Here is a 57,671-nt window from a genome sequence, read left to right as displayed (position 1 = left end):
CAGAATCCTTACTCACATTAAAACCATTATAGCCTTTTGCGTCAAACTTTAAATAAGCCGGTGTTACAAGCAAAAATTTTGCATGCAGGTAAGGCATTGTTGTACGTTGGAAAACCTCACTTCCAAAAAGGCTCAACGGTCTTTTTATGGCATATTCGTATTCCACTTCACAACCGGGTTCCAATCCTTCAAATGCAAACAGTTTATATTGCTGGCCATCTTCTGTTAGTTCTTTAATTTTTGTTGTGTCGAGATTTACAATTTTTCCATTGGGCAGTATCGTTCTTGCCTGTATGTGTTCGATTGTTGAACCTGCGTACATGGGGATGTAAATTTTATTGAAGCGTTCAATGCCGTTATCGTTTGTAAGCTTTACAATAAAATGGCTGTAATCATTAATAACCACACCGGTTTTTTCGTTATAATATTCTATTTTTCTTTCATCGAGAATGCCTGCAGCGCTTGCCGAATCATAAGGCTTTTTTATTTCATGAAGCGCTGGTTTTTCACTCCAGGTATTATTTAAACTGTAATCAAAAGTTTGGGCAGAAAGTATAGCTGTTGCTAATACTAAGGTTGTTGTAACAAAAAATTTTCTCATAACAGAAAGCAATATTTATTTCTTTTTTTCAAGCACCACTTCTTCTTTATACTGGCTGAAAAGCTGTTTTAATGAATTGTTCCAGGTTGTAAAATCTTTGGGCTGCAGCATTAAAAAATTTTGGCGCAGCTCCTGCAGCGCAATCACCTTTCCATTCTCCTGTGAATATTTTATACTGAAGCCAAGAATGTCATTATTAATGCTGTAATCTTTCGGTATATAGCTCACAGCATAAGATTCAGGCACATCAAGAATTGTGTATTGTTTAATTACAGATTTAAATTCATTCTCAAGCGGAACCTTTCGTTTTGCAGTGTCTATTATTTCGTTCACAAAAAGCTTTTCCAGGTTCAGGTTTATATAAAGTTCATCTGCAATCTTCTTTCCATAATCAGGCACTTCAAAGCCGGCTTTTATGTTTACCCGTTTATCAGCGTTGCTTAATTTATTAATAGCATAATCGCCCATAATAAATTTATTGCTTGCTTTGCCCATCCTGTATTTCACGTAATCACGTGTTTGTTTAGCATCACTGAACATTAAACGGTTATAAACATCTGCTCCCCAATACCCGTTGTAATAAACGCTTGAACGACCTTTAATGCCATTGTCAGTAACGGAAATATAAGTGCTGTCGATAAGTGTATTTTTTTCAGCACTTACTTCGGGCACTCTTTCAATTTTATAATTGTCTTTTGAAATTGCAATCAATGCCTGCTTGCCTTGTATGGCGGAACTGGGCAGGCCAAAAATACAGTTGGGATCTGTGGCATCAAGAAATACCCATTCATTATCCAGCTTAAGCGCAGCAATCATGTGATTGTCGGTTATGGGCAGGGAAACTGTTGTATAGTCGTACGGAATATCTCTTGTTCCAATCCATGTAAAATAAGCATCTAAACCTTCAAGCTGCAAAAGCGATGTGAGAATACTGGCCATGTCTTTGCAATCGCCAAAACGGCGGTTGCAAACGTCAATGGCACGGCGTGGCACAAAGCCTTCAAGGCCATCTTCAAAGGCAATATATTTTATGTTGCCCTGCACCCATTGATAAATATTTGCAGCTTTTTCAGCGGGCGAATTACAACCGGCGGTAAGGCTGTCGGCAAGTTTCTTTAAGTAAGGTTCTCTGGTATTGTCGAGCTTGTTTATAAAACCATAGTTCCATTTATATAAATCGTCAAGGCTGCCAAGATAATTTATGCGCCCGCCATTTTCATTCTCATAAGACACAATTTGTATAATAACATGCGGCGCATAATAAGCAGCAGAAGGCGCTCCCCCAAAGCCCGTATAAGCATCAATATTACCTGCCCTGAATATGTAACTGTGCTCTTTGCCTTTGGTGTCTTCAGTTACCTGCACCAGGTTATCATCATTATTCATAATGGTGTATTTAACCTGCATAGTTGCGGGAAAAGTAACAGTGAACTGTTCGTTGACAACAGGCATATAAGAAACAAAATAGAACGGTGATAGCAGGTGTGGATCCTTATGCGCCTGTGTATAGGTTACGTAACCAACCGCTCCTTTTGTCATTGATGGAAGATCAAAGGTTGATTGTTTGGCATCATCGTAAAAAACACTGCTGCTTCTTGAGTTTTCTGTTTTTATATCAGTTACTTTAAGCTTGTTGTATCTTTTTCCATCCGGAACTTTTGTATAAGCTTCAAGCGATGTTAGTTTATTATACGAACTGCTGAAAACATACTGCCTGTTATAAAGGCCATTGGCTTTATCATCCAGCGCAAGAATTTCCTGCTCGGTTTTGCTTTGCGCAAAGGGTTCGCCGTTTTTTAAAATGATGTTTATTGTCTTTGTAAAATTTTGAATTACTGCCTGGTTATTCGGATATCTTGCAGCTATTTCATCAAACGTTTGTGCGTGCAAAGTGCTATTCAGCATAAGCAGCATGCAAGTATAAAATATTTTCAACTTTCTCATATACCCTTCTTTTTATTGCTTGTTCACACTTAGCAAAACGCCAAAATAATGAGTTCTTGTTTCGGTAAGCTTGCCGGTTTCATTGTAATATTTGCTGACGCCATTTTCCTCGCCTTCATAAAAACTGCGTTCCGATTTTAAATTGCCGTTAGCATAAAATTCTTTTATTATGCCATGAAAATTATCGTACACATAATTTTCTTCCTTGGCAATTTTTCCATCTTCAAAAAATGTTTTGGCAACGCCGTTATTATAACCATACACTCTTTCATACTGTGAAAAAAGCTGCCCGTTACTGAAATAAATTTTTTGCGGGCCATTAGATGTGCTGCTCTCATAATTCAGCTCTGCACTTTTATTGCCATTGGGATAATAAGCTGTAATGAATGCAGTCCCGTTTTTTACAGCTACAGGGTTCACCTGTTTCCCATCTTTACCCATATAAGAATAACTAATAAGCTCGTCTTTATGAAAGTTTAATATTATGGCTACCTCATTATTCTTGCCATAGATAACGGTTGGCCCTTCGAGCATATCTTTTTTATAATTGAATTCTGCTTTTCTGCTGCCATTTTCGTGATAAGAAACTGATGTGCCGTTCATTTCCCCTTCATCAAAAACCTGAGCGTAATACAGCTTGCCATTATCATCATAGAATTTCCACTTGCCTGTTTTCTTATCTAATTTGAACTTGCCTTCCTGTGAAATTGTGCCGCCATAATTGTAAGCTTTATATATACTGTCTGCAAGCCCGTTTTTATAGTATCTTATGCTTAGCGGCGAGCCATCAAAATAGAATGATTCATATTTGCCCTGCGAGAGGTAGTTGTTGTACGAAACCCTTATATAATCCTTACCATTTAGATGTTTAAAAATAAATTGTCCCTTTCCGGCCGGAAAATTAGATTCGGAAAGTATGTTGCCCGTAGTATCAAATTGGGTGGTTTTAAGCAACCAGCCTGTGCGGTACTTTTCTTCATATAATTTTTTTCCGTTGGGTGCATAGTAAATGCTATATCCATCCAGCTCATCATTAAGGTAATATATTGACGAGGTAAGGGTATTGAAAAGATTGAAGGTTTGATGTTCACCCTGTTTTTTCCCTTCTGCAAAATTGCCGGCATATCTTAGGGAACCGTTTATATGATAGGCTAGTAAAAGGCCGTTTTCCTGGTTATCCTTAAAATTTACCTTTTCAGAAACGTTGCCGTTGGCGAAATAAATGGTACGTTCGCCCTCACGCAAACCCGACTTAAAACCTACTTCAGATTGTATTTTGCCAGATTTAAAATAGTAGGTTGATTTACCATCCGCATCGCCATCTTTATTATAAAACCCATCAGTGGCTTTGCTACCGTCTGCATTATAAAAACTAAGATTGCCGGCGCCTTTCCGCGTAGTGGAAGTGCTGATAACTTTGCCTGATTTATCAAAATATGTGAGCTCTCTTAATTTACCTTTTTCATACACTGCCTCGCTATATTGTATGCCGTCTTCATCAAAATTTTCTTCTTTGCCATTTATTTTACCGGCAGAATATTGAATAACCTGTGATGGCTTCCCATTTTCATGATATGTTTTATATATGCCATCAATTAAACCATCCACATATTTGTATTCTGCCTTTAACGATTTTGAATCGTAGTATTCTTTCCAGTTGCCGGTGGCTTTATCATCAGCATAATTGCCTTCTACATCAACAATACCATTTTCACTGAAATGTTTATAAGCACCGTTTAATTTTCCTGCTGAATAATTTTTGATTACTTCGGGTTTGCCATTTTTATAATAGAAAGTGAGCGGCCCTTCCAGTTCATCATTCTTATAATTGGCAACATAATAAAGGAAACCATTGTAAGTATATGATCTGGCTTCGCCGTCCAACTGGTTATTTTTATAATGCTCAATCATTTTAGGCAGGCCATTGAAGAAATAACTTTTTGATTCGCCGTTTAAATAATCCTCTTTATAAAAATTTTCTCCCGATAAAATTCCGTTATCAAACCAGGTATAACTTTTTCCTTCGGCCTTACCGTTTTTGTAAGTTGATTTTTCTTTTATTGCGCCATTATCATGATAAAAAACCCAGTCGCCCTCTTTTTCTGAATTGATAAAATCCCCTTTTGATTTTAACCGGCCATTGCCATTAAAGAATTCCCAGGGGCCATTAAAAATATCATCAGAACCATTATTCGTCCATTTACCAATACCTGTTAAACTCGTTTCACCATAATAATATTTATTATCAGCTTTTATCCGTGCTGTATACTTGAGCAGTTCCGTCCGCCTGATTAAATTGAGGTAGCTGATGGCAGAATCTGTTACTACGCCTATTTCTTTTTTGTGTTTATCGTTATAGCCTTTTACTGATTTTATATCAAGGCCGCTGAATATATAATTGATGAATGTATTAAACTCTCCCCGTTTAAACACGCCTTCATAAAATGGCACATAGTATTGCATGCAAAACCCTTTATCGGTTGCATCATATTCCAGTTTTTCAAACAGTACTTGCAGTTGCCGTACAATAGGATCGTCCACATCCGCCAGCAACTTATATTTTTCGTCGAGGGCAGCTTTACTCAGTAATATTTCCTGCTGCAGTTCAAAATTGTCATCGCTGTATGTTGCCACCTGCGAAACAAAGCCGTTTATCTCATCTGTTACTTTGGAGATAGCGCTCAAATAATTTACGCATTTATTAATGTATCTGTTTTCGGGGTTTATTAACAGGCTGGTTGCAAAGCACAATATTGCCTGTGACAGCCTGCCTTGTTCGGTATAAACGGCCCCAAGAAAATAATGCGACGATGCATGGTACGGATTGATAGTAACAGCTTTTTGAAAGCATTGCAATGCATCATCTTTTTTATCAGAATTGTACAAAACAATGCCTTTATTAAACCATGTATAAAAGTTGTATGGGTTAAAGGCTAAGGAACTGTCATAGTATTGTATAGCTTCATTTCTTTTTCCTTCCGCATCAAGCACGTTTGCCACAAGACTGTACCAGTCTTCCGCTTTTTCAGGAAAGAGCTTCATGCCTTGCCTGGCATAAGCAAGCCCTGCATTAAAATCACTGTCGAGGTAAGAGGCATAAGAAAGTTCATGCAAAACATTGCTGTAATTAGTATCGCTTATTGGCACAGTTTTATATAATGCAATAGCCTGTTTGTAATGCTTATTACTGCTAAAGCCGGCGGCCTTTTCTATTACGTCTGCACTGTTAATTAATTGGGGATGTTGTGCAAAAACAGCATTACAAAAACAAATGCATGCAAGAACAACAGGATATTTCCTCATAACAAATAGTGGTTGAATTGGGTTATTAATCAGTTCTTTTGGTATGTATATATCGTTATAATTTTAGGTTGAGTTAAAACAAATGTAGAGAATAAGTTTTGGATTCATATTATTTGGTTTAAACAGGCTTTACATAATTTTACGCCGTTCAATGCAGAACGGCGGAACGCAGTTGTGCTGCCGGCCGGATGTCCAATGTTCTCCTATATTAACTAAACAACAAACTATGAAGAAATTTCTTTTCGTTTTTTTTCTCCCTGCGTTTTCTCCGGTTCTTTCCCAAGATGCAACGGTGCAGGATTTGAAGACGCAATCGTCCAAAACAATTACAAAAGACCCAAATGATACAATCCCTAAAATATGGAAAACAGGCGGACTCATAAGTATTAACCTTTCACAGGGTTCATTGAGCAACTGGGCTGCGGGCGGAGAAAAATTCTCATTATCGCTGAACTCATTATTAAGCGGTTTTGCTTTTTATAAAAAAAATAAACATAGCTGGGATAACCTGGCAACCTGGAACATAGGGTATGTAAAAACAACGAGCCTAGGTACGCGCAAAAATGATGACCGCGTGGAATTCACATCTAAATATGGCTATGCATTAAACCCAAAACTTAATATTAGCGGCCTCTTTAATGTAAGAACACAATTTTTTAAAGGATATGATTATCCGGATGCGGATACAAAAAATTACACATCCAATTTCTTTGCTCCTGCTTATGTGTTGTTAAGCCCTGGTTTTGATTACCATCCTGTAAAAAACCTTTCCATATTTGTATCGCCGGCCACTGCCAGGTGGACGATTGTCAGGCCCGACAGCCTGCGGGCACTATATGGTGTTCCGGTTGATAAACCAGCAGATTTTCAGTATGGCGCTTATGCTACCATTTCTTATATCGCCAATCTTGGAAAAGCAGTAAGCTATACAGGAAAGCTTGACCTGTTCTCCAATTATAGGCACAACCCGCAGAACGTGGATCTATATATGACGAATTTATTTGCTGCTAAAATTTCAAGAATATTATCTGTTACCTACAGCCTTACCTTAATATACGATGATGATGTGCGTCAGTTTGGTCCGCATAATACCTCTGCCGGTTTGCAGGTGCAGTCACTGTTTGGGGCGGGGTTGCAGGTTAAGTTCGACAATTTTACGCCCAGGCCGCCAAAAGCCCCTGCGCCGTAAAGAAAAGACATAAAATATTGCCGGTTTAAGTTTATCTGGCCGGGAAATAAAAGAGGCCGGTTGCATTGCAACCGGCCTCTTTGTTATAATTAATTGAGAAAATTTATTCCCCGGCTTTTACTAAACCAAGTTTAGCCTCGAGGCTTAAAGTGGCATGTGGCACGGCGCGTAATCTTGCTTTATCAATTAATTTACCGGTTACGCGGCAAATGCCGTAAGTTTTGTTTTCAATGCGTATTAATGCCTTTTCAAGATGATCGATATAAGTTATCTGGCGGCTTGCCATCTGGCTAAGCTGTTCACGCTCCATGCTTATGCTGCCGTCTTCCATAGTCATATAGCGGTTTTCGCTTTCATCGCCTCCCATATCGTCTTTACGGGTAATAAGACCCTGCAAATAAGCCAGTTCTTTTTTTGCAGAATCCAGCTTGCGCTGAATTAATTCCTTAAACTCATTCAGTTCAGTATCACTGTAACGAACAAGCGGTTCGGCAGACCTTACCGGTTCCTGCCGCTGTTCAAGCGATTTATATGAAGGCTGATAAGGCACACTGGTTTTAGCGCTTATTTTAGGCAATTTCACTTCTTTTACCGGTTCCTGTTTCTTCGCTGCTTTTTTCTGAACCGGTTTTTCTTCTTGCTTCTTTTGCTTTGACATAGCTTTAATTTGTTTATGTTGCTTGCTTGCATCAGCTTTTGGCTGAGGCTTTGCCCCTGCTTTTTTTACAGGTGCTGCTGCTTTCTTTATTGTTTTTACTGGTTTGGCTACAGGTTTCTTTGCCGACTTCTTATTGGAAACAGCAACTACCTTGGCCTTGGGTTTTGCCACAGCTTTAACCGTTTTTGATGCCGCTGCCTTTTTAACAGCTTTTTTAGCTGCTTTGGGAGCAACTTTTTTAACCGGGCCGGCTTTTTTGCTGCCGGACGATGTTTTTTTGGCTGCAGCCTTAGCTGCTTTTTTAATTGTTTTTTTCTGTGGCATAGTTCGTTATCATTTTTTATTTACGCTCACTTTCAATAAGTTGTCATTAACCTCAACCTCAATGCCATCTGTTATTTCCGGCACCCAGTTAAGATCATCTGCCAAAATTTCGGCGCAAATATAGTTTTTAAATGTATTGATAGAGGGTTTGAGAATAGCATTGTCGAGAACATTTACAGATATACGGTCGGTAAGGTCGAAACCCTTGTCTTTCCTGATATTCTGGATACGGTTTACAAATTCACGGGCATCGCCTTCCATTTTCAGTGGTTCGGATAGCTGTATATCAAGGGCAACCGTTAAGTTTCCTTTTGAGGCAACGCTCCACCCGGGAATATCTTCGGCTATTATTTCTACTTCGTTTAGGGCGATAGCAGATTTTCCGGTTTTCAACTCAATTTCAATTGAACCGTTCTTTTCCAGCTCAGCAATCTGTTCCTGAGAAAAGCTGCCAATGATACCGGCGGCTTCTTTCATTGCCGGACCCAGTTTTGCGCCCAGTAATTTAAAATTGGGTTTTACTTTTTTATGAATGATGCTGCCGGTCTCGGTCACAAGTTCTATTTCCTTAATATTCACTTCAGACTTAATCAGGTGTTCTACTTTCTCCAGCTGCTTTTTCATCTCGGGGTTTAATACCGGTATCAGTGCTTTCTGCAAAGGCTGGCGTACTTTTATATTGGTTTTTTTACGAAGTGATAATATTAAAGAAGATGCATCCTGTGCCAGTTGCATTCTTTCTTCCAGCGAATTATCAATCAGCTTTTCATCCGCAACCGGGTAATCGGTATGATGCACCGATTCAACATTAAACCTTTTTGTAACAGCATCCAGGTTTTTGAAAACGGCATCGCTGAAAAACGGCGAAACCGGCGCCATCAGGCGGGTTACAGTTTCAAGGCATTCATACAAAGTTTGATAAGCTGCAATTTTATCCTGCTCATATTCACCTTTCCAGAACCTGCGGCGGCAAAGGCGCACATACCAGTTGCTTAAATGTTCATCCACAAATTCTTCTATCAACCTGCCGGCAAGTGTAGGCTCGTAATCATCCATCGCTTCTGTAGCTTTTTTCACAAGTGTATTGAGCGATGAAAGCACCCAGCGGTCAATTTCAGGCCTTTCTTTTACAGGAATATAATCTTCGCTGAAAGCAAAGCCGTCCACATTGGCGTATAAAGCAAAAAACTGGTAGGTATTATATAATGTGCCGAAGAATTTGCGTTGCACTTCTTTAATACCGTCAAGGTCAAACTTTAAGTTATCCCAGGGAGAGGCATTAGTGATAAGGTACCAGCGGGTGGCATCGGCGCCAAAGTCCGCAATGGTTTTAAAAGGATCAACTACGTTGCCGAGGCGCTTGCTCATTTTCTGGCCATTCTTATCTAAAACGAGGCCATTGGAAACACAGGTTTTGAAAGCCAGGCCGGGATATTTTTCATCCGAAACTTCAAATCCCTTCTGTTTCAGTTCATCCTGGATTGATTCTTTTAATAAAGAACCCAGTGCATGCAGCGTATAGAACCAGCCGCGGGTTTGGTCAACACCTTCGCAAACAAAATCCGCCGGATAGTTATCCGCAAACGTTTCTATATTTTCAAATGGAAAATGCCACTGTGCATAAGGCATAGCGCCGCTGTCGAACCAAACATCCACCAAATCCGGCACACGTTTCATCGGTTCACCGGAAGGAGAAACCAGCACGATTTCGTCAACCATTGGCTTATGCAGGTCGAGATTATCATCGGCAAGAAAAGTGGCATTCATGGTGCCTAACCGGTCATCAGCCTTTTTGCCTTCTGTTTTCAGTTCTGCTATTGAACCAATGCAAATTTCTTCTTTACCGTCTTTAGTGCGCCATACCGGTAACGGCGTACCCCAGAAACGGCTGCGGCTCAGGTTCCAGTCAACCATATTTTCCAGCCAGTTGCCAAAACGGCCTTCGCCGGTGCTTTTGGGTTTCCAGTTGATGGTTTTATTCAGATCCACCATGCGGTCGCGCAGTGCGGTTGTTTTTATAAACCATGCATCAAGCGGGTAATATAAAACCGGTTTATCGGTGCGCCAGCAATGCGGGTAACTGTGCTCATATTTTTCAACCTTGAAGGCACGGTTTTCTTTTTTGAGTTTTACGCAGATATCAACATTTACATCCACGTAATTTGGATCGTCTTTATAATTTTTTACATAACGGTTACTGAATTCGCCAAGGCCATCAACAAATTTGCCCTGCCGGTCAACCATCGTTAATATGCCGATGTCATATTTTTTGCCAACTTTATAGTCGTCTGCGCCAAAAGCCGGCGCAGTATGCACGATGCCGGTACCATCTTCCGTGGTTACAAAATCGCCGAGTAAAATTTTGAAAGCATTGGGGTTATCCGTTTTGTTGGCCGGATAAGGGAGAAGCTGTTCGTATGAAATGCCTTCTAATTCCGAGCCTTTAAATGCTGCTAATATTTTCCAGGGAAGAACTTTTGACTTCTCATTATAATTTTCAAAATCGCCGTTTTCGTCTTCCGCTTTAAAATATTTACCCAGTAAAGCTTTAGCAAGCATTACATTAACCGGTAGATGTGTATATGGATTAAAGGTTTTTACCAATACATATTCAATATTGCTGCCTACGGTTAGGCCAAGGTTTGAAGGAAGCGTCCAGGGCGTTGTTGTCCAGGCCATGAAAAAAACTTCATCGCTGACTGCGGATTTAAAAAGAAAATCACTTTTTTCATTTTTTACCGCTTTAAACATTACCACGGCACTCGTATCCTTCACATCTTTATAAGTGCCCGGCTGGTTGAGTTCGTGGGAGCTTAAACCCGTTCCTGCTGCAGGAGAATATGGCTGAATGCTCACATCTTCGTATAACAATCCTTTATTATACAACTGTTTGAGCAGCCACCAGAGGGTCTCGATATAATTATTTTCAAAGGTGATATAAGGATGTTCGAGGTCAACCCAGTAGCCAATACGTTTGGTGAGCTCATCCCATTTATCCTTATAACGCAAAACCGCTTCGCGGCATTTCTTATTATAGTCTTCAACAGAAATCTTCTTTCCTATATCTTCTTTGGTAATGCCAAGCTCTTTTTCAACGCCCAACTCAACGGGTAAACCATGTGTATCCCAGCCGCCTTTGCGTTTTACCTGGAAACCTTTCATGGTTTTATAGCGGCAAACCAGGTCTTTCAAAGTTCTGGAAATTACATGGTGAATGCCGGGCATGCCGTTGGCGCTTGGGGGGCCTTCGTAAAAAACAAAAGGCTGCCTGCCCTGCCTTAATGAAACACTTTTCTCAAATGCTTTTTCATCATCCCACTTTTCTAGAATTTCCTTTTCTATGATGGGAAGATGTAAACCCCGGAATTCTTTGTATTTAGCTGCCATTATGCGTAAAAGCCTGTCTGTAAATAATAAAAAGTGTGCAAAGGTAGCAATATACTATTAAATATGATTCGCAGTTAGGGGCATAAACCTGTATAACACTAATTGATTTTGAGCCTGCGGCTTTATGAATTTTGGCTTGTGCCGAACGTTTAAAAACAAAAAAGACCGCAAAGTAATGTTGCGATCTTTTTCAAAAAATATAAAATACCTTATTTCCTGGCTTCAACCTGGTTTTCAGTGAGCGGTTCAATTTTTACTTTAGCAACACCACGGTTAACGATTTTTAATTGTTTGGCGCCTGTTAAAGTTAGATCCAATACTCTTCCCTTTTCATTCATTCTGGGATGCATCCTATCATTAATACGAACAATAATAGATTTCCCTGTTAAAATGTTTGTAACCTTAACCCAGGTATTTAAAGCAAACATATTGCTTGCGGCAGTTAAATTACTGTGATGGAAAACTTCACCGGTGGCAGTTAAATTGCCTTCAAACTGGTTAGCATAATAAGTAGCAAGGCCTGTAATGAAATTCCTGGAACTGCTATGCGACAGATCGCCTGTTTTTTTCGAAAATGAAAAAATAGGAGGCCAGTTAACAACATTGGCATTAGCCCGGTTGTTAATATTGGGAAATAAGGCCGAACAAAGTAAAAGAACGGCAATCACGCAAAATCTCTTCATGGTAGATGATTTGTAAAGCAACTAAGACTTTAATGAATAATAAGTAAGTCCTTCCTCAAAATACGCCTAATCTTCTTCTTTAAAAATCTTGGCTTGATTTGCAACTATCATGCCATATCTTCTATTCCATAAATGGGGATGCAAAGTAACATTTTCTTTTAAGAAACAGTAATTTAATGGACATTTTAAACGTATACCATTGATAATCAAATGTTTTCATTTCCTTTTTTGTAATGCTTTTAACAAATTACTCATTAAAAATAGTTGCATAAACAACTTTTCTTTTATTTTTGTTTACATAATTTTTGCCGATGAAAATATTAGTTTGTATTAGTAAAACACCAGATACCACTTCCAAAATTTCTTTCAAAGAAAACAATACAAGGTTTGAAGAATCGGGTGTGCAATGGATAATTAATCCTTACGATGAATGGTATGCACTTGTAAGGGCAATCGAATTAAAAGAAAAAGATACGTCTATCCAGTTGCATCTTGTAAGCGTTGGCGGCGCTGATTATGATCCTGTTATCCGCAAAGCACTGGCGCTTGGCGGCGATGAAGCCATTCGGATTAATGCTGCAAGTGATGATAGTTATTTTATTGCCGCACAAATTGCCGAAGTTGCCAAACAAGGCGGCTACGATCTTATTTTAACGGGAAAAGAAACCATTGATTACAATAGTTCGTCAGTTGGCGGAATGTTAGCCGGATTGCTTGATGTGCCGTATATTTCTCTTGCCACAAAGGTAGATGCCAACAATAATACAGCTACGGTGAACCGTGAAATAGAAGGTGGTGAGGAAACAGACGAAGTCTCCCTGCCGGTGGTTATCAGTTGCCAGAAAGGGGTTGCTGAACAACGCATTCCCAATATGCGGGGTATAATGGCTGCCCGCACAAAACCACTTAAGGTAATTGAACCTGCGGCAATTGATGCGCTTACCCATGTGGTGAGTTATGAATTGCCTGCACCAAAAGCAGGTGTAAAACTGGTGGCGGCAGATAATGTGCAGGAACTGGTGCGCCTGCTGCACGAAGAAGCTAAAGTAATTTAAAGATGTTATGCGCAAACCTGAAGCCCAGCTCACAGCTTTGATAAATATATTCAATATTAAACTAATTATTACATGGTACTCATATTCGTAGATCATTCTGATTCAGAAATAAAAAAATCGTCTTACGAAGTATTAAGTTATGGGGCTGCACTTGCAGAAAAGGTCGGCACTTCAGCCGAAGCGCTTTTGCTTGGCACCGTTAAAGATGATCTTGCAGTTCTTGGTAATTATGGTGTTTCAAAAGTGCACCAGGTTTCCAATGAAGTATTAAATAATCTTGATGCACAGGTTTATGCAAAGGCTGTTGCAGATGCCGCCGCATCCTTAAATGCTGATATAATTATTTTCAGCCATAACCAAACCGGTAAGGCCGTGGCGCCGCGGGTTGCCGCCGGTTTAAAGGCTGGGCTGGTAGCAGGGGCCGTTGCATTGCCTGATACTTCAAATGGTTTTGTTGTAAAAAAGAATGTCTTTAGCGGTAAAGCATTTGCTAACGTAAATATTACGTCGGCCATTAAAATTATTTCGCTTAATCCAAACAGTTTCCCGGTAAAACAAACCGGCGGTACGGCAGCCGTAGAACAGTTAAATATAACTGTAAGCGAGCCTAAAGTAAAAGTTACCTCGGTTAATAAAGTAAAGGGCGAAGTGCCTTTAACAGAAGCAGAAATTGTAGTAAGCGGAGGTCGTGGTTTAAAGGGGCCGGAAAACTGGAAGATAGTAGAGGATCTTGCACATGTTTTGCATGCAGCTACTGCCTGCAGCCGCCCTGTAGCTGATGCCGGCTGGCGGCCACATCATGAACATGTAGGGCAAACAGGTATCCAGATTGCGCCCAATCTTTATATAGCTATTGGTATTTCGGGCGCCATCCAGCACCTGGCGGGCGTAAACCGCAGTAAAACTATAGTAGTTATTAATAAAGATCCCGAAGCACCTTTCTTTAAAGCTGCGGATTATGGAATTGTAGGAGATGCATTTGAAGTTGTTCCAAAACTTACAGAAGAGATTAAAAAGCTGAAGGGCTAATCAGTAGTAAGCTAACAATCGTTCACTTCAATTGCAAACAGTTAATTTTGTTTGCAATTTTTATTTAATGAATTATATGCCGCAACATAAAATCCGTATAGTTACTGCAGCTTCTTTGTTTGATGGCCACGATGCAGCTATCAATATTATGCGCCGCATTTTACAAAGCAAGGGCGCTGAGATTATTCACCTTGGCCATAACCGCAGCGTGCAGGAAATTGTTGAATGTGCCATTGAAGAAGATGTGCAGGGCATCGCTATAACATCATACCAGGGCGGGCACATCGAGTTCTTTAAATACATGAAAGATTTGCTGGATGAAAATGGTTGCGGGCATATAAAGATTTTTGGCGGCGGCGGCGGTACTATTCTTCCGCAGGAAATAAATGAACTGCACAACTACGGCATAACCAGAATTTATTCGCCCGATGACGGCAGAAAGATGGGTTTGGAAGGGATGATTGAAGATGTGATAAAAAGCCTAAGCCCCCTCTCAATCTCCCCCGGTGGGGGAGAAGATTGGATGCAGTCTGATTATTGGCAGGCACCAAAAAAGTGGAATGGTAAATTACCATTAGGTGAAGCAAAAGATATTAGACGGATTGCAAGAGCAATTACATTGGCTGAATGTGGGCTCAATGAAAACGAAAATATATTTAAGTATAATGGTTCAGTTACAGTTGATCAATTTAAAGCAGACCCGGTTTTATACGGGAGGTTAAAAGAATTTGCTTTGACACACCGCAAAGAAGCGACTGTTGCAGAAGAAGTTTTGTGGGATAAGTTAAGAGCAAAAAAAGAAGGTTATAAATTTAGAAGGCAACATATCATTGGTCAATTCATCGCTGATTTTGTAAACCTGCAAAAAGGATTAATTATAGAAGTTGATGGCAATTATCATCAATTGCCCGAAATGAAAATTAGTGATGTTGAACGAACAAAAGAGTTGAAGCATTTTGGCTTTGAAGTATTAAGATTTACCAATGATGAAATATTATACAACTTAGAAAACGTAGTCAATAAAATACATGCAACATTAAAAGCCCTGCCCAATAAAAAAGTTGAAGAAAAAAGCACGATGCTGCCAAACCCTTCCCCTGCCGGGGGAAGTTGGAAGGGGGCAGTTCTTGGTATAACCGGTACCGGTGGTGCTGGTAAATCTTCCGTTACAGATGAAATAGTTCGACGTTTTTTAAATGCATATTCCGATAAAACCATTGCGGTTGTTTCAGTTGATCCTTCCCGCAAAAAAACCGGCGGTGCATTATTAGGTGATAGAATAAGAATGAATTCAATTTCGCATCCGCGTGCTTACATGCGCAGCCTTGCCACCCGTGATGATAATACTGCATTGAGTGCCGCCGTTGAACATGCATTGGAAATTTGTAAAGCCGCTGATTTTGATCTTATCATTTTGGAAAGTGCAGGTGTTGGTCAAAGCGATGCATCCATTTTAGATTATTGTGATGTGAGCATGTATGTGATGACACCGGAATATGGCGCTGCATCGCAATTGGAAAAAATAAACATGCTTGATTATGCAGACATAGTTTGTATCAACAAATTTGATAAAGCCGGTGCATTAGATGCGTTACATGATGTGCGTAAACAATATAAACGTAACCGGAATTTATGGAATGCCAAAGATGAATCATTACCAGTTATCGGAACAATTGCATCGCAGTTTAATGATGCTGGTATTAATGAGTTGTTTGAAAAAATAATGCTTACTGTTGAAGAAAAAACCAAAGTTGACTTTGGTAAGATTGAAGTACATCATACAAAAGATACCTCTTCAAAATCATTGATTATTCCGCCGAAGCGTGTGCGTTATTTATCTGAAATTTCTGAAAGTAATAGAGAATATGATAATTGGGTTGATGAGCAATGTACGATCGCATCTAAGTTGTATAAAATTACTGGTGTACTGGAAGAAGATAAAATGAACGATGTTGATGAATTAAAATCAATACAAACAAAATATCAAAATCAACTAAATCCTGAATGCAAAAAATTGATTGACGATTGGTCATCATTACAAAAAAAATACAACGCAGATTTTTTTGAATATACAGTTCGCGATAAAACAATAAAACAACCATTAACATCAACTTCTTTAAGCGGAACAAAAATTCCAAAAATTGTTTTACCAAGGTATAAAGATTGGGGTGATATTTTAAAATGGCAATTACAGGAAAATGTACCAGGCGAATTTCCATTTACTGCGGGTGTGTTTGAATTAAAACGACAAGGCGAAGACCCAACAAGAATGTTTGCCGGTGAAGGCGGACCGGAACGAACCAACAAACGTTTTCATTATGTTTCATTGGAGCAGCCCGCAAAGCGTTTGAGCACTGCGTTTGACAGTGTTACATTATATGGCGAAAACCCCGATCACCGGCCTGATATTTATGGGAAAATTGGCAACAGCGGCGTAAGTATTGCAACGGTTGATGATGCAAAAAAATTATACAGTGGTTTTGATTTGTGCGATGCAAAAACATCTGTAAGCATGACTATCAACGGACCAGCGCCCATCATTCTTGCATTTTTTATGAATGCTGCCATTGACCAGCAATGTGAGAAATATATCAGTAAAAACAATTTATGGAATAAGATTGAAGAAATTCAAAAATCAAAATTTAAAAATCAAAATAAACCAACTTATTATAATCCATCAGCACCGGAAAGATTACCGGAAGGCAACGATGGTTTAGGCTTAAAATTGTTAGGCTTAAGTGGTGATGAAGTGTTGCCGAAAGATGTGTACGAACAAATTAAAACTTCAACATTAGCACAAGTAAGAGGAACAGTGCAAGCTGATATTCTGAAAGAAGACCAGGCGCAAAATACCTGCATCTTCTCAACAGAATTCGCATTGAAATTAATGGGCGATGTGCAGGAATATTTTATCAATAATAAAGTAAGAAATTTTTATAGTGTTAGCATTAGCGGTTATCATATTGCAGAAGCGGGCGCCAATCCATTAACACAATTGGCATTCACATTGGCTAATGGATTTACTTATGTTGAATATTATTTAAGCCGCGGCATGCACATAGATGATTTTGCGCCAAACCTTTCTTTCTTTTTCAGTAATGGAATGGATGCAGAATACAGTGTGATTGGCCGTGTGGCAAGACGCATTTGGGCCAAAGCAATGAAGTATAAATACAAGGCCAATGAGCGTTCACAAAAATTGAAATATCATATTCAAACATCCGGCCGCTCTTTGCATGCGCAGGAAATTGATTTCAATGACATTCGCACAACATTGCAGGCATTGTATGCTATTTATGATAACTGTAATTCGCTTCACACAAATGCTTATGATGAAGCCATCACAACACCAACAGAAGAAAGTGTGCGCCGTGCAATGGCTATACAATTAATTATTAACCGCGAATTAGGTTCAGCGAAAACAGAAAATTTTATACAGGGTTCATTTGCTATTGAAGAGCTAACTGATTTAGTTGAGGAAGCAGTGCTTGCAGAGTTTGATCGCTTAACTGATCGCGGTGGTGTTCTCGGTGCAATGGAGAGAATGTATCAGCGCAATAAAATACAGGAAGAAAGTTTGCATTATGAACATCAGAAACATACAGGTGAATTGCCGTTAATTGGTGTAAATACTTTTCTGAATAAAAAGGGATCACCAACTGTTACGCCGTCAGAAGTTATCCGTTCAACAACTGAAGAAAAAGAGCAACAGATACAAAACTTACAGGCATTTCATCAGCGCAATGAGCAAGTGGCAGCTGATAAGTTAAAGGCATTGAAACGTGTTGCCGTAAACAATGGAAATATTTTTGAAGAACTAATGGAAACAGTAAAATATTGTTCACTTGGGCAAATAACACACGCGTTATATGAAGTGGGCGGGCAATATCGCCGTAACATGTAAGCTGATATTATTCGTTTACATCGGCCGTTGAATATTGAACCTCGTCTTCTTTAATTACCGCTTTATTTTTCCTGTAATTTTTGTAAGCAAGAACGGCGCTTGTAGTGGTAAGCATAGCGCCGACAATAAATGGAGCGCCGGGGAATTTAAATGGTGCATCTTTTCCCGTAAAATAAGCAAACAGGCCGGTCATAATTACCGGCCCGATAATGGCCGAAGAGCTCATTAAGCTGGTTAATCCGCCCTGCAACTCGCCCTGTTCATTGGCCGGTGTCTGGCTTGAAATTATACCTTGTAAAGCAGGCCCCGCAATGCTGCCTAAAGCATACGGTATCATAAATACAAACATCTCCCATCCCTGCGTGGCAAATGCAAATAAAATAAAGCCGATACTGTATAAAACTAACCCAACATATACGCTGCGTTCCTGGCCAAGCTTAGGTATAATAATGCGGATTAACAGGCCTTGCACCAATGCAATCATTAACCCGATAAAGCTTAATGAATAACCACCCCATTTTGCATCCCAGTTAAATTTTTCCATGTTATAAAAAAGCCAGGTGGCCTGTATGGCATGAGCTGAAATATAAATGAGAATGATAGCAACAATAAGCCCGGAAAGAGAAGGATGTTTTTTAAATTGTTTTAAAGCGCCAACAGGGTTTGCACGCTTCCATTCAAACTTGCGGCGACGCTCTGCAGGCAATGATTCCGGCAGGATGAAATATCCGTATATGCAGTTGAGTAAGCTCAGGCCTGCTGCGGCAAAAAATGGAACCCGCGTTCCATAAACAGAAAGATGGCCGCCTAATGCAGGGCCGATTATGAAACCTAAACCAAATGCAGCGCCGACAAGGCCAAAATTCTGCGCCCGTTTTTCGGGTTCGCTTACATCAGCAATATAAGCAGTGGCTGTGGTGAAGCTGGCACCCGTCATGCCGGCGATAATTCTTCCCACAAATAACCAGCCTAATGTTGGTGCGAAGCCCTGGAAAAGATAATCGAATCCAAAACCCAACAAAGAAAAAAGTAAAACCGGCCTGCGCCCATAACGGTCGCTTAAATTACCCATCAATGGCGCGCAAACAAACTGCATAAATGCGTAAGCGAATGTGAGCAGCCCGTTTAATTCAGCGGCGCGGCTTAGTCCTTTCCCCGTAAGTTGTCTTATTAAATCAGGCACAACCGGAATGATAATACCGAGGCCGATAACATCAATTAAAACTGTTGTAAAAATAAATCCAAGCGCAGCTTTATTGTTTCTGATCATTAATATACTTTCCTTGTTTAGAGGCCGCAAAGGTTAATGAAAATGAGCGTACATCAAATTAATTGCCGGCTAAAAAAACGGCATTGGCAAAAAGCATTTTTCCATTTTCCCAAAACCGGCGGAATAAAACATCATCATTAAAAAAGATAATACTGCCTCTGCCATAGCGATTTTCACCGATGGCTACGCCCTGCTTCAGTTTCGATTTTAATTTGCTGCCTACAAAGCCTGCTACGTAAGCGTTTGAAGGAAATATGCCTACATTCCAGCCGCCTTTGATGGATGCATAAACACGTGCATCCTGTTTTAAAGTATAATAAAAATTGGAGTAACCATAAGCAATGGGATGTGTATTATCCAGCTGTACTTTATAGATAGCACCGGGAATGAACGAGGTGAGAAAATCACGTTCTGAAGCACCATAATTCTTTTGTATAATACTGTCTGAAGATTGTGCTGTGTCTTCAATAAGTTTCAGCCCGCTCCAGTTAAAACCGGCAAGCTGTTCAGCGCCGCTTTCTGTTGCAATAAGCTTGCCGCCACCTTGTATAAAATCTTCGAGTTTTGCTGCGTTTGCTTTATCGTCAAATACATCATAACCTCCATCAGGCATTATTAAAATATCATAACCTGAAAGGTTGATGTTATCCATATCTTCTGCCATTAACTGGGATATAGGATAGTTCAGTTCATTATCAAAATAACTCCAGACTTCGCCTGAAGCAATGTAGGATACGCTTTTACCGGTAAGTAAAGCTACCCTTGGTGCTTTTATAAAATGCACATCGGAGGAGCCGAAGTCTGCACCGGCATCCATAAAACCAGTCTGCACGGCATAAGGCTGCACATTATAACTGCTGCAGGCAGTGTTAACAGCATTAAGCCAATTGGGTTGATTGTTACCTTTTAAAATAATAAGCGTGCCTTTGTTGAAGGCTTTGCCGTTATAGGTAAAATCATCAGCAGAATAACGTACGCGGATGCCCTGCAATAATAAAGCCGCCAGCACTTTTGATGCATTAATAGAAGTGTACGGAATCAATACGCCATAATTACTTTGAACAGGCATAATGGCTGCCGGCATTGTATAAGCGCTTAATGAAATTTTATCTTTTGTTGCCCATGCATTCACACCATATACATAAGGAATACTCCATGCAGTAATATCGTAAGTGGCAGAATCAACCAGCTTACTTTCTTTTTCAAATAACACTTTTACCAGGCGGCCTTTGGGCTGCAATGTGTTAACTGCAATTTGATAACCTTCATTCTTAAAAGTTTCCGTTTTATTATCAAAATAATTGTAACCGCTGAGGTTTGCATTGGTTATACCATAACTTATACTATTATTATCAAGCAGTTTTCTTACGGCTTCTATTTTGTTTTGGTCTGATGATGTAAGCACATATGTTGTATTTTCTAACCCAATACCATTAATATTATTGTCAAAATATTTTTTGTATTCAGTCACGAGTTGTTTTGCATTGTTTGAAGCCACTTCAATGGTTGATAGGCTTGCAGTATAGTGATGCATCAGCCTGTCCGTTAAGGTAAGCGTATCGCCGCTTTTTGTTTTTATACCAAGACCTGCTCCAATGCCGCCCTGCTCATACGTCATACCAATAGCACCGTTGTATGTGGGATAAGTATCTCCATAAGAAGGATAAAATAGATCGAATATTTGTTTGGTGAAATAGAGCCAGCCATTGGCGTCAAAATACTTTGCGTTATTCTTTCCAACAGTAACCTGGAAATCCCTTTGCCATTGCGTAACTACTTCATGAAACGGCTGTGCAGCCGGTGCAAAATAATAGGGCGCATTATAACCCTGTTCATGCAGGTCAACATGTATCTGCGGCAGCCACTGATTATACAATTTTACTCTCTGCTGCGATTCTTTTTGTGTTTGCCAGGCCCAGTCGCGGTTAAGATCAAAATTATAATGATTGGTTCTTCCATACGGCCAGGGTTCATCATGTTCACGGCTTTGCGGATCAGCATTGAAATTTTTGCCAACCGCATTATTATACCAGTTTATATAGCGGTCGCGGCCATCGGGGTTTTGTATGGGATCAATTATAACTACAGCGTTCTGTAGCCATTGTTTTGTTTGTGTATTGGATGGATCGGCCAATGCATATAAAACTTTCATGGCTGCTTCGGCGCTTGAAGGTTCGTTGCCATGTACATTATAACTTAACCACACTATGGCAGGCATATTTACATTAGCCGGCGTATTGTCTTTTAGCATGCCTGCAAGACGAAGATTGTTCTGTCTTATATTTTCAAGGTTCTGAATATTTTGTGCCGAAGAAATAAAAGCCACCACCAGGTCACGGCCCTCATTGGTTCCACCATATTTAAATGTTTTAACGGTGGATGGAGAAGCCTGCGCAACCGTGTTGAAGTAATTATCTATTCTATAGCACGGCGTAAAACGTTCACCTAATTCATAACCGAGGAATTGTTTTGGCGATGGTATATTTTGGGCAGAAAGAATAGTGGTAATGCAAAGCAGTATAGTAATGATATATATTCTTTTCATGAGAACAAATATCGGCTTTGTCGGTATGATTATAAAACGGTTTAAACAAATATGAAAGCAGATACCGGATCACCCGCCACTGCACCTTGCAATACCTGATTTTGCTTTCTGGTCCATTGAATCTTTATAATCATGGTTTTGCATGGCAAGACATTTTTGATAGTATTGAATAGCAAGCTGTTTATTGCCCTGCTTTTCATAAATCATCCCTATTTGCAAAGCGGCGCGGGAGGCATAATATTCCGTTCTGCTGATGCCAAGAGAAATAGCAGCCTGGTAATATTTAACGGCTGAATCATCATAATTCATATCATCATAAATCCTGCCTGTGCGGTAAGTATATTCGAGTTTATCTGTAGCATCGCTAAAATCGTTTGCAGATTTACTTCTCAATAAGGTAATCGCCTGCTGGTTATAGCCGCCATCATTCAAAACCCTTGCTTTTAATAAGAGCATGTTTGGCCATTTGCCTGCCTTTGCATTTTTATTGGCTTCTTTATCTGCATCGGTATCTGTATTGCCGCGTTTTAATACCATTTGCCGTGCATTGTTTGCAGCAGCGGTGTTGCCCATTAAATAATAACACCAGGCCAGTTTTTCGCAGGCATCCTTTACATAGAATTTGCCTTTGAAATGGGAAAGGAAATATTCAAAATTTTTAGCGGCATCTTCCAGTTCAAGGTGCCGCATTTGCACATACGCCAGTTCAAAATTCCATATAGGTGTTTGCATGTACGCGGATGACCTGTTCCGGTTTTCAATTACATCTCTTGCAAATTCATTCATCTTGTTATTTACAGCAAGATTGGCGGCCATGTAAGCCATCAGGTGATTATTTACAAGGTCAAAGTTTTTCTGCCTGATGAATTGAAAAACTTTTTCCGGCTGGTTTTGTATGTAGAAGCTTACATAGCAATAATAAAAAGCAGCTTCGTCTGCAAACAGCTTTGCATAGCTGTCGTTGCTGTTGATTACGCCCTGCATTAAAGCCATGCCTTTGCTAATGGAACCTTTAATGCCAAACAATCCCGCTATCCATTTATAACCGTCGGGAATGGTGCCTGCAACCACCTGCATGGGGCCATACAACATATTGTTAGGAACAAAACCCCGGAATTTTTTACGATTCTCTTTTATCAGCCCGAACGCTTTGCGAAAATCCCAGCCCGCGGCCCACCTTTCGCCGAATTTTATTTCAACACAGGCCGCCTGTATTAATACCACGGCACGGCAGTAATTATAAAATGGTGATGAGGAAGGGCCTTCATCCAGTATATCCAGGTAATCATCAAAATGCGGTTCACGCATTTTTAATTCAGCCGGATCTTCATTAAAAAAGAGAATAAAAAAATCTATATAACTGTTGAGGAAATAAGGGATAAGATTATCCGGGTTTTCTGCTTTGGCCTGGGCAATCAATCTTTCACCATTTGCCAGGCGCAGGCTGGTAATTTCTTTATAAGCCTGCTGGCAGGTTGCATTAAAATCATAAACTTTGCCTGCTTTAACAGTAAAAAAAGCAATACAAAACAGTAATGGGAAAACTAATTTCTGTAGCGCAAACTTCATTAGCCCGAAAATAAAAAAGGACGTTTAAAGCAACGTCCTTTTTATAAAGATAAGATGTTAATGTTATTTATTTTTCCATTTCTGTAGCCACATTCAGCTCTTCATCCACTAAAATGCGACCGCAGTTTTCACAAACAATAATTTTTTTGTGCTGGCGTATTTCGCTCTGGCGCTGTGGCGGTATAGCGTTGAAACATCCGCCGCAGGCATCTCTTTCCACGGGTACAACGGCCAAACCATTGCGGTAACTTTTGCGGATGCGGTCGTAAGAATACAACAGGCGGTCGTCAATGCCTTCGCGGGCCTGCGTAGAAAGTTTTGAAAAATGTGTTTCTTCTTTCTCCGTATCAGCAATTATTTTTTCAAGCTCGTTTTTCTTCTGCTTTAAAGACACGTCTTTATTGCCAATAAGTTTTTTGGTTTGTTCCAGCATCTTTGCTTTTTCGGCCAGTTCTTCATTGGCATCACGAATATGTTTTTCGGCCAGCTTACCTTCCAGTTCCTGCATTTCAATTTCCTTGGTAATGGCTTCGTATTCGCGGTTATTTTTAACGCTGTCGCTTTGCTTCTGGTATTTTTTTACCATAGCGTCAGCTTCTTTTATAAGATTTTTCTTTTGTTCAATGAACTCGGTGATACCGTTAATTTCTTCTTCAATCCTTGTTTGACGGCTGTGCAAACCCTGAATTTCATCTTCAAGGTCGCTTACTTCCATGGGAAGCTCGCCTTTTAATATTTTAATTTCATCCAGTTTGCTGTCAATTTTTTGCAGGCGTACCAGCGATGCAAGTTTTTCTTCAACTGAATATTCTTTTACTGCTGCCATATTTATTGTTTAAACAAAATAATGAACGGGATTGGTTACCGTTTTTGTTTTGAGGACGGCAAAGTTAGGGAATTTAGCCTGCAAAATATCATATAAAAGTTCTGTAGTGAATTGCTCGCTTTCCCAGTGGCCAATGTCGGCAATTACCATTTTGCCGTCGGCATCAAAAAATTCATGGTATTTTATATCGGAAGTGATGTAAAAATCAGCGCCCGATGCTTTTGCTTTATTAATAAGAAAACTCCCGGCCCCGCCGCAAACGGCTACTTTTTTAACAGGTTTTTGTAATAAAGGCGTGTGTTTTATAACGCTTAAACCAAAGGTTTTTTTTATTGCAGCGAGAAAATCAGTTTCTGATTTTTCTTCATCCAGTTCCCCGGTTAAACCACTGCCGATATTACTATATTGATTTGAAAGCAGGATAATATCATAGGCAACTTCTTCATAAGGGTGCGTCTCCAAAAGTGCCGATAATATTTTTTGCTGAAGATAAAACGGGAATATAACCTCAATCTTAACCTCATCTTCGGTGTGCCGGATATTTGGTTCACCCACAAAAGGATGGGTGTTTCCGCCCGCTTTAAAAGTGCCTTTACCTGCCGCATTGAAACTGCATTCGCTGTAATTGCCAATGTCGCCGGCGCCTGCATCAAATAAAGCCGAACGCACTTTTTCTGCGTGATCTGTTGGCGCAAAAGTGAAAAGCTTCATCAGCATGTTTTCTTTGGGCAATAAAACCTGCCTGTTTTGTAAGCCAAGTTTGTCGGCTATTTTATTGTTTACACCAGCCATAATATTATCGAGATTGGTATGAATGGCATAAATGGCAATATCATTTTTTATGGCATTGATGATGGTTTGCTCCACATAATTTTTACCGTTTATTTTTTTAAGCCCCCGAAAAACAATCGGGTGATGCGCTACGATCAAATTGCAGCCGGATGCTTTGGCTTCTTCCACAACAGCTTCCGTGGCATCAAGCGTACATAAAACACCCGTGCAAATCCAGTAAGCATTCCCGGTAATTAATCCCGCATTATCATAATCTTCCTGCAAAGCAGGTGGCGCAATAGTTTCGAGATGATCTATTATTTCAGCAATCTTCATGTGTGCAAATTAGCGAACAAAATTTTGATGAATCTTGCATGAAGTTTAAACATCATTTGCTTCGCATCTGATTAACCTAATCAAAGCTGAAGTTATTTTTGTTTAATGGAAGCAGGCAAATATTTTTTGTACAACAATAAAATGGTTGCATCCGGTAAGGCTGTTCTTACTGCTGATAATCGCTCTTTCCGTTTTGGCGATGGCCTTTTTGAAACGATGAGATTAACGCATGGTGAAATAGCACTAAGCGGTTATCATTTTGAGCGCCTGTTTTCATCTTTACAGGCTTTTCATTTTGATGTACCGGCACATTTAACCACGGCCTTTTTTTTGGAACAAATAAAAAAGCTGGCTGCAAAAAACAATCATCAAAAGTCGGCGCGGGTGCGTTTAACTGTTTTTCGAAGTGACGGCAGCTTGTATGATTTTGCAAACAATCTCCCCAATTATATCATCCAAACCTGGCCTTTGAAAGAAGCGATAAGATTAAATGATAAAGGATTGAAATCAGGCCTTTTTACAAAGGCAAGAAAGGCCTGCGATGATTTTTCGCACATCAAAAACAATAATTTTTTACCCTATATAATGGGCGCTTTATGGGCCAGGCAAAATAAACTGGATGAAGCCGTTATCTTAAATAATTACAACCGTGTTGCCGATGCAACTATTGCTAATATTTTTTTAGTGAAGGATGGAAAGATTGAAACACCCGCTTTGAGCGAAGGCTGCATTGGTGGTGTAATGCGCCGCTATTTAATTGAGTGTATAAAAAAAGAAGGCCTTCCTTTTGAAGAAACCGCTATTGCGCCGGATGCACTTGCCAATGCAAATGAGTTTTTTGTTACGAATGCGGTAAGAGGCATTAACTGGGTTGGACAATATGATAGGCATAATTATAATAACCAGTTGGCAGCCTACTTGTACGATAAATTCCTAAAGGGTAAATTATAAGCCAGGTATAATTTGTTCGCACAATTCAATTAACACACCGTTGGTTGATTTGGGGTGAAGAAAGCAAACCATTTTGTTATCTGCACCTTTTTTGGGCTCTTCGTTTAAAACAGTAAACCCTGCCTGTTTAAGCCTTGCTATTTCGTTCCGTATATTTTCCACTTCAAAAGCAATATGATGAATGCCTTCGCCCTTGCGCTCTATAAATTTGTTAATAACACCATTTTCTTTTTCATCCTGCAGCAATTCAATTTTTGTTTCGCCTGTTTTAAAAAAAGCCGTTATGACTTTTTCAGACTCAACAGTCTCCTGCTTGTAGCATTTTGCATTTAAAAGATTTTCAAACAGTGGCACAGAAACTTCAAGGTTTTTAACGGCGATGCCAATATGTTCTACGTGATTCATGTTTTCAGCATTAATTATCAAAGAAAATGCAAACTTTTCATGAATGGTCCGGTAATGTTCAATTCAATGTGGTAAGTTTTATCTTTGTAAAATAATTAAGGATTATGGAAACAGCTACTGAGGGAATAACAGCATCAGAAAGGGCACAGATAAAAGCCAGGGAATTAATGCAGCAGGCAGGTATTGACGACACATATTTTTTACGGGTATCTGTGGTGGGCGGCGGCTGTTCGGGCCTTAGCTATAAACTTGATTTTGATAATGAATTAAAAGCCAGCGACCAGGTTTTTGAAATGGAAAGCCTTAAATTGGTTACTGACATAAAAAGCCTTCTTTATTTATTAAACACCGAACTCGATTACTCTGATGGCCTGAACGGAAAAGGGTTTGTTTTTAGAAACCCCAATGCTTCACGCACCTGCGGCTGCGGCGAAAGTTTCGCAGTTTAATTTATCTGAAATTTTAAGGCAGCTTTATTTAATTTAAAGATGTCATATGTATGAGCTGTTAAAAATTTTTTTTAACAATTGTGTAAATATTACACAGCTTCTGTATATTTACAGTTCAATTGCTTGATATTTATACAAAGAATTACTTCTTAATTTATTAAACTGCTTGTTATTATGACATCAAATCGATTGCTGAAAGCACTCTTTCTGTGCCCGCTATTGCTTTTGCTAGCATTTGCCGCGCAGGCCCAAAAAACCGTTACAGGTAAAATTACTGATGAGAAAGGGAACCCTATTCCGGGAGCCTCTGTCGTTGTAAAAGACGGAAAAATAGGCACTACTACCGATGCCTCTGGAAATTTTACATTAAATACCCCTTCAGGTACTGCTGCCGTAACCGTGAGTTATGTAGGATATGTTTCGCAGGATGTTGATATAACATCAACGTCCAATATATCCATTTCTTTAGCTCCGGATAATTCCAGTTTAACAGATGTTGTTGTGGTTGGTTATGGTACTGCAAGAAGAAAAGATCTTACAGGTTCGGTGGCATCTGTGAAGGAAAAAGACTTCAATAAAGGTGTGATTACCTCTCCTGATCAGTTGATACAGGGGAAAGCTTCCGGCGTTATGGTAATGAATAATATGGGTCAGCCCGGAGGTTCGGCTACAATAAGGATTCGTGGTACGTCTTCTATCAGGTCAAATAACAATCCATTGTTTGTAATAGATGGCGTTCCATTATCGGGGGGCTCGGCAAGGCCGGGCGAAGACGGTGGAAGTTTTGGTTCAGATCCAGGTAACCCGTTAAGCTTTATTAATCCGGCTGATATTGCCAATATAGAAATCTTGAAAGACGCTTCTGCCACAGCTATTTATGGTTCAAGAGGAGCGAACGGTGTTGTTATTGTTACTACCAAGCGTGGCCAGTCAGGGATTCCTCAACTAAATGTAACCGGTTCTACAGGCATTTCCAATTATTTAAAAAAGATAGAGGTTTTAAATACAAATCAATACAGGCAGGCCTTAAAAGATTATGATTTGCAGAATGATCAGAGCGATGGTGGTGCCAGTAATGTAGATGCCTGGGATGCTATAACGAGAACCGCAGTTACTCAGAATTATAATGTTGCAGTAGGCGGGGGTAACGAAAACGGAAGATATCGTTTATCTGTGAGCTATTTAGATCAGCAGGGTATTATAGAAACGTCGGAATTAAAAAAGCTAACGGCTAATTTCAACAGCAGCTTTAAGTTTTTAGAGAGTAAGAAACTCGGATTGGATATAAACGTTTTGGTTAGCCAAAATAATGAACATATAGCTCCAGTAAATTCTTTTGTTGGCTTTGAAGGTAATGTTATAAGCCAGGCTTTACAATGGAATCCTACATTCTTACTATATAATGATGATGGCACAATATACAATCCTCCAGGTACTACCATAAATCCATTGGCTTCCCTGGCATATTATAAAGACAAATCTGCAGTAAATACCATTTTAGCGAGCATTTCACCATCCTATAAAATCACGAACTCGTTAGAATATAAATTTTTGTATAGCGTAAACCGGCAGGTTGGCGTGAGAAAGGGTATGGGTGACCAACGTTTAAACCTTAACGGTATTAAAGATGTTGGGGTTGCTTTTATTAATAATAATCAAATGACTAACCAACAAATCACCAATACATTAAACTTTAATAAACAAGTTTCTTCATTGAACATTAATGCTGTCGTAGGTCATGAATGGCTGATTTATGATAATGCATGGAATGCTGAAAACGGACATGGATTTGCGGCTGTGCCTGTTGGAATTAATTATTATGATGTGCTTGGATATTCTCAACAGTCTGACAGGTCCATTAATTCCTATGATGACCCCACTACAGAAATTCAATCTTTCTTTGCAAGGGCTATTTTAAATTACAAAGATAAATATTTGGTTACTGGTACTATCAGGGCAGACGGCTCAACCAAATTCGGGAAGAATAATAAATATGGCTATTTCCCGTCAGTAGGTGTAGCATGGAATGCTTCCAATGAAGAATTCCTTTCTGGCAGCAATATTGTCAGCAACTTGAAAGTGCGTGCAAGCTGGGGTGAAACAGGCAACCAGGAGTTTCCCTCCGGCGCGTCTCTAAACCGTTTTGATTTTGGCCAGCAAAGTATTTCCCGTTCTAACTTTGGGAATCCTGATTTAAGGTGGGAAACATCTTCAACAGCAGATGCCGGTATTGACTTTGGTTTTTTTGATAACAGATTAACAGGCTCTGTTGATTATTTTTATAAAAAAACCACTGATGTTTTATTTGAAAGAGAATTGGCACAGCCGGCTCCTTCAGGAAAAATATGGGTAAATCTGCCGGGTTATGTGCTGAATAAAGGACTTGAAGTCTCCTTAACTGGAAATGTCATCAGGCAGAAGGATCTTAACTGGAATATTACTGGTAATGCGTCTTTTTTAAAGAATACAGTTCAGGGACTAGTTGGCTTTTATGAAACAGGTGATCTCCGGGGTCAGGGCTTTTCCAATGTGCGCGGGCAACGAGTAACAAATGGACAGCCATTGGATGTGTGGTATCTCGGAAAATGGACGGGTATAGATAAAAACACAGGACTAAGCACTTATGAGGGTGGGGATCCTGCAGCCAATAAGTTTTACTTAGGAAGCCCGAACCCTAAAATGTTGCTTGGCTTATCCACAGATATCACCTATAAAAAGTTTTCTGCTGTTATTAACATGAATGGTGCTTTTGGCCAGTATTTATTTAATAATACTGCAGCAACTGTGTTAGCTATTTCTAATTTGGGAAGCAGGAACCTGGCCAAAACTGCTTATGATGTGGCAATAAGTTCTGGTGAAAGCACCTCAGATGCCGCGGCTCCTTCTGACCGCTTTTTGGAAAAAGGAAATTATCTTAAAATGGCAAACGCCAGCTTAGTATATAATGTGGGTAATATTGGGAAAGTTATTAAAAACCTGAATATCTCTCTTACAGGACAAAACCTGTTTGTCCTAACTAAATACTCAGGTTTTGATCCTGAAGTAAACACAGACGGAGCGGTTAATGGAATTCCATCTTTAGGGGTTGATTATATTCCTTATCCCTCTGCCAGAACTATTCTTTTAGGAGTAAACTTTTCATTATAATACATAAAAAGATTTTTATGAAATCCATCAAAATATTCTTCTTATTATTTTTAATTCCCTTTGCTTTCTCCTGTACGAAGCTGGATGAGCAATTCAGGAGTTCGTTGGAAGAACAGGAAGGCGGAGCTGTTTCTGCTGCAGACCTTCTTACTTCAGCCTACAACAATATTAATGGTACTTACATTGCGGGCAATTTCTGGCATTTGCAGGAACACACCTCTGACGAGTTAATCGGGCCTACCCGTGGAGGAGACTGGGATGATAACGGCCAATGGCGGGCTTTACATGCACATACTTGGAATGCAGACCATGCATTGATTTCCGGAGCTTTCAGCGATTTATTAAGCGCCCAGTTTGCGGCATCTAATGTTTTACAAAACAGCCCTTCTGCCGAACAGGCTGCCGAGGCGCGTTTTTTAAGAGCATTGAGTATTTTTTCGGTGTTAGATGGCTGGAACCAGGTACCCTATAGGGAAGACCTCTCTGATTACAGAATTGATCCCGTAACGCTTAAAGGCGCAGGTGCGGCAGATTTTATCATAAGCGAGCTAAATGCGGCTATGAACGATCTTCCTGATAATGCACCGGCTTACAAAGCCAGTAAAAATGCAGCAAGGGCATTGTTAATGAAAGTTTATTTGAATTATGGCGTTTTTGCTGATAGTGCAAATAACAGAACAAATCCAAGCTTTTCAGCTGATGATATGAACCAGGTGATTACCCTTGCGGATCAAATTATTGGTAGTGGTAAATATGCAGTAAAAGCCAATGGGTATTTTGACAATTTTGCGCCTAACAATGATGCAGTTTCAACCGAAAACATTTTTACATTTTTTAGCCAGAACGGTTCTGATCGTACAACAGGTGTTGCAAATAACTGGTTTCAGATAGCACATTATAGTATGGAACCCGGCGGCTGGAATGGATTTGCTACCCTATCTGATTTTTATGACAAGTTTGATGCTAATGATGAAAGGCGTGGTAAGTATTACGATTACCCGGGTGCTTTGCCTAATCCTGGCAAAAGGGTAAATGTTGGTTTCCTTGCAGGTCAGCAATATAATCTCAGAACAGATGTTGCCTTACAGGACAGAAAAGGAAATCCATTGATCTTTACGCCTGAAGTCCATTTGAGAGAGCCCGGTAATAATCTTGAAGTAACCGGTATAAGAGTTGATAAATATGGGTATGATTATGCATATAGCGGAGGTACTGCTACGCATGAAAATCAGGCAAGTGATAATGACTGGGCATTACTGAGGTATGCTGATGTGTTATTAATGAAAGCAGAAGCTTTGCTCAGAACAGGAAAGGATGCTGATGCCCTGAAAATTGTGAATGATATAAGGGCTGCACGCGGTGTAGCTAATCTTGGCTCACTTACTTTGGATAATTTATTAGATGAAAGGGGAAGAGAAATGTATTGGGAAGGCTGGAGAAGGGAAGACCTTGTTCGCTTTGGAAAATTCCTTGAACCATGGCAGGAAAAGCCTACAGATGATCCCAAAAATATACTATTTCCGATACCAAGCAACCAGCTAGCAGTGAATCCTAATCTGGAGCAAAACCCGGGGTATTAGTGCATACAATCTTTTTTGAAAAGCCATACCGGTTTCCGGTACGGCTTTTTTAATTAATATACTGGATAATAAATTTGCGTTACCCAACTGCTTGTATCTTTTTCCTGCAGGCGATTGGTGATAAGAGATTCAAAAGGAACAGCGGGAGATATGAATTTGTGATCTTCAAAGAAATCTTCAAGATTATTAAACGCTTTTCTGATCGTATAAGGACCGCCCTTAATTTCATTTGTGGCAAGCATTCTTCCTGTGGAAGGCATTTCTTTGTGCAGAATTATTCCGCGGCCCTTAAGATCTTTATTAATGGGAAGCCCTGTAATTATTTCAAAATGTGTGCTATCTCCGGTTCTTACACTTAACATGGGATAACCTGTTTGCCGGGCTCCGTTAGCTGCTGCATAGTTTTGAAGGTTATCAATCCGATCGTAAATCTCCTGCAAATCAGGATAGTTTTTCGAAGTTGTTTTTATAGCGATTAATAAAGTGTCTTTAATGTTTACCATTTGCACTTTAATATCATAAATGTTTTCTTCTTTTTCAAGAAACTTTTTTATGCTGCTGAGTATTTCTGCAGTAGAATTTTTTAAATTTTTTGCAATAAAATAATGTTGAATTTTTTTAAATAGGTTGAAACCACCTTCAACACTTAGCGTCCATTTTATTGCAGCGGAATCGTTGTTTAGCGTCAATATTTCAATCAGTCCCGGAAACGATGAGCCTTTATCTTTTATTTGTACCTCTATGCTGCCCATCAGTTTCTGCCCTATTTTAATTTTTTGGTCGGGGCTATTATCAACATCTTTCTCCAAAATTTTTTCCCATTTAGCTTCATTAGATAAACATCTGTAAATGCTGTTGGAATTAGCTTTTAGCAAAATAGTATTTGACACTGTGAATGTAGGAGGAAAAATAAAATATATGATTACTAAAAAAAGCAGGAAAAAAATAAGAATAGCAGCCATCCATTTCTTCATGTTATGCAACATACAGCATTGTAGGATAATGAGATAAAACTATAAATCTTTTTTAAAAAACTTTATGTATTCATGCTCTTTTAATCATTGAATATTCTTGTCAGCATATCTTTATATAGATGTTTGCCAAATGTAACTGCAATAAAAAATCATTAAGCATTATAAAGCTTGTTTGTTTAGTTTTTGCATTACAGATGCAGGTTGCATATACCCAGGTTTGTGTGGATGATTATTTTGATGTAACCCTTAATACAAGTACTGTTCAAAGCATTGTTGAAACTATTTCCACGCCAGAAAATGAAATATTGGCTACCGGAAATGTTTTTCGCTATAATTCTTTACTTCAGGGTGGATGGCTTACCCGGTATTCTGCACAGGGTACTGTGCTTTGGAGCAAACAATACTATACACCAGCATTTAATTTTCTCAATTTTACTAATATCATTGCCGCAGATAATGGTACTTACTTAATTACAGGAAATATTGGGGATGTGGATACTACGGTGTGGCCCCTGGCGCATCTTTCAGAATATGGGTTATTGCTGAAAATTGATAAATATGGAAATATCCTTTGGTCTAAAATACTTTCAAACAGAATCAGGCAATTCGAGTTCTCAAACATAACTAATGTAGATAAAACGGAAGATGGGGATTTTATTTTGTCCATAAATTCTTTTTCTGTAAGACAATATGTTGTTGTGATGCGTATAAATAAAGAAGGAAATGTTATATGGACGTCCATATTAAATTCGCCGTCGGTCAATACAGGTTTTGGCGATGCCAAATTAAAAATTTTAGGAAATGGGAATATTGTTTTTGGTGGTAATGCTAACGTAATGGATGAAGATCACTCCTATCAAAGAAAAGGATACTATTTTAACTGCCTTAATGGTAAAACGGGAGAAATGTTATGGAATAAATTTTTTCTTGGCAGAGACACACTTTCTCTTAGCCAGGCTTTTTTAGGAGATATAGTAAGCATAACTGAATTACCGGATCGCAGTATTAGTTTTATAACTTCTTATGCCGCATCAGCGGTGCAAAGCGGCCTGCGCAAAACCAATGAGGTATTGAATTTTACTATAGACGAATCAGGTATTTTAAAAAGAGTTCTTTCTTATGCCAATCTTTTACCTCCCATATATGCATCTTCCGTTGCAGAATCGGGCAATGGCAGCCAGCTGATTTTAATGGATGATGGTGATGCACCTTATCTGGTAAATATAAATGCGCAAGGTGGCATTGTATGGCAAAAAGGATATGCATTAGTGGGCCGGGGCCAGGAAACGAAAAGCATTTTGCACATAAATGCCGGTAACTATTGGTTTTGCAATACCAATAATGGAGGAAGCAGAGATCCAAAGCTTATTAAAACCGATAATGAAGGCAATGTACCATGCATTGAAAGCCCTTCTTCTATATTGCAAAAAGACATTACACCGTCTTTTTTTATGCAATCTTTAAGTATAAAATTTGATCAAACACCAGGCACATTTGGTAATCTTTCTTTACCCGGTGTATATAATTATTCCATGCAAAGTAGCAGCTCATGCCGCATTGCATGCTGCAGCGACGTTACCGATACGGCAGATGAAGTAAAGCTATGTGATATATATTCTTACATTTTGCCAAACAAAGACACTATAAAGAACTCCGGCATATATACAACTACTTATAAAACAGCAAAAGGCTGCGACAGCATTGTTTACCAAAGTGTCGTTTTTAGTTTTACACCAGTAGCAAAACTTGGTGCCGACACATGTTTAGGTGAAAGAGATTCACTTATATTAAAAGCTGCGCAAGGTTATAATACATATACCTGGAACGGAGTTAATACATCCAGCTATAAATATGCAGTAAAGCAGCCTGGCGATTATACATTGCAAATAAAAAATGAATGCGGCATGCAGGGTGATACTATTAAAATTTTTAAAGAATGCCAGTTTGAAATTTTTATGCCTAACGCATTTACTCCCAACAGGGATGGGTTAAACGATTTGTTTAAAATACCCGGCCAAAACTATAATAGCTTAATAAACTTTTCCATTTACGACAGGTGGGGAAAGAAGATATTCGAAACTAAAAATATAAATGAAGGCTGGAACGGAATGAACAAAGAATATCCCGCCGCTGCAGGCACCTATATTTATGTTATTGTAATGAAGTCATTGGATAATAAAACTACTTTTACAAAAACAGGATGGGTGGTTTTAATAAGATAAATTATACTGCCTGTATAATGCGGGCCGATAGTTTTTTGTAATTCCTGAAATGAATACCTGCAATGAAACAATGCTATAAATTTTATCAGCCTCAGATGAAAAATATCATACTGTTAATTATCATGGTTGTTGTATCTGTTTCATGTAAACAGCAAAAAAATAAACAAGATGCAGATAAAGCGGGCGAAGAAAGAATGCTGGTGATATTAGATAGTATTACAAAGAAATACGGGAATGACAATCCCTATTCACCCCAATCTCAATTAACTTATTTTAATAAAGAGATTGAAAGGGTAGATACAAATGTGTACCGTAAAGCAGGAATGGAATACTATAAAGGGGGGGTGTTGTTACAGCTTGGCCGCGAAAAAGAAGCGATAGAAACTTTTTCTAATATAGCCGCTGTTCCAAAATTAAAGGGAACGGAAGTATATAAGCAAATGCTGCCGGATTATGCGCTTGCTTATATGCGTTATGGTGAGCGCGTCAATTGCATCAACCATCACATGGCGGAGTCATGTATATTCCCCCTGAAGGGACAGGGTTTGCACCATGACGAAACAGGCTCACAAAAGGCTATTGAATTATATAAAGAAGTACTCGCCAGAAACCCTGATGATTTGTCTTCAAGATGGGTGTTAAATATCGCCTATATGACATTAGGTAAATATCCTGCCAAAGTACCCAAAGCATTTCTTATACCAGATCTTGGCAAAGATACTTCAGGCATTACAGTGAAGCCGTTTATTGATGTGGCTTCAGATTTTAATTTCGATACTGAAAATGATGCAGGCGGCGTTATTGTTGATGATTTTAATAATGATGGTTATTTGGATATAATAACTTCTGATTTAAGGTTAGGAAAAGGGTTCATGCATTTTTTTAAAAATAATGCCAACGGTAGTTTTACAGACGTAACAACACAATCAGGCCTGAAAAAGTTTACAGGTGGATTAAATATGGTACAGGCTGATTATAACAACGATGGCTATACAGACATATTGGTTTTGCGTGGCGGCTGGCTTTCGGGCGAGTATGGCAAGCAGCCTAACTCTTTACTGCGTAATAATGGCGACGGAACCTTTACTGATGTTACCATTCAAAGCGGCCTCTTGTCTTTTCATTCTACACAAACTGCCGTCTTTAAAGATTTTAATAACGATGGATGGCTTGATTTGTTTATTGGTAACGAAACCACTGATTCTCATGACCCTCGGCCTTGCGAATTATATATGAGTAATGGAGATGGTACATTTACTAATCGCGCAAAACAGGCAGGTTGTGATGTTGTTGGCTATGTAAAAGGAGTGGCCTCGGGAGATTATAACAATGATGGATGGCAGGATATTTTTATTTCAACATATAATGGTATGAGGCTACTGCTTAAGAATGAAGGTGTGCAAAACGGGGGAGTGCATTTTGCAAATGCTACACACCAGGCCGGCCTGGATGATATATATGTAAAAACCTTTCCCACGTGGTTTTGGGATTATGATAATGATGGCTGGCTTGATATTTTTGTTTGCGGATATGATTGCGACAATTATCCTATTGCTTATATAACTGCAGCAGAAGCTTTAGGAAAACCTTTGCCGGATGCCAGCCAAATGTATCTCTATCATAATAATCATGATGGAACATTTACTAATGTAAGTGTTGAAGCAGGGCTTGATAAATCTGTATTTGCTATGGGCTCAAACTTCGGCGATATAGATAATGATGGTTATCTTGATATGTATTTGGGAACAGGCAATCCGGATTACAAATCCCTTGTGCCCAATAAGCTTTTTAAAAATATGGAAGGCAAAAAATTTGTAGATATAACTACGGCTGCACGGGTTGGTAATTTACAAAAAGGACATGGTGTATCTTTTGCCGACCTGGATAATGATGGCGACCAGGATATTTTTGAAGAAATAGGCGGTGCTTATGCAGGCGATGTTTATTACAACTCGTTTTATCTTAATCCCGGTCAGAATAATAACAAGTGGATAAGCTTGTCATTGGAGGGAACAAAAAGTAACCGTTCGGCAATAGGCGCAAGAATAAAAATATCATTTAAAGAAAATGAAATAGAACGAAGCCTTTATAGAGATGAAAATTCAGGAGGCAGCTTTGGCTGTTCGCCTTTGCGCCGGGAAATTGGCATTGGCCAGGCAACCATAATTGATGAAATAGCCATAACATGGCCATCTACAAACAAAACACAGGTTTTTAAAAATATTAAGCCCTGCCAGTTTTTAAAAATTAAAGAAGGCAGCAACGAAATTGAAACCATTCAATTAAAAGCATTTGATTTTGAAAAACAGCACAAGGAGAACAACATGAATATGATGGATATGAACGCAGCACATCATACGCATAGTAAGTAAAATATAAATTCAATATAGAGCCTGCAATTTTTATATTTCAGATAAAACTTCTGCCAAATAACCTGTCTTCTGTATGAGATTATTTTCAACACTTTTTTTTCTATCATTTTTTTTTCTTCTTTCCTGCAAAGAAAAACATGCTGAACAACTGTTTAGCCTGACAGAAAACTCAGGTATCAATTTTAATAATACAATAGTTGATGGTAATTATGAAAATGGTTTTTCTTTCCGTAATTTCTACAATGGTGGCGGCGTAGCAACCGGCGATATAAATAACGATGGCTTGGCCGATGTTTTCTTAACATCAAATCAGGGCGAAAACAAATTATACCTTAATAAGGGCGATTTTAAATTTGAAGATATTTCCGCAAGCTGCGGCATGAAACAAGATAGCATGTGGAGCACCGGAGCTGTATTTGTTGATATTAATAATGATGGATGGCTTGATGTTTTTGTTTGTAATTCCGGACATGTTAAAAACGGTAACCGTAAAAACAAACTTTATATAAATAACCACAACCTTACGTTTACTGAAGAAGCTGCAAAATATGGGTTGAACATTTCAGCTTATACAACACAGGTTTCTTTTTTTGATTACGATCTTGACGGCGACCTTGATTGTTTTATGATTGATAACAGCCCCATGCCTGTAAATATACTTGAATATGATAATGAAAGAGACTTGTCGCAGGACCAATGGCCGGTTGATGATTTTTTAAAAGGGGGCGGCAATCATTTGTACAGGAATGATAAAGGCCATTTTATTGAAGTAACAAAAGAAGCAGGTATCCATGGCACGCTCATAAGCTTTGGGTTGGGTGTTTCAGTTGGTGATATTAATAATGACGGATTTCCCGACATATACATCGCAAACGATTTTTATGAGCGCGACTATCTTTATATTAATCAGCAAAACGGCACTTTTAAAGATGAGATTGAAAGCTACATGCCGCATATAAGCTTTTCTTCAATGGGCGCCGATATTGCTGACATTAATAATGACGGTTATCCTGAAATATTTACTACAGATATGTTGCCTGAAGATGATTCCCGTTTAAAAACACTTGGCTCGTTTGATAATATTGATGTGTTTCAAAAAAAATTGGAGCAGGGATTTTATTATCAATACACAAAAAATTGCCTGCAGTTGAATAATAAAGACGGCAGCTTTTCAGATATTGCTGATTATAGTGGCGTATCGGCAACAGACTGGAGCTGGGGGGCGTTAATATTTGATGCAGACAATGATGGCTTGAATGATATTTATGTTTGCAATGGTGTGAATGGGGATGTTATTGATCTCGATTTCATGGATTTTTTTGCAAACGATGTTATCAGGAAAATGATGCTAACCGGCGAAAAGGCGAGTGTAGAGGAAGTGCTTGCCCATATTCCTAAAAATCCTTTAATAGATAAATGTTTTAGAAACGAGGGTAATTTAAAGTTTAAAGATGTTGGAAGTAAGTGGGGATTTACTCAACCGTCCTTTTCCAACGGCGCTGCTTATGCAGACCTTGATAATGACGGCGATTTAGATCTTGTTATCAGCAATATAAATCAGCCTGCTTTTGTTTATAAAAATAATTGCAGGCAGGTAAATAAAAATCATTACGCTGCTTTCTTTCTTAAGGGTGATAGCTTAAATACTTTTGCTGTCGGAAGTATTATTAAATTGTATGCGGGCAACCAGATTTTTGCACGTGATGTAATTCCATCGAGGGGCTTCCAGTCTTCAGTTGATTATAAACAGGTAATAGGTCTTGGTGAGATAGATAATATTGATTCGGCTATAATCATCTGGCCAGACAGAACTTACAGTGAATACACAAATCTTAAAACTGACAGTGTTTATACAATTCATAAAACAACAGAAAAAAATTACTACCATTTTTCATCCGCTGTAAATACTGCAAGACCTTTGTTCGATAGCTTAAAAAGTAATTTTGAAAGGCACGAAGAAGATAAATATATAGATTATCATTATGAACCTAATATTCCCGAAATGCTTTCGCGTGAAGGCCCTAAGGCTGCGGTAGGCGATGTAAATAAAGATGGCTTGGACGATGTATATATTGGCGGCACCAAAAAACAGCCCGGGAAGTTGTACATACAGCTGCAAGATGGTTCCTTTGTTAAAAAAGAAGTGCCCGCCTTTAAGCCGTTCTTGAATCTTGAAGACGGCGCTGTTTTATTTTTTGATGCAGATAAAGATGGTGATGTTGATTTGTTTATAGGCCCTGCAGGAAATAGCTATTTCCCTTTTGCTGAAGAATCGCGAAACCGGTTGTTTATAAATGACGGCAAGGGAAACTTTACGTTGAGCGCGAGGGCATTTCCATTGAATGGAATGAACACCAGTATAGCCGCCGCTTATGATTTTGACAAAGATGGTGATTTGGATTTATTTGTTGGTGGCAGAAGCGAGCCAAGGAATTATGGCGGCAATCCTTTAAGTTATATTTATGTAAATGATGGGAATGGCCATTTTACAAGTATGGATAAAACGGCAAATGCCGGCATTGCGAATATAGGCATGGTTACCGGTGCGGTATGGACTGATGTTACGGGTAATGCAGACAAAGAATTGGTTATTTGCGGTGAATGGATGTCGCCCAGAATATTTTCTTACAGCGGCAATCATTTTATTGAAATAAAAACAAATCTTCAAAATTTAAACGGGCTTTGGAAAACAGTAGCTGCTGCCGACATAAACGGTGACGGCAAAACAGATTTGATATTGGGAAATATTGGTGAAAATTTTTATTTGCGCCCTGGTCAAAAGAACCCGGTGAAACTATGGATGAATGATTTTGATCAAAATGGCAGTACAGATAAGATATTAACAAGAACCATTGAAAGCCGGGATATGCCGGTATTTTTAAAGCGCGATATGGAAGATGAAATTCCATTAATAAAGAAACAGAATCTTACACATGCCGCCTATTCCAAAAAAACAATCCAGGATTTGTTGCCGCCGGATATTTTAAATAAATCATCTGTGAAAATTTTTGATTATTGCAGTTCAGTGATTGCTATAAACAATGGTGATGGTAATTTTGAAATTAAAAAAATGCCACCAGCTATACAACTTTCAAGCACCAACTCAATTCTTATAAAAGATATTAATAAAGATGGATTGCCTGATATAATTGCTGGTGGTAACGAAGATAATTTTCCTCCGCAATTTGGAAGACTGGATGCAAGTTTCGGCACCGTACTTATTAATAAGGGTAAAGGAGATTTCGTTGTTGCCGATTCAAGACAATCCGGAATAAAAGTAAAAGGTGTAGTAAGAAGTATTTGTGAAATACGGGGCCGCGATAAAAATTTTATACTCTTTTTACGCAATAACGATTTTCCCGTTTTATACAATGCACATTAATCGTTTAAAATTAAAACTGATATATCTGCCAGGTAATAATCTCATGCAAAAAGGATCTGCGTTTTTTTTCATACTAATTGTTGCACTGCTTAATTGCAGGTGTCATAACGCTGACAATATACCCGCAGTTTTTGAAGTGTTGGACTCGCATAAAGCGGGATTGGATTTTTCAAACACACTCACGCCTACCAACCAGTTCAATGTTTTTCATTACATGTATTACTATAATGGCGGTGGGATTGCAGCGGGCGATTTTAATAATGATGGTAAGATTGATGTTTTTTTTGCTTCCAATCAGCAGCAGGATAGATTATACCTTAGTGAAGGCAATATGCAATTTAAAGATGTTACCACACAGGCGCAATTGCCAAACGATGGCGGATGGAGCACAGGCGTTTCTGTGGTTGACATAAACAATGATGGTTTGCTTGATATTTATGTTTGCCGCGTTGGAAGGTTTGAAATTTTAAAAGGCCATAACATCCTGCTTGTATGCAAGGGCATTAAAAATGGCATTCCTTATTATGAGGAAGAAGCCAAACAATATGGCCTTGATTTTTCAGGCTTTAGTACACACGCTGCTTTTTTTGATTATGATGGCGATGGAGATTTGGATATGTATCTTTTAAACCACTCTGTTCATCAAAACGGTACATACAAACCCAGGGATGTAGCATATGCTATCAAAAGCGATGTATCGGGTGATCGTTTATACAGGAATGATAATGGCCACTTTACTGATGTAACGCAGCAATCAGGTATAAACAGTTCTATTTTGGGCTATGGCCTGGGCGTTTCAATTGCCGACATCAACATGGATGGATGGCCTGATGTATATGTAGCAAACGATTTTCACGAAAAGGATTATTTATATATAAATGATCAGCAAGGTGGTTTTAAAGAAGAAGACTCTGCCAGGTTCATGCACACCAGCGAATATTCAATGGGTGTTGATATAGCAGATGCAAATAATGATGCCCAGCCGGAAATCATCAGTACGGATATGCTGTCGGATAACCCGGATATCCTTAAACGCTCTGAAGCCGAAGCGGAATATGATGTATATAAAATGAAAATTAAATATGGCTATAGTTACCAGTTTTCACACAATGCGCTGCAGTATAACCGGGGCAATGGTGTGTTTAGTGAAATAGGCCTGTATGCAGGCATTGGTGCTACAGACTGGAGCTGGTCGCCGTTATGGATAGATTTTGATAACGATGGCATGAAAGACCTTTTTATTTCAAATGGAATTCCAAAACGCTTAAATGATATTGATTACATAAACTATGTTTCAAACGATCAGATGCAGATGGATATAAGGTTGAAAAACCTTAATGATAAGGATATGATGCTCAGCAAAAAATTTCCTGAAATAAAGATCCCGAACAAGTTTTATAGAAACAACGGCTCATTCGCATTCAGCGATATCGCATCCGCAGTTAAAAACGAGGTATCAACTTTTGCCAATGGTGCTGTATGTGCAGATTTTGATAATGATGGCGACCTGGATATTATCACCAACAACATTAACGATGTTGCTACGCTTTATCAAAATAAGTCGAATGATAACCACGCTAAAGATTATATCGATATTAAACTCAAAGGCGCTCCTGAGAATATCAATGCTATCGGCGCAAAAATTATCGTATTTACCAAACACGATATAAGGACTTATGAAAATTCTTCTGTGCACGGCTTTATGTCCAGCACAGAAATCCCTCTGCATATCGGTTTAAAGGACGCGATTGTTGACAGTATAAAACTTATATGGCCTGATAATTCTTATCAAACATTAAACTGGAAGGCAGACACCGGTAAAATTCTCACCGTTAATTATGTGCCCGGTCTTCCAAAATATAATTATAAAGAGCTATCAGTATATACGGGCAATACGGGTTTGCCGGCAGAAGATATCACCAATATGGTTGGCTTAAATTATAAACATGAAGAGAATGAATTTCCTGAATTTGACAGGGAGCAACTGATACCCCACATGGTGTCAACAGAAGGCCCTGCATTGGCAGTGGCCGATATTAATCATGACGGGCTTGATGATGTTTTTATTGGTGCTGCTAAAAGGGCGAAGCCTGCACTATTTATTCAAAGTACAGCGGGAAAATTTAAAAAGATAAATACGCCTGGTTTAGACAGAGACAGCATATATGAAGGCGTTGATGCTTGTTGGGCCGATGTGAATAATGATGGAAATACAGACTTAATTATTGCAAGCGGTGGCGATGAATATTATGGCACAAGTGTAAACTTGCTGCCGCGTGCTTACCTCAATGATGGCAAAGGAAATTTAACACGCAGGCATGATGCTTTTGTAAACATCTATACAACCCAATCCTGTGTGGTTCCTTACGATTTTAATAACGATGGTTATATTGATTTATTTATTGGCGGAAGAGCCGTTCCCTTTCATTATGGCGCTGTGCCGCCTTCTTATTTATTAATGAATGATGGTACCGGCAAGTTTAAAGATGTTACTGCTGAATATGCAAAAGACTTATCAAAAGCCGGAATGGTTACCAACGCGGTTTGGTATGATATAGATAAAGATGGCGATAAAGATTTAATCGTTTCGCTTGAATGGGATGGCATTCTTGCTTTTATAAATGATAAGGGGCATTTCACTAAAAAATATTTAACAGATAAAAAGGGCTGGTGGAATTTTGTATTGCCTTATGATATAGACAATGATGGCGATATTGATTTGATTGCCGGTAACCTTGGTTTAAACAGCCGCCTGCAGGCAAGCGACAAGCAACCCGTTCGCCTGTACATTAATGATTTTGATGACAATGGTATCAGGGAGCAGGTTCTCACTTATTATCTTGCCAACAGGGAGTTGCCTTTTGCCAATAAAGAAGAACTCCAAAAACAAATGCCTTTTATAAAAAAGAAATACCCGCTTGCGGGTGATTTTGCAAAAGCATCGCTGAGTGATTTACTCTCTGAAAATAAAATGAAAGCTGCTGATACATTAACGGCAAACTGGTTTGACAATACAATTTTTATTAACGATGGTAAAATGAATTTCAAACCTGTGCCTATGCCCTGGCAGGCGCAGATTACAACTTACAGAACGGCTGCTGTTGTTAATGTGAACGGTGATAATCTTCCCGATATTTTATTGGGCGGAAATTACTATGACAACAATATTCAAATGGGCCGGTATGATGCAGATTATGGTACGGTTCTTATAAATAAAGGCAATGGAAAATTTATTGCTGAAAATATAAATGGCCTTATTGTAAAAGGGCAGGTGCGTTCAATTAAACCATTAAAGCTTGCAGGCGGTAAAGAGGCATATATTTTAGCGAGGAACAACGACAGCGTAATGGTTATTAATTTTAAAAGCCCGGTTAATAAGCCATAGAAATGTAAGTTTACATTATTGTTCAGTTCATTGTTTGCTATATGAAGAAAATTATAGTGCTATTATTCACTGTTCAGCTTTCGCTGCTTACCTTCTCCCAGGATCCCTGGATAATCAAAGCAGATAAAATTGATCCATCAAATTATTACGGTATTACGGTGGCTAATGGCATGATCGGTATCGTATCATCGCCCGAACCTTTTAAAGTAAAAGATGTAGTGCTGGCAGGCGCTTATGATTTATACGGACGTGGGCGTGTAAGCAATTTCCTGCGCAGTTTTAATTTGTTGAATATGTACCTGGAAATAGATGGCAAAAGGCTTGATGCAAAATCTGTTTCCAATTTTAAACAACAGCTGGATATGCAGCATGCTGCATTCACCACAAGTTTCGATTATGCTGATAAAGCTTCTGTTCAATACACGTATTATGCATTAAGGCAATTGCCTTATACCGTTTTAAGTAACATCAGCATCACGGCTAAAAAAGATATCAATATAACAGCAGCCAGCGTAATGGAAGCGCCGGATGCCTTGCGTGATGTAGAAAATTATTATAATGAAATCGACCGGCCGCATGTAACTATTTCATTGCTTACATCACAGGCAAAATCACCAACAGGTAAATTGCTGATGTGTGCATCCAATACCTTTTTATTTGATGAGCCGCATGGCAGCGAGCCAAAAGTGATTCATGAAATGTGGAATAACAATATGCACCTGATGAAATTTTCCAAAACCATTAAAGCCGGAACAACGTATACATACTCTATTGCAGGTTCTTCTATAACATCTGCGCAACATACCGACCCGTTGAATGAAGCCGAACGCATGACCCTGTTTGCAAAGCTTGAAGGAAAAGAAAGGTTGATGAATTTTCATAACAAAGCCTGGGATAGCTTGTGGACGAGTGATATTGTTATTGATGGTGATGCGCAGTCGCAGCAGGACGTGCACAGTATGCTATATCATTTATATGCTTTCTCAAGAGAAGGAACAAATTATTCCTTATCACCGATGGGTTTAAGCGGTTTGGGTTATAATGGCCATGTATTCTGGGACGCAGATTTATGGATGTTTCCCGCTTTGCTGGTTATGCATCCTGAACTGGCAAAGAATATGGTTGAATACCGTTATGAACGGCTGGAAGCGGCAAAACGCAATGCTTTCTCGCATGGTTATAAAGGCGCTATGTATCCCTGGGAAAGCGCCGAAACAGGTGTAGAAGAAACGCCGGTGTGGGCTTTAAGCGGCCCTTTTGAACATCACATAACAGCAGATGTGGCACTGGCCGCATGGAATTATTTCTGTGTTACACAAGATACGGCATGGTTGCGGTCAACAGGCTGGCCTATGCTTACATCCACAGCAGATTTCTGGGCAAGCCGTGTGGAAAGAAATGGCCCGCATCAATACGATATAAAGAATGTTGTAGCCGCCGATGAATGGGCCGAGAATGTGGATAACAATGCATTTACCAATGCGGCGGCCATCGCCAATTTAAAAGCAGCGATTGCTGCTGCCAACATTTTAGGGTTGAAATGGAATACAGACTGGCAAACCGTTGCAGACAATATCCCCATCTTAAAAATGCCAAATGGCGTTACGCAGGAGCATGCACAATATAAAGGTGAAGGCATTAAACAGGCAGATGCAAACCTGCTGGCATATCCTCTAAAAACGATTACAGATACAGCGCAGGTCAGTAAAGATCTTGCATATTATTCAACCCGTGTGCCCGATGAAGGAACGCCTGCTATGACGCAGGGAATATTTGCTTTGCTGTATGCAAGATTAGGCAATGGAGAAAAGGCATATCATTGGTTTAAAGACGCTTATGAGCCAAATCTCAACCCGCCCTTCAGGGTAATTGCTGAAACAAAAGGCGGTACCAATCCTTATTTTGCCACCGGTGCAGGCGGCATTTTGCAGGCTGTTTTAATGGGTTTTGGCGGTTTGGATATTACGCCGTCTGGTATTGTTCAGATAAAGACGGCTTTGCCAAAACAATGGAAATCTATCACATTAAAAGGCATCGGCATTGATAGAAAAACGTACGTCATAAAATGACCGATGATACACGATGAATTATGAATGCGGTTACTTGCCATGGCACCCTGTTGTCCATCTTCAGTTTCTCCTCTCAAAACTTATTCATCAGTAAAATAATAATGTGAATTAATTGTACGTATTTATTAGGTTAATTCATTTCAGTATATGTATCTTTCTCCCTTGAAAACCTTTATAAATAAGGTTTTAATTAAAAAAATAATAACTCTTTAAATTTAAACACATGGCAACAGCAAAAAAGGCTGCTCCAAAAAAAGCAGCAAAAAAAGCAGCAAGAAAACCAAATGCAGCTTTTATGACGCCACTTGCACCCAATGAAAAACTGGCTGCAGTAATTGGCGATAAGGCAGCACCCCGTACGGAAATCGTAAAGAAAATATGGGATTATATTAAGAAGAATAACCTGCAGGACGCGAAGAACAAACGTATGATTAATGCAGATGCAAAACTGAAACCTTTATTTGGTAAAGACCAGGTTTCTATGTTTGACTTAGCTAAGATTGTTAATGATAATATCAAGAAATAATTTTTGCTTGCTAACAAAATATATAAACTGCGAAGTGTAAAAGCTTCGCAGTTTTTGTTTATCAGCTATTGTTATCTTTTCAGATGAATATTGCTTTGATAGCAGCAGTTGTTTATATGTTTCAATAATTATTTTATTGAAACATAATTAAGTGCCCGCTGATTATTTTCCTGTTGATCGCTAACAACTCGTTAGCGTAATAAATAAGCACCTTATTAAACATTATTAATACTAAATAGCAGTATACCCGCCATCAGCAATAATATAGCTGCCTGTAGTAAAAGACGATTTGTCTGAGCTCAGGAAAACTACAAGGTCTGCAATCTCTTCTACGGTACCTAACCTGTTCATCGTGGCTTTTGCCGCTATTGCCTTCATCGTGGCATCATCCAGGTTATTTTCAAGTAAAGGTGTTTTTATATAGCCCGGCCCAACTGCATTACAACGAATATTTTGCTGCCCGTATTCAGCCGCAATATTTTTGGTAAGCCCCACCACTCCATGTTTGGCAGCAGTATAAGCACAGTTGCCCGGCGCAGCAACCAGGCCATGTATGGAAGCCATATTAACAATGCTGCCTCCGCCGTTTTTCAGCATCTGTTCAATCTGGTAACGGCAGCCATAAAATACACCGCTCAGGTTAATGGCAATCACTTTATCCCATCCTTCAATTTCATACGCGCCTGTTGGTGCGGCGGGGCCGCCTATACCGGCATTATTACAGGCAATATCAAGCCGGCCATATTTAGCCACAGTATCTTCCACCAGCTTTTTATTACTTGCCGCTTTCGACGAATCTGCTTTCACAAAAAAGGCTTCGCCGCCATTCTCTATAATGGCGTCAGTAACTGCCTGCCCATGTGTTTCGTTAATATCAGAAACAATAACTTTAGCGCCTTCTTTTGCGTAGGCTTCAGCAATGGCCTTGCCAATGCCTGAGCCTGCGCCGGATACGATGGCCACTTTACCTGTTAATAATGACATAGCTTAAAATTTATGATTAAGAATAGTGTATCTGTACAAAAGGCAAACCCAAAAGTGATTGCCGGTATTGATTTAATTTTAAATTAAAACTGTGTTTACATTTCATAGGTTTCCGGCCTGAATAAATATAAATTTAAAAGATGCTGAAACGTTTTTTGTCAATGAAAAAAATATTTGTCTGCGCTGGTGTATTATTTTTCTTTTTTAAAGGAACAACGCAGCCACCACGCATTGTTAACATCATTAATTTCATCCGTTTGCTTGAACCAAGAGATTCAGCCATTACAGAAGATGTATTGTATCAAACTGTGGTGAAGCAAATAGAATTAATGCGCAAGCATCATCTTGGTGGCACTTTTCTGCTGCAGTATGATGCATTAATGGATGCGCGTTATCAAAAACTTTTAAAAGCGCTTCCAAAAGATAGTTTTGAAATTGGCGCATGGTGGGAAATACCACAACCGCTTGTTGAAAATGCAGGTATGAAATGGCGTGGCCGTTACCCGTGGGACTGGCATGCTGATGTTGGTTTTTCAACCGGTTATACGCCGCAGGAAAGAGAAAAACTGGTGGATAGATACATGAAAGATTTCAGGTCAGTATTTGGATATTATCCGCAATCGGTTGCTTCGTGGTTTATTGATGCACATAGTTTGAATTATATGTATGAAAGATACCACATTGTTGCTTCTGCCAATTGCAAGGATCAATATGGTACAGATGGATACACCTTATGGGGCGGTTACTGGAACCAGGCATATTATCCCAGCAAACACAATGCTTATATGCCTGCGCAGCACGCTGATAAACAAATACCGGTACCTGTTTTCAGAATGCTCGGCAGCGACCCCATTCGCCAGTATGATAATGGTTTAGAAAATGAACGGCAGGGTGTGGTTACATTAGAACCCGTATATCCGGCTGCCGGCGGCGATGCTGCATGGGTGCATTGGTTCTTTCAGCAATTTGTAAATGGCGCTTCCATGGCCTTTGCTTATACACAGGCGGGGCAGGAAAATTCTTTTACATGGCCTGCCATGTCAAAAGGCCTTGAACTGCAATTTCCTTTAATTGAACGTTTGCGTGATGAGAAAAAAGTAAAGGTTGAAACGCTCGCAGCATCCGGCAAATGGTTTAAAGAACAGTTTAAGCTCACCCCGCCAACATCTGTTGTTGCTATTGAAGACCTGCCTGGCGGTAACAAAAAAACGGTTTGGTTCAACAGCCGTTTTTATCGTGTCAATTTATTGTGGGATAGCGGCCACCTGCGTTTCCGAGATATACATTTGTTTAATGAAAACCTTGCATCGAAATATGAAACGGAAGTAGCCACAAGTAATGAATGCACTTTCTTTACATTACCATTACTGGATGGTTATTTATGGAGCAGCCATGATTTTTTTGCAGGCCTGCGTTTCAGGGCAATTATTAATGGAAAGGAAACCGATCTCACCGGAGGTGATCCAATCGTATCAGATAAAGTTAAAGGTGTACTTACCGTTTCATGGCCTTTAAAAAATGCAAGCGGCAGTTTACAGTTTGTGTTTACAGAAGATAAAATCCAGGTATCATTAATGGATAATACATCGCTTAAATGGTATCTCGATTTTAAAGCTGCGGAAAATAAAATATTGCCTTTTACAGACATCAACCCAAAACATATAAGTGCAGCATTTGAAGGCACCAATTATAAACTGCTGGCGGAACAGGGCAGCTTTGAAAAAGATAAAAGTGATAAAACTTTTCTTATACAACCATATAATCAAAAGCTGGTGTTAAGCTTTGATAACGGAAGCAGTAACTAAATCCCTATTGACTTCGCTGTTTTTAAAATAGTTGTGCTGAACCCGTTGTTCTGATCATTAAAAATTTTCTTAAAACTATCAGCCGCACATTTTTTTAATATCCCTGCTTTATTACCTTGGCGGCACAAAATTGCAAACACTGCTGCAATAAACTGCTTTTGCCTTTATAACGTAAAAGCTGCTTATATAATAAATGAAGCTATTATTTCAATCATAATAATTTTTATTTATTAAGGTATGTTCGCAGAATCTACAATTATCAGCCGGCGCGGTATGCGCCCCTTCAGTTTACTCATTTGTTTTTTCCTGTTTGCAGGCTTATGTTTTTTTCTACCGTTATCAGCACAAACAACCGCGGGTGCTTCAGCGCCATCTTCGTTCACTTCAAACCTTATAAATATTGAGGCGGCCGTTAGTGAAACATTCCGTTACAACGCAAACCTGCACAATGGTTCTCCGGAAACACGCATATACGATTTATATGCGCAGGTGCCCGAGGGGTGGCTCATTGCATTCCGCACTATGGGCAGCCAGGTATCTTCTGTAAGTGTTGATGCCGGCAAAACGCAGGATATAAGTATTGAAATAAATGCCAGCCAGGTGGCAAAGCCTGCCAGGTACAATATACCGGTGATGGCCATCTCTTCAAAAGATACGCTGCGGCTAAACCTGCAGGCGGTGGTAAAAGGCGCTTATGGCATCAATCTTTCAACTCCAACCGGGCTTTTAAGCGATGATATAACCGAAGGCAGCAAAAGAGAAATTCATCTTGTGGTAGCGAATACCGGAACCATTCCTTTAAAAGAAATTGATCTTTCGGCACAAACACCTGCCAAATGGCAGGCGAGCTTTGAGCCTTCCAAAATAGCACAAGTAGAGCCCGGTAAAACGGCTGATGTAACGGCAACCTTAACAGTGCCTGATAAAACCATTGCCGGTGATTATGTAACTGTATTCACTGCCAAAAACAGTAATGCCAGTTCCGATGCCACCTTCAGGATGACGGTTAAAACTTCCATACTCTCCGGCTGGATTGGCATTATAGTGATCCTGCTGGCTGTATTCCTTGTATACCGCCTCATTCGCAAATACGGAAGGAGATAAGATTATGGAAAATGCTGTAATACAGTTGCAGGGATTAACCAAATGCTATGGTAATCTCAAAGCAGTTGATGATCTTAATCTCGGGATAAGCAAAGGCGAAATATTCGGACTGCTCGGCCCGAATGGTGCTGGCAAAACCACAGCCATATTAATGATGATGGGGCTTACAGAACCTACTGGCGGCACCGCTTACGTTTGCGGTTATAATGCCACCGCCAACCCAATTGCCGTTAAACGAAAGGTGGGTTATATGCCGGATAGTGTGGGCTTTTATGATGGTATGACGGCGCTGGAAAACCTGCTCTATATCGCAAGGCTGAATGGCGTTGTTGAAGCTGAAGTAAAAGAAAGGGCGCATGATATGCTGAAGGAGGTAGGCCTGGGTGCTGATATGAATAAAAAGGCCGGCACTTTTTCCCGCGGTATGAAACAGCGGCTTGGCCTTGCCGATGTGCTGATTAAACAGCCTGAAGTTATTATACTCGATGAGCCAACACTCGGCCTTGATCCCAGCGGCGTAAAAGAGTTTCTTGCTTTAATACGGCAGCTAAGCCGCCAGCAGGGATTAACGGTGTTGTTGTCTTCGCATCACCTGCACCAGGTGCAGCAGGTGTGCGACAGGGTGGGCATTTTTGTGGGCGGCAAACTGTTGGTAGAAGGTAACCTTGATAAACTGTCTCGCAATTTATTTGCCGAAGAAAATTATGTGGTGGATATAACTTTAAAAGAACCGGTTGCAACACCCTGGAACCTGGAGCCTGCCTTGCTGCAGCTGGAAGCGGTAAAGAAGGTTGCAATTAACGGTAACCGTATTGAGGTTGCCTGCTCACAGGATATAACGCCGGATATCGTACGCTTTTTTGTGAAGGAGCATTTTGATATAACCGGTGTGCAGCAAAAAGAATATGGCCTCGATGAAATTTATCAAAAATATTTTGAAAACAATCTAACAGAGAATGCAGATGAAAACTCCGGATTTTTCTTTCAAAAATCCTTTCTTCAAAAAAATAAGCAGTAACCAGCCACACACGGCTATAAACCCGTTCCGGGTAATGGTGCATAAAGAAATTGCCGATCATATACGAAGCTGGCGCTTTACTGTATTGCTGGCTTTAATTGTGCTTACTTTTTTGGGATCGATGTATGTTTCATTAAGCAACATAGCAACGGCTGTGGCCAATGCAAAAGATCCCGATCATCTTTTTCTTTATTTGAAATTATTAACCACCACCGATGGCACATTGCCGCCATTTCATGTGTTCCTTAATTTCCTAGGGCCTTTATTAGGTATTGGTTTGGGGTTTGATGCCATCAATTCAGAACAAAACAGCGGTACGCTTATACGGCTCATGGCGCAGCCTGTTTACAGGGATAATGTATTGCTGTCAAAATTTATAAGTGCATTGATCATTGTAAGCACCCTGTTCTTTTCGCTTGTTTTATTAATGATTGGCGGCGGCTTATTCATTGCCGGTGTGCGCATTGAGCCGGAAGAAATACTGCGCATCCTTTCTTTTATGGCATTGAGCATTGTTTATGTTGCCTTCTGGTTAAGTCTCTCCATTTTGCTGTCTGTAAAATTTAAGCAGGCTGCAACATCGGCGTTAACGGCCATTGGCATCTGGTTATTCTTTACCATTTTTTACCAGATGATTGTAAACATGATCGCCAAAGGGCTGTTACCTAACCCTGCTTTTATTTCACCCGGACAAACACTTTATTACAACAATATTGTATTGAATATGCTGAGGCTGGCGCCGGGCAGGCTTTATACCGATGCAGTAACCACGCTGCTCATGCCCTCGGTGAGAAGCCTTGGCCCGCTTACCATGGAGCAATTGGCCGGCGCTATTCCTTCCCCGCTGCCGTTTAAAGAAAGCCTGATGATTGTGTGGCCGCAGGTAAGTGGATTGATAGCAGCTACCGTTGTATGTTTTGCCTGGTCGTATTATTTGTTTATGCGCAGGGAGATAAGGAACTGATGGCGTAAAATGTTATGCACGGTTACACAATTATCTTTTGGCGCAGGAATAAACGGAATAAACTTTACACTGTTTGATAGAGGTCTGTGGCCAAACAGCACCAGTATTTGGTTTACGCTTCGTGGGAAGTGCAATAAATATCACTATAAGAAGCATGCAACTGGAGGCTTGTAAATACCGCAGCGTTAGTATGGAGGCTATACAGAGGGCGGATATTCCAGATAATTTTTCCAGAATGGGTCATAATTCTTCTCAGCTTTTGCGCTCATCAGACATTAAGCTCTTCAACATTAGTAATTATCTTCCACATCTTTTTTTAATAAGCATTTGGCAAAGACAAACAAGGGTTAAAGCTATATACCAGAATTGTAAAACGACAACCACAGAAAAAATGAATTTCATAAGAAAACATTGGTATGACGTAGGAGGACTAATTTCAATATTGATTTTAACCATTGTGTACAAACACTTTAAGGATTTGTCAGATTACCAGGTTGTAATGTGGTTAAGTTTAGTTTCTCTTTTATTCCATCAATTGGAGGAGTATAGAATTGTTGGGACTTTTCCGGGAATGGTTAATCGTGTAATGTATAATAGTGATTTGCCAGACAGATTTCCTCTTAATACAAACACATCCGTTTACGTAAATGTTCTGGTGGGCTGGACAACTTATTTTCTTGCAGCTTTTTTTGCAGAGAAAGCAATTTGGCTGGGTATTGCAACAATCCTTATATCGTTAGGCAATATAATTGCACATACGATAGTTTTTAACATAAAGGGAAAGACCATTTATAATGCTGGCCTGGCAACATCCTGGCTGTTTTTTGCACCTGGCATTTTTTTCTTCTTTTCAATTATCCACAAAGAGAACCTGGCAACCAGCCTTGACTATTTTATTGGCATTCCATTAGGTGTAGTATTAAACGTTGTTGGGATACTTAAACTTATTGACTGGTGTGCAGACAAAAACACAAAATATATTTTTGAACAACGAAACTTACTGCCGCAAGACAAAAAAACAAGAGCTAATAACTAAACATTCGATGCGGCAACAATAGCCAGGCCTGTACATATTGACAAGGTAAATAAAGGGCGCCAGGCTTTATAAACTGTACATTAAAACTTATTTGCCGGTTTGTTTATAGCAATGGGCGGAAAACAGTCAGCCGTTTTATTTATCTTGAACCGGAATCGTTGCAACCTATTAAACAAGCTTATGCATAATTTAAAATTAACTGCCCGTATTTTTTATGGCGCAGGTATTGCAGGCATTGGTGCACTGCATTTTTTTTATCCCGGGTTCAGGCCGGTAATTTTACCCGTGCCGCCTGCGGCTACAATGCATTTAAGCGTGCTTGTGTACGTAACAGGCGTCTTTCTTTTAATAACGGGATTATTGATAGCCTTTGGTAAATATGTACATACAACTGCACTGCTGCTCGCACTGGTATTGTTTTTATTTTTTGTAGGCGGTCATTTACCGAACAGGTTAACCAACATGATAAACGTGTTAGGTGCATGGACAGATGCTTTGAAACTGCTGGCACTTTGCGGTGGTGCATTGATAGTTGCCCGTGCCTTTCCCGGCAATGCAAATACCGGTTTTATGCATACATTATATAAGACATCTTTTTTGGGAAGATGTTTTTTTGGGTTGATGTTATTGCTATTCGGCATAGATCATTTTTTATATACTGATCTTGTAAAAACATTGGTTCCCGCCTGGATACCGGGTGCATTGTTCTGGACGTATGTTGCCGGCATTGCATTAATAGGTGCAGGGCTTTCCTTCATCACCAATATTAAAAGAAAGCCGGTGGCGCTTTTGGCGGGCACCATGTTGTTTTTGTGGCTCATCCTGTTACATATACCAAGAGCCGTTACCATGGATACATCAACAGATCCAAACGAAATTGTAAGCATGTTTGAATGTCTTGCCTTTAGTGGCATGGCGTTGCTGTTGTATTTTGAATAATCGTTCTCTATGGGAACGATTATTAAGTATCGTCTCGCTCAATCAGGCTATGCATTATTCTGCACAATAACTTTTATTATTATAAATGCCAATCCAACTAACGTAAACAGAAATGTTCAAACGCTTCTGTACGTTCACAATGTAAGAATTGGCTTCATTTATTTGAAATGACAAGCCTGTATGATGAGATTTTTAAGCGGTTTAATATACGCATCACTAAGGGAAATGAAATCGAAGCGTTTGCAATAATGCCCAATCATTTGCACCTCTTAATTTTTGTAAAGAAACAAACAACATCAATATGCGCTGGCAAATGGAAGGCGTTTAGCGCATCGGCCGCTTGCTGGACTGAAAGTTTTACTGATAATTATTTTAAAATGAATTATTCAATATTGCTTATTGTTGTTCAAAATCATTTTCATACACTACTTTTCCATCTGTTCCCCTGAGAGAAATGTCGTCAATCTCGCAAAGACCATTTGACGTAAACGTCAGGCCTGTAATAAGGCCGCCCGATCTTGTGTAAGCGGCTGAAAATATTTCCCGGTTACCTATAAAAATCCGCGCTGTTTTATTCTGTACAATCACTTCCATATCCTGCCACTGGTAGATATCCACACCGAAAGAAGACAAATCCGTTGTTTTACCATTTAATAAATGCTCACCAACATTTACGCCGGTGTTGCTGGTGCAGCCGGGAAGCGTAGTGAAAAAATAAAGTGAATTGCTCTGTTCGCATATTTCAGGCATAATCATCGGGCACGTTACATTATTAACCGCCTTAAACCTTATCCTCGCCTTCAATATAAAATTGTCGGATTCTACGTTACATGCTTCAGGAAATAAAGTATAGTAATAAAAGTTAGGCAGTTCAGGATTTACTTTGCTGGCGACAATATCATCACGCGTTAATGATAGCACGCCATTTTTTACCGGCATCTTTGGTGTTATACGGGAAGGTAAACCCTTAAACAATCCCGGCTTACTAAAAAAGAACCATCCTTTGGTTGGAATACTAACATCAATTGTTTTAACCACTTGATCGTTCACCATCAGCTTTGCATTGTGATAGCCGGGTTCATAGTAAATATCAGTAAGCGTATGTTTGTTTTTTTCAATTTTCACCCGCCTGTCCCTGTCCCATGATTGCTGAATAAAAAAGCTATCACCATTTACCTTAGTAACATCATACGTAAACACTACAGTGTTTGGAATATCGTTACTTGTTGTTTTCTTCACTGAAAATGAAACATCCTTTTCTTCAACATTTCCAGGTTTTAAAAGATAGACCAGCGAGGCACTTAACAGGAAAAGAGTGACTGCAATTACAGGGATGAAAATTCTGTAGGAAAACCGGAATTTTCTTTTTTTTCGATTCACCGTTCCATTAGTGGTGCCCAGGCCAGTTTCCTGCTGTTTAATTTTCCTGAATTCCTGCCAGCTTCCATACCCCAGATAAGCAGTGATGGCATTTAGCGTGGCGGCCTGTGGTAAATGATTAAACTGCCCGTTCAATAAGCGTTTGATGGTAGAAATGCTGATGAGTACGCCGGTACTGTTTTCAATCTCGTTGGATAAAAATTCAAAGTCGCGCTGCCGTAGTGCTTTAGCATCTGCATAACCGGACTTATGACTAATCTCGGCAAGGCAAATTTTTACCAGCTCTTTATCACTCAAACCCGTTTGGTTGCTGTTTGAATGGCTTTTGAACGGGTTTTGAAGCAAAAATCCAGGCATATACATCCATTTTTGAAACCGTAATCAAATAAAACTAATCATTAAACTTTTATCAAATGAACCGATTTTGGCAAGCGGTACTGCTCACTACATTAGTGGCAGGCACACTGGATATTATTTCTGCACATGTAGACCAAACCATTCGTACGGGCAACTTCCCGTCTAAAATGTTCTATGCTATTGCCGGTGGCGCCATAGGATTAGAAAGAGCTTTTGCAAGCGGGAAGGCAGTGTTGTTGCTCGGCGTTTTTATTCATTATTTTATTTCTTTTCTGTTTACGCTATTTTATTTCCTGGTTTATCCGGCAGTTAAAAAAGTTTTACCAAACAAATTTTTGAATGGCTTTTTATACGCGCTGTTTGCCCAGTCTGTCATGACTTTTATTGTTATGCCGCTGACCGCATTTCCGAAAAAGCCTTTTGTTTTTACAATCGATACGGTAATAGGCATTTTGATATTTACAGTTGTATTCACTTTGCCTATATCATTCATGGCGGATAAGTATTACCGGAAAAAGGAAATGAGATTGTCTGAAGCAACCGTTAGTTAATGGTGTTTATATACTCTTGTACCTGGCGCAAGTGTGCGTAGCAATGGATTTGCTGTTGGTACTTGTGATTATATCCTGGGCTCAAAAGCTATACGACTTATACTTGTGCCAGTACAGCGCATACTATGAATGCATGAATACTTTATCATTCATGCTAACCCAATGGCTTCCACGGCCTGAATACGCCGAGTGTAGTGGCGACTATTAAGGCAACTACATCATAAATAGCGCCGGCTATAAGTTTAGTTTCTGCACCGCCTGTACCATTCAGCATGGCCTCCATTCCGCCTTTTAATACGAATGCGCCCACCAGGATCACTGAAATAATCAGCGTGAATTTAACCATCACCCAGGGGTATTTAAACAATTTCCATTTGGTGATGAAGGTTAGCCACAGGCCGCTTAATAGTGCGGCGAAGCTTAAAGGGATGCCAAACATAAAAGCAAGCATTTGCAATACTTCATAAGAGGCCTTTGCAGCAACAGGGTCTGTGATATGTGCCGAATGAACCGCTACGGCAAGGTAACCAGACGAATCGCCCAATAAACCTACAGAAACATAATGTGTAAGGTTAAAACTGATTTGATGAGCCATGGTGATCCTGATTTCATTTTCCACTTGTTTAGTTTGAATAATAATCAGCCTGGCCTGGCGATGTTATTCTATATCCCTTTTA

38 protein-coding genes (2 of these 38 only partly in view) are annotated in these 57,671 nt (G+C 39.4%); 21 read left to right on the top strand and 17 right to left on the bottom strand.

The genetic code is table 11. The features are described from left to right. The 3 genes in view from ACTHN6_RS13200 to ACTHN6_RS13190 are tightly spaced (at most 15 nt apart) and all read right to left on the bottom strand, a layout consistent with a single transcriptional unit that may run on beyond the window. A protein-coding gene (locus ACTHN6_RS13200; protein ID WP_440436240.1) for a DUF3857 domain-containing protein crosses the window boundary here: on the bottom strand, positions 1-601 show its start. 1,364 nt of this gene lie to the left of the window's left edge; 601 of the gene's 1,965 nt are visible here — the first part of the coding sequence; the start codon lies at positions 599-601; the stop codon falls past the left edge of the window. 15 nt (positions 602-616) lie between these two features. After that, positions 617-2,545 carry a DUF3857 domain-containing transglutaminase family protein gene (locus tag ACTHN6_RS13195; protein ID WP_440436239.1) on the bottom strand — a complete coding sequence of 643 codons (1,929 nt, stop codon included), beginning with the start codon at positions 2,543-2,545 and terminating at the stop codon, positions 617-619. Positions 2,546-2,557: 12 nt separating this feature from the next. After that, a complete protein-coding gene (locus ACTHN6_RS13190) occupies positions 2,558-5,848 on the bottom strand; it encodes a tetratricopeptide repeat protein (RefSeq protein ID WP_440436238.1) in 3,291 nt (1,096 codons plus the stop codon). A gap of 226 nt (positions 5,849-6,074) precedes the next feature. Between ACTHN6_RS13190 and ACTHN6_RS13185 the strand changes: the two genes are divergently transcribed. Next, positions 6,075-7,037, top strand: a complete 963-nt coding sequence (locus ACTHN6_RS13185) for a DUF3078 domain-containing protein (RefSeq protein ID WP_440436237.1) — start codon at positions 6,075-6,077, stop codon at positions 7,035-7,037. A 103-nt stretch (positions 7,038-7,140) separates the two neighbouring features. On the opposite strand, the gene ACTHN6_RS13180 is transcribed toward ACTHN6_RS13185, so the two are convergent. The 3 genes from ACTHN6_RS13180 to ACTHN6_RS13170 all read right to left on the bottom strand — a co-directional run bounded on the left by ACTHN6_RS13180 (position 7,141) and on the right by ACTHN6_RS13170 (position 12,089). Further along, a complete protein-coding gene (locus tag ACTHN6_RS13180) occupies positions 7,141-8,019 on the bottom strand; it encodes a TraR/DksA family transcriptional regulator (protein ID WP_440436236.1) in 879 nt (292 codons plus the stop codon). 9 nt (positions 8,020-8,028) lie between these two features. Then, entirely contained in the window at positions 8,029-11,406 is a 3,378-nt protein-coding gene (ileS, locus tag ACTHN6_RS13175; RefSeq protein ID WP_440436235.1) for an isoleucine--tRNA ligase, read from the bottom strand. 209 nt (positions 11,407-11,615) lie between these two features. After that, on the bottom strand, positions 11,616-12,089 hold the full coding sequence (locus tag ACTHN6_RS13170; RefSeq protein ID WP_440436234.1) for a septal ring lytic transglycosylase RlpA family protein: 474 nt from the start codon (positions 12,087-12,089) through the stop codon (positions 11,616-11,618). Between the two features lie 311 nt (positions 12,090-12,400). Between ACTHN6_RS13170 and ACTHN6_RS13165 the strand changes: the two genes are divergently transcribed. The 3 genes from ACTHN6_RS13165 to ACTHN6_RS13155 all read left to right on the top strand — a co-directional run bounded on the left by ACTHN6_RS13165 (position 12,401) and on the right by ACTHN6_RS13155 (position 18,077). Then, entirely contained in the window at positions 12,401-13,144 is a 744-nt protein-coding gene (locus ACTHN6_RS13165; RefSeq protein ID WP_440436233.1) for an electron transfer flavoprotein subunit beta/FixA family protein, read from the top strand. A gap of 72 nt (positions 13,145-13,216) precedes the next feature. Continuing rightward, positions 13,217-14,173 (top strand): electron transfer flavoprotein subunit alpha/FixB family protein, encoded by a 957-nt coding sequence (locus ACTHN6_RS13160; protein WP_440436232.1) that lies wholly within the window; start codon positions 13,217-13,219, stop codon positions 14,171-14,173. Between the two features lie 67 nt (positions 14,174-14,240). Beyond that, the gene (locus tag ACTHN6_RS13155) at positions 14,241-18,077 is read left to right on the top strand and encodes a methylmalonyl-CoA mutase family protein (RefSeq protein ID WP_440436231.1); all 3,837 of its coding nucleotides are present in this window, start codon (positions 14,241-14,243) and stop codon (positions 18,075-18,077) included. Between the two features lie 7 nt (positions 18,078-18,084). On the opposite strand, the gene ACTHN6_RS13150 is transcribed toward ACTHN6_RS13155, so the two are convergent. From ACTHN6_RS13150 to ACTHN6_RS13130, 5 genes are all read right to left on the bottom strand, one after another. Continuing rightward, positions 18,085-19,347: a TCR/Tet family MFS transporter gene (locus tag ACTHN6_RS13150; RefSeq protein WP_440436230.1), complete on the bottom strand. Its 1,263-nt coding sequence runs from the start codon at positions 19,345-19,347 to the stop codon at positions 18,085-18,087. A gap of 58 nt (positions 19,348-19,405) precedes the next feature. Further along, positions 19,406-21,892: a M14 family metallopeptidase gene (locus tag ACTHN6_RS13145; protein WP_440436229.1), complete on the bottom strand. Its 2,487-nt coding sequence runs from the start codon at positions 21,890-21,892 to the stop codon at positions 19,406-19,408. A gap of 69 nt (positions 21,893-21,961) precedes the next feature. Next, entirely contained in the window at positions 21,962-23,461 is a 1,500-nt protein-coding gene (locus ACTHN6_RS13140) for a tetratricopeptide repeat protein (protein ID WP_440436228.1), read from the bottom strand. 67 nt (positions 23,462-23,528) lie between these two features. Continuing rightward, the gene (locus tag ACTHN6_RS13135) at positions 23,529-24,287 is read right to left on the bottom strand and encodes a zinc ribbon domain-containing protein (protein ID WP_440436227.1); all 759 of its coding nucleotides are present in this window, start codon (positions 24,285-24,287) and stop codon (positions 23,529-23,531) included. Positions 24,288-24,296: 9 nt separating this feature from the next. Continuing rightward, positions 24,297-25,394 (bottom strand): Nif3-like dinuclear metal center hexameric protein, encoded by a 1,098-nt coding sequence (locus tag ACTHN6_RS13130; RefSeq protein ID WP_440436226.1) that lies wholly within the window; start codon positions 25,392-25,394, stop codon positions 24,297-24,299. A gap of 105 nt (positions 25,395-25,499) precedes the next feature. On the opposite strand from ACTHN6_RS13130, the gene ACTHN6_RS13125 reads away from it, so the two are divergent. Continuing rightward, positions 25,500-26,345 (top strand): aminotransferase class IV, encoded by an 846-nt coding sequence (locus ACTHN6_RS13125; RefSeq protein WP_440436225.1) that lies wholly within the window; start codon positions 25,500-25,502, stop codon positions 26,343-26,345. Here ACTHN6_RS13125 and mce read toward each other — a convergent pair. Next, positions 26,340-26,750, bottom strand: coding sequence for a methylmalonyl-CoA epimerase (mce, locus tag ACTHN6_RS13120; RefSeq protein ID WP_440436224.1), 411 nt, complete (start codon positions 26,748-26,750; stop codon positions 26,340-26,342). The two genes, ACTHN6_RS13125 and mce, sit on opposite strands and share 6 nt — an antisense overlap. A gap of 104 nt (positions 26,751-26,854) precedes the next feature. Between mce and ACTHN6_RS13115 the strand changes: the two genes are divergently transcribed. The 3 genes from ACTHN6_RS13115 to ACTHN6_RS13105 all read left to right on the top strand — a co-directional run bounded on the left by ACTHN6_RS13115 (position 26,855) and on the right by ACTHN6_RS13105 (position 31,926). Then, positions 26,855-27,199, top strand: coding sequence for a HesB/IscA family protein (locus tag ACTHN6_RS13115; RefSeq protein WP_440436223.1), 345 nt, complete (start codon positions 26,855-26,857; stop codon positions 27,197-27,199). 174 nt (positions 27,200-27,373) lie between these two features. Next, positions 27,374-30,346 (top strand): SusC/RagA family TonB-linked outer membrane protein, encoded by a 2,973-nt coding sequence (locus tag ACTHN6_RS13110; protein ID WP_440436222.1) that lies wholly within the window; start codon positions 27,374-27,376, stop codon positions 30,344-30,346. A 17-nt stretch (positions 30,347-30,363) separates the two neighbouring features. Continuing rightward, positions 30,364-31,926 (top strand): RagB/SusD family nutrient uptake outer membrane protein, encoded by a 1,563-nt coding sequence (locus ACTHN6_RS13105; protein ID WP_440436221.1) that lies wholly within the window; start codon positions 30,364-30,366, stop codon positions 31,924-31,926. A gap of 53 nt (positions 31,927-31,979) precedes the next feature. On the opposite strand, the gene ACTHN6_RS13100 is transcribed toward ACTHN6_RS13105, so the two are convergent. Next, positions 31,980-32,801, bottom strand: coding sequence for a hypothetical protein (locus ACTHN6_RS13100; protein ID WP_440436220.1), 822 nt, complete (start codon positions 32,799-32,801; stop codon positions 31,980-31,982). 293 nt (positions 32,802-33,094) lie between these two features. On the opposite strand from ACTHN6_RS13100, the gene ACTHN6_RS13095 reads away from it, so the two are divergent. From ACTHN6_RS13095 to ACTHN6_RS13070, 6 genes are all read left to right on the top strand, one after another. Further along, positions 33,095-35,122, top strand: coding sequence for a gliding motility-associated C-terminal domain-containing protein (locus ACTHN6_RS13095; RefSeq protein WP_440436219.1), 2,028 nt, complete (start codon positions 33,095-33,097; stop codon positions 35,120-35,122). 95 nt (positions 35,123-35,217) lie between these two features. Continuing rightward, positions 35,218-37,494 (top strand): FG-GAP-like repeat-containing protein, encoded by a 2,277-nt coding sequence (locus ACTHN6_RS13090; protein ID WP_440436218.1) that lies wholly within the window; start codon positions 35,218-35,220, stop codon positions 37,492-37,494. A gap of 73 nt (positions 37,495-37,567) precedes the next feature. Beyond that, positions 37,568-40,876 carry an FG-GAP-like repeat-containing protein gene (locus tag ACTHN6_RS13085; protein ID WP_440436217.1) on the top strand — a complete coding sequence of 1,103 codons (3,309 nt, stop codon included), beginning with the start codon at positions 37,568-37,570 and terminating at the stop codon, positions 40,874-40,876. 43 nt (positions 40,877-40,919) lie between these two features. Further along, positions 40,920-44,261 (top strand): VCBS repeat-containing protein, encoded by a 3,342-nt coding sequence (locus ACTHN6_RS13080; RefSeq protein ID WP_440436216.1) that lies wholly within the window; start codon positions 40,920-40,922, stop codon positions 44,259-44,261. 41 nt (positions 44,262-44,302) lie between these two features. Beyond that, complete coding sequence (locus tag ACTHN6_RS13075) at positions 44,303-46,330, top strand: glycoside hydrolase family 65 protein (RefSeq protein ID WP_440436215.1); 2,028 nt, start codon at positions 44,303-44,305, stop codon at positions 46,328-46,330. 223 nt (positions 46,331-46,553) lie between these two features. Then, complete coding sequence (locus tag ACTHN6_RS13070; protein WP_440436214.1) at positions 46,554-46,856, top strand: SWIB/MDM2 domain-containing protein; 303 nt, start codon at positions 46,554-46,556, stop codon at positions 46,854-46,856. Between the two features lie 231 nt (positions 46,857-47,087). On the opposite strand, the gene ACTHN6_RS13065 is transcribed toward ACTHN6_RS13070, so the two are convergent. Continuing rightward, positions 47,088-47,840 (bottom strand): SDR family NAD(P)-dependent oxidoreductase, encoded by a 753-nt coding sequence (locus tag ACTHN6_RS13065; protein ID WP_440436213.1) that lies wholly within the window; start codon positions 47,838-47,840, stop codon positions 47,088-47,090. A gap of 161 nt (positions 47,841-48,001) precedes the next feature. On the opposite strand from ACTHN6_RS13065, the gene ACTHN6_RS13060 reads away from it, so the two are divergent. From ACTHN6_RS13060 to ACTHN6_RS13035, 6 genes are all read left to right on the top strand, one after another. Beyond that, positions 48,002-49,645 carry a hypothetical protein gene (locus tag ACTHN6_RS13060; protein WP_440436212.1) on the top strand — a complete coding sequence of 548 codons (1,644 nt, stop codon included), beginning with the start codon at positions 48,002-48,004 and terminating at the stop codon, positions 49,643-49,645. A gap of 237 nt (positions 49,646-49,882) precedes the next feature. After that, the gene (locus tag ACTHN6_RS13055) at positions 49,883-50,749 is read left to right on the top strand and encodes a COG1470 family protein (protein WP_440436211.1); all 867 of its coding nucleotides are present in this window, start codon (positions 49,883-49,885) and stop codon (positions 50,747-50,749) included. A gap of 4 nt (positions 50,750-50,753) precedes the next feature. Further along, positions 50,754-51,767: an ABC transporter ATP-binding protein gene (locus ACTHN6_RS13050; RefSeq protein WP_440436210.1), complete on the top strand. Its 1,014-nt coding sequence runs from the start codon at positions 50,754-50,756 to the stop codon at positions 51,765-51,767. Next, the gene (locus ACTHN6_RS13045; protein ID WP_440436209.1) at positions 51,706-52,731 is read left to right on the top strand and encodes an ABC transporter permease; all 1,026 of its coding nucleotides are present in this window, start codon (positions 51,706-51,708) and stop codon (positions 52,729-52,731) included. The genes ACTHN6_RS13050 and ACTHN6_RS13045 overlap by 62 nt, the downstream gene beginning before the upstream one ends. Before the next feature lie 190 nt (positions 52,732-52,921). Further along, complete coding sequence (locus tag ACTHN6_RS13040; protein WP_440436208.1) at positions 52,922-53,767, top strand: HXXEE domain-containing protein; 846 nt, start codon at positions 52,922-52,924, stop codon at positions 53,765-53,767. Between the two features lie 180 nt (positions 53,768-53,947). Further along, positions 53,948-54,706, top strand: a complete 759-nt coding sequence (locus ACTHN6_RS13035) for a hypothetical protein (RefSeq protein WP_440436207.1) — start codon at positions 53,948-53,950, stop codon at positions 54,704-54,706. A 396-nt stretch (positions 54,707-55,102) separates the two neighbouring features. Here ACTHN6_RS13035 and ACTHN6_RS13030 read toward each other — a convergent pair whose 3' ends face one another. Continuing rightward, positions 55,103-56,443, bottom strand: a complete 1,341-nt coding sequence (locus ACTHN6_RS13030; protein ID WP_440436206.1) for a hypothetical protein — start codon at positions 56,441-56,443, stop codon at positions 55,103-55,105. A 56-nt stretch (positions 56,444-56,499) separates the two neighbouring features. Between ACTHN6_RS13030 and ACTHN6_RS13025 the strand changes: the two genes are divergently transcribed. Continuing rightward, on the top strand, positions 56,500-56,994 hold the full coding sequence (locus ACTHN6_RS13025) for a hypothetical protein (RefSeq protein ID WP_440436205.1): 495 nt from the start codon (positions 56,500-56,502) through the stop codon (positions 56,992-56,994). A 154-nt stretch (positions 56,995-57,148) separates the two neighbouring features. On the opposite strand, the gene ACTHN6_RS13020 is transcribed toward ACTHN6_RS13025, so the two are convergent. Both ACTHN6_RS13020 and ACTHN6_RS13015 read right to left on the bottom strand, forming a co-directional pair. Next, positions 57,149-57,589, bottom strand: coding sequence for a hypothetical protein (locus ACTHN6_RS13020; protein ID WP_440436204.1), 441 nt, complete (start codon positions 57,587-57,589; stop codon positions 57,149-57,151). A 68-nt stretch (positions 57,590-57,657) separates the two neighbouring features. After that, positions 57,658-57,671 carry the end of an alpha/beta hydrolase gene (locus ACTHN6_RS13015; protein ID WP_440436203.1) on the bottom strand. 541 nt of this gene lie beyond the right edge of the window, so the window shows 14 of its 555 coding nt (coding positions 542-555); its start codon lies beyond the right edge, outside the window; its stop codon occupies positions 57,658-57,660.

This window comes from Parafilimonas sp. (assembly GCF_051953455.1).
In the GTDB taxonomy this organism is placed as follows: domain Bacteria; phylum Bacteroidota; class Bacteroidia; order Chitinophagales; family Chitinophagaceae; genus Parafilimonas.
Note: the sequence above shows the minus strand (reverse complement) of the source record. Positions and strands in the feature narration are given on the sequence as shown.

Bases quoted from the DNA above. Each gene is read 5' to 3' on its own strand.
- ACTHN6_RS13195 (WP_440436239.1), bottom strand. From the start codon at position 2,545: ATGAGAAAGTTGAAAATATTTTATACTTGCATGCTGCTTATGCTGAAT.
- ACTHN6_RS13190 (WP_440436238.1), bottom strand. From the start codon at position 5,848: ATGAGGAAATATCCTGTTGTTCTTGCATGCATTTGTTTTTGTAATGCT.
- ACTHN6_RS13185 (WP_440436237.1), top strand. From the start codon at position 6,075: ATGAAGAAATTTCTTTTCGTTTTTTTTCTCCCTGCGTTTTCTCCGGTT.
- ACTHN6_RS13180 (WP_440436236.1), bottom strand. From the start codon at position 8,019: ATGCCACAGAAAAAAACAATTAAAAAAGCAGCTAAGGCTGCAGCCAAA.
- ileS (WP_440436235.1), bottom strand. From the start codon at position 11,406: ATGGCAGCTAAATACAAAGAATTCCGGGGTTTACATCTTCCCATCATA.
- ACTHN6_RS13170 (WP_440436234.1), bottom strand. From the start codon at position 12,089: ATGAAGAGATTTTGCGTGATTGCCGTTCTTTTACTTTGTTCGGCCTTA.
- ACTHN6_RS13165 (WP_440436233.1), top strand. From the start codon at position 12,401: ATGAAAATATTAGTTTGTATTAGTAAAACACCAGATACCACTTCCAAA.
- ACTHN6_RS13160 (WP_440436232.1), top strand. From the start codon at position 13,217: ATGGTACTCATATTCGTAGATCATTCTGATTCAGAAATAAAAAAATCG.
- ACTHN6_RS13155 (WP_440436231.1), top strand. From the start codon at position 14,241: ATGAATTATATGCCGCAACATAAAATCCGTATAGTTACTGCAGCTTCT.
- ACTHN6_RS13150 (WP_440436230.1), bottom strand. From the start codon at position 19,347: ATGATCAGAAACAATAAAGCTGCGCTTGGATTTATTTTTACAACAGTT.
- ACTHN6_RS13145 (WP_440436229.1), bottom strand. From the start codon at position 21,892: ATGAAAAGAATATATATCATTACTATACTGCTTTGCATTACCACTATT.
- ACTHN6_RS13140 (WP_440436228.1), bottom strand. From the start codon at position 23,461: ATGAAGTTTGCGCTACAGAAATTAGTTTTCCCATTACTGTTTTGTATT.
- ACTHN6_RS13135 (WP_440436227.1), bottom strand. From the start codon at position 24,287: ATGGCAGCAGTAAAAGAATATTCAGTTGAAGAAAAACTTGCATCGCTG.
- ACTHN6_RS13130 (WP_440436226.1), bottom strand. From the start codon at position 25,394: ATGAAGATTGCTGAAATAATAGATCATCTCGAAACTATTGCGCCACCT.
- ACTHN6_RS13125 (WP_440436225.1), top strand. From the start codon at position 25,500: ATGGAAGCAGGCAAATATTTTTTGTACAACAATAAAATGGTTGCATCC.
- mce (WP_440436224.1), bottom strand. From the start codon at position 26,750: ATGAATCACGTAGAACATATTGGCATCGCCGTTAAAAACCTTGAAGTT.
- ACTHN6_RS13115 (WP_440436223.1), top strand. From the start codon at position 26,855: ATGGAAACAGCTACTGAGGGAATAACAGCATCAGAAAGGGCACAGATA.
- ACTHN6_RS13110 (WP_440436222.1), top strand. From the start codon at position 27,374: ATGACATCAAATCGATTGCTGAAAGCACTCTTTCTGTGCCCGCTATTG.
- ACTHN6_RS13105 (WP_440436221.1), top strand. From the start codon at position 30,364: ATGAAATCCATCAAAATATTCTTCTTATTATTTTTAATTCCCTTTGCT.
- ACTHN6_RS13095 (WP_440436219.1), top strand. From the start codon at position 33,095: ATGCAGGTTGCATATACCCAGGTTTGTGTGGATGATTATTTTGATGTA.
- ACTHN6_RS13090 (WP_440436218.1), top strand. From the start codon at position 35,218: ATGAAAAATATCATACTGTTAATTATCATGGTTGTTGTATCTGTTTCA.
- ACTHN6_RS13085 (WP_440436217.1), top strand. From the start codon at position 37,568: ATGAGATTATTTTCAACACTTTTTTTTCTATCATTTTTTTTTCTTCTT.
- ACTHN6_RS13080 (WP_440436216.1), top strand. From the start codon at position 40,920: ATGCAAAAAGGATCTGCGTTTTTTTTCATACTAATTGTTGCACTGCTT.
- ACTHN6_RS13075 (WP_440436215.1), top strand. From the start codon at position 44,303: ATGAAGAAAATTATAGTGCTATTATTCACTGTTCAGCTTTCGCTGCTT.
- ACTHN6_RS13070 (WP_440436214.1), top strand. From the start codon at position 46,554: ATGGCAACAGCAAAAAAGGCTGCTCCAAAAAAAGCAGCAAAAAAAGCA.
- ACTHN6_RS13065 (WP_440436213.1), bottom strand. From the start codon at position 47,840: ATGTCATTATTAACAGGTAAAGTGGCCATCGTATCCGGCGCAGGCTCA.
- ACTHN6_RS13060 (WP_440436212.1), top strand. From the start codon at position 48,002: ATGAAAAAAATATTTGTCTGCGCTGGTGTATTATTTTTCTTTTTTAAA.
- ACTHN6_RS13055 (WP_440436211.1), top strand. From the start codon at position 49,883: ATGTTCGCAGAATCTACAATTATCAGCCGGCGCGGTATGCGCCCCTTC.
- ACTHN6_RS13050 (WP_440436210.1), top strand. From the start codon at position 50,754: ATGGAAAATGCTGTAATACAGTTGCAGGGATTAACCAAATGCTATGGT.
- ACTHN6_RS13045 (WP_440436209.1), top strand. From the start codon at position 51,706: ATGCAGATGAAAACTCCGGATTTTTCTTTCAAAAATCCTTTCTTCAAA.
- ACTHN6_RS13040 (WP_440436208.1), top strand. From the start codon at position 52,922: ATGGAGGCTATACAGAGGGCGGATATTCCAGATAATTTTTCCAGAATG.
- ACTHN6_RS13035 (WP_440436207.1), top strand. From the start codon at position 53,948: ATGCATAATTTAAAATTAACTGCCCGTATTTTTTATGGCGCAGGTATT.
- ACTHN6_RS13030 (WP_440436206.1), bottom strand. From the start codon at position 56,443: ATGCCTGGATTTTTGCTTCAAAACCCGTTCAAAAGCCATTCAAACAGC.
- ACTHN6_RS13025 (WP_440436205.1), top strand. From the start codon at position 56,500: ATGAACCGATTTTGGCAAGCGGTACTGCTCACTACATTAGTGGCAGGC.
- ACTHN6_RS13020 (WP_440436204.1), bottom strand. From the start codon at position 57,589: ATGGCTCATCAAATCAGTTTTAACCTTACACATTATGTTTCTGTAGGT.